The sequence below is a fragment of the Tessaracoccus coleopterorum genome, from assembly GCF_011174705.1.
Taxonomy (GTDB): Bacteria; Actinomycetota; Actinomycetes; order Propionibacteriales; family Propionibacteriaceae; genus Arachnia; species Arachnia coleopterorum.
In genome coordinates, this window is record NZ_JAANIJ010000001.1 from 387227 (window position 1) to 444897 (window position 57671).

The following is a 57671-nucleotide window of genomic DNA, read 5'->3' on the forward strand; positions in this document are numbered from 1 at the left end:
GAGCCCCGCGGCGAGGCACCCGGCCGGCGGTGCCGGGGGCGCTTCGCCGCGGGATCGGGCACGCGTCAGGCGGAGACGGCCTTGACGTACTCCTCGTAGCCGTTGGCCTCGAGCTTGTCCGCCAGCTCCCTGCCGCCCTCGTCGACGATCCTGCCGTCGACGAACACGTGCACGAAGTCGGGCTTGATGTGGCGCAGGATGCGGGTGTAGTGCGTGATCAGCAGCACGGCGCGCTCACCCTTGGCCGAGTAGCGGTTGACGCCCTCCGCGACGACCTTGAGGGCGTCGATGTCGAGGCCCGAGTCGGTCTCGTCGAGGATCGCGGCCTTGGGGTCGAGCAGCTCGAGCTGGGCGATCTCGTGGCGCTTCTTCTCGCCACCGGAGAAGCCCTCGTTGACGGAGCGGGCCGCGAACGACTTGTCGAGGTCCATGCCGCCGAGCACGCGCTCGACGTCCTTGACCCAGGTGCGGACCTTGGGGGCCTCGCCGTCCAGGGCGGTCTTCGCGGTGCGGAGGAAGTTGGCGACGGAGACGCCGGGCACCTCGACCGGGTACTGCATGGCGAGGAAGAGGCCGGCGCGGGCGCGCTCGTCCACCGTCATGTCGGTGAGCTCGACGCCGTCGAGGGTGACGGAGCCGGAGGTGATGACGTACTTCGGGTGGCCGGCGATGGCGTAGGCCATGGTCGACTTGCCGGAGCCGTTGGGGCCCATGATGGCGTGGATCTCGCCCGGGTTGATGGTCAGGTTGACGCCCTTGAGGATCTCCTTGTTGCCCTCTTCGGTGATGACGTCGGCGTGCAGGTCCTTGATGACGAGCGTGGACATGTCTTCTTGACTCCTAGTTGTTCTCAAAATTCAAGGGGTTGTCGGGATCGACGAGGATGTCGTCTCCCTCGATGCGGACCGGGAACACCCGGACCGGCTGGGTGGCGGGCAGGTTCAGGGCCTTGCCGGTGCGCAGGTCGAAGGTCGAGCCGTGGAGGTAGCACTCGATGGTGCAGTCGACCACGTCGCCCTCCGACAGCGGCACCTTCGCGTGGCTGCACTCGTTCTCGATCGCGTACAGCTCGCCCTTGTGTCGCACGAGCGCGACCTCGAGTTCGCCGTCGTCCTCCCGCCCGGATCCCGTCTCCGGGACCTCACAGGCGAGGGGGACGTCATCGACGAGTTCGTCGATGGTGGCGACGACGACGTAGGTCACGCGTCGACCGCGGTGCGGGTGGTGCCGTGGACCAGCGCCAGCTCGCGCTCGACCTGCTCCAACAGCTTGCGCTCGATGTGCTCGACGCCGACCCGACGGATGATGTCGTTGAAGAAGCCGTGCACGATGAGGCGACGCGACTCCTCCTCGGTGATGCCGCGGCTCATCAGGTAGAACAGCTGGTTGTCGTCGAAGCGGCCCGTGCTGGAGGCGTGGCCCGCGCCGAGGATCTCGCCGGTCTCGATCTCGAGGTTCGGCACGGAGTCGGCCTGGCAGCCCTCGGTGAGCACCAGGTTCTTGTTCGACTCGTAGGTCTCGATGCCGAGCGCCGCCTTGCGGATCAGCACGTCACCGATCCACACCGAGTGCGCGCCCTTGCCCTGCAGCGCGCCACGGTAGTCGACGTTGGACTTGGTGTTGGGCTCGTTGTGGTCGACGAACATGCGGTGCTCGACGTCCTGGCCCGCGTCGGCGAAGTAGAGTCCGAACTGTTCCAGCTGGCCGCCCGGGCCCTTGTAGCGGGCGCGCTCGGCGATGCGGATGGCGCGGCCGCCCATCGAGGCGTGCACGGTGCGGACGCGGGCGTCGCGGCCGACCTCGATGGAGATCTGGCCGCCGTGGATGGTGTCCTCAGCCCAGTCGTTGACGTAGACCAGGTTGACCTGGGCGCCGTCGGCGATGCGGAAGTCGTACTTGCAGGAGTACTGCGCGGTGCCCTCGAAGCGGAGCACGAGGGTGGCCTTGCTGTGCGTGCCGAACTCGGCGACGAACGTCTCGGCGGCCTGCTCACCCTTGCCGGTGGCGACGAACACGATCGGCTCGTCGATCTCGGTGTCGGCGGGAACGCGCAGCAGCGTGGCGCGGCCGGTGCGCTCGGCGGCCAGCGCCGAGATCCGGTCGACCGGCGGCTCGATCGCGAGGAGACGGGCCTCCTCGCGGCTGATGGTGGAGAACTGGACGCCCTCGGGCAGCTCGCCCTTCCAGTCGAGCTCGCCGAGGGTCCCACCCTCGACCAGCAGCGGCTTGAAGGTCCGGACGGGGTGAACCGCCAGATCTCCTCGCGGCCGGTGGGCATGGGGTGCTTCTCGACGTCGTAGCTGGGCTCCGGGTGGAGGTGCGACTCGATCGTCTCGATCGCCCCGGCGACGTTGGGCACGGTTGCGGTAGTCAACTCAACAATCTCTTTTCTGAGGAATATCTCTGGATGGACGGGGCCGGCGTCAGCCGACCGCGCCTTCCATCTGGAGCTCGATCAGGCGGTTCAGCTCGAGGGCGTACTCCATGGGCAGCTCGCGTGCGATCGGCTCGATGAAGCCGCGCACGATCATGGCCATGGCCTCGTCCTCGCCCATCCCACGCTGCATCAGGTAGAACAGCTGGTCCTCGGACACCTTGGACACGGTGGCCTCGTGGGCCATCGACACGTCCTCCTCGCGGACGTCGACGTAGGGGTACGTGTCGGAGCGCGACACGTTGTCGACGAGCAGCGCGTCACACTTCACCGACGAGGCGGAGTGGTTGGCTCCCGGATCGACCTGCACGAGGCCACGGTAGGAGGCGCGGCCGCCGGAGCGGGCCACGGACTTCGAGATGATGGAGCTCGACGTGTGCGGGGCGCAGTGCACCATCTTGGAGCCGGTGTCCTGGTGCTGGTTCTCACCGGCGAACGCGATGGAGAGGGTCTCGCCGCGGGCGTGCTCACCCATCAGGTAGACCGCCGGGTACTTCATGGTGACCTTGGAGCCGATGTTGCCGTCGACCCACTCCATGACGGCGCCCTCCTCGCAGGTGGCGCGCTTGGTGACCAGGTTGTAGACGTTCGTCGACCAGTTCTGGATGGTGGTGTACCGGACGCGGGCGTTCTTCTTGACGATGATCTCGACGACGGCGGAGTGCAGCGAATCCGACTTGTAGATCGGGGCGGTGCAGCCTTCGACGTAGTGCACGTAGGAGCCCTCGTCGGCGATGATCAGGGTGCGCTCGAACTGCCCCATGTTCTCGGTGTTGATCCGGAAGTAGGCCTGCAGCGGGATGGAGACGTGCACGCCCTTGGGGACGTAGATGAACGAGCCGCCCGACCACACGGCCGTGTTCAGCGAGGCGAACTTGTTGTCGCCGACGGGGATCACGGTGCCGAAGTGCTCCCGGAAGACCTCCGGGTGCTCCTTCAGCGCGGTGTCGGTGTCGAGGAAGATGACGCCCTGCCGCTCGAGCTCCTCGTTGATCTTGTGGTAGACCACCTCGGACTCGTACTGCGCGGCGACGCCGGCCACCAGGCGTGCCTTCTCGGCCTCCGGGATGCCGAGCCGGTCGTAGGTGTTCTTGATGTCCTCGGGCAGGTCCTCCCAGGTCTGGGCCTGCTTCTCGGTGGAGCGCACGAAGTACTTGATGTTGTCGAAGTCGATGTCCGAGAGGTCGGCACCCCACTTCGGCATGGGCTTCTTCCCGAAGAGGCGCAGCGCCTTCTGGCGGAGGTCGAGCATCCACTGGGGCTCGTCCTTCATGTGCGAGATGTTGGCCACCACGTCCTCGTTGAGGCCGCGGCGGGCGGTCTCGCCCGCGTGGTCGGCGTCGTGCCACCCCCACTTGTAGCTGGAGAGTGCCTCGATGTGTTCGTCCTGCGTGGCGCCCAGTCCGGGGCCTGCGGAGCGGTCTGAGTCATATCAGGTGCCGTCACTTTCTTTTCGGGATGTTGGGCGTGGGAAGCGGGGTGGGGACGTGTGTCGTGCACACCCCGTCGCCGTGGGCGATGGTCGCGAGCCGCTGCACGTGGCTGCCGAGCAGCCGGGAGAAGAGCTGGGTCTCCACCTCGCAGAGCACCGGGAACTCGGCGGCGACGTGCGCCACCGGGCAGTGGTGCTGCAGGAGTTGGTTACCGGAGGTGACGGGACGCACCGACGGGGCGTACCCGTCGACCTCGAGCGCCTCGACGAGGGCCTCGATGGCGGGCTGCTCCGGGTTGGCCTCGCGGGAGGCGACGAAGCGCTGCTCGATGCAGTCGAGCTGCTCGACCGAGAGCTCGCGCACCGCGTGCGGACCCACCTCGGAGGAGAGCCTGCGCAGCGCCGCGATCGCGAGCGTGTCGTAGGCCTGCCTGAACTCGGCGCGGCCCGCGTCGGTGAGGATGAAGACCTTCGAGGGACGACCGCGGCCGCGGGCGCCGTAGACGCGTTCCTCGCGGGAGGCGAGGACCCCGTCGTCGATCAGCCCCGTCAGGTGCCGCCGGATGGCCGCGGGCGTCAGATCGAGTCGCTCCGCGAGGCGACGGGCCGTCTGGGGCCGTCGTGCAGGATGAGGTCGACCACCCGCTGCCTGGTCGGGATCTCGGTGTCCACCGGAACGGTCACTGTTTCACCTCCCACACCTGGGCGCGGTCACCCGCACCATTTACGGGGCACAGGTCGACGCACCCCAATTAACATACGTCAGTCTTGCCAATTCTGGTTCAGACTTCAAGCAAGGGTCGCCTTACCCCTCCGACGTGGACACCCGTGGCGGACGCGCTCGGTTAGGCTGACCGGGTGCCTGCCCTGGAAGCGCGTGACATCACGCTCAGTTTCGGACCCGTCCACGCCCTGACGGGCCTCTCCCTGACGGCGGAGGCCGGTGAGGTGACGGCCCTGCTCGGGCCCAACGGCGCGGGCAAGACAACGTTCATCCGCTGCTGCACGGGCCTCGCGAGGCCCGACTCCGGCGCCCTCACCCTGTTTGACGCCGCGCCGGGCTCGCCCGAGGTGCTTGCCCGGATCGGCCTGATGCCGCAGGCGACCGGCGCGTGGTCGGGGTGCGGGCGGGCGAGCTGCTCCACTACCTGGCCGGCCTGTACGCCACCCGCAGCCGGTGGAGGATCTGATCGACCTGCTCGGCATCCGCGCGTTCGAGCGCACCCCGTACCGGCGCCTGTCCGGCGGGCAGCAGCAGGCGGTCAACCTGGCAGGGGCCATCGTCGGGCGGCCGTCGCTGGTCTTCCTCGACGAGCCGACCGCCGGCCTCGATCCGCGCGCCAGGAGGCTCACCTGGGACATCGTCCACGGCCTCCGCGACGCGGGCGTGGCGGTCCTGCTCACCACCCACGACATGACGGAGGCCGCCGAGCTGGCCGACGCGGTGCACATCGTCGACCGCGGCGCGGTGCGCGCAAGCGGCACCGCCGGGGAGCTCGCCGTCGACGGCTCGCTCGAGGACGCCTACCTGCGCTACACGACGGGAGACCAGCGATGAGCCTCGACTTCACCCCGCGGCCGGCCGCGGCCCGACCCGCGGCCCGCGTGTGGGCGCACGCCCGCATCGAGACCGCGATCATCCTGCGCAACGGGGAACAGGCGCTGCTCGCCGTCGTGATCCCGCTGGCCGTGCTGGTCGGCGCCCGCTTCTTCGGGAGGGGCTTGGCCTCGGGCTGCAGCAGAGCGCGCCGTCGGTCCTCGCGCTCGCGATGTGGAGCACCGGTCTCACCACGCTGGCCATCGCCACGGGCTTCGAGCGCAGGTACAACGTGCTCGAGCGGCTGGCGGCCACCCCGCTCGGCAGGCCGGGCATCCTGGCGGGCAAGGGGCTCGGGATCGCCATGATCGCCGCGGGCCAGGTCGCGGTGCTCGCGCTGGTCGCGCTGGCGCTCGGCTGGCGTCCCGTGTTCTCGGTGCCCGCCCTGCTCGTGGCGCTCGTCGTCGCCGTCCTGGCGATGGGCGCTTTCTGCGGGTTGGCGCTGGCGATCTCCGGGTCGCTCCGACCCGAGGCGACGCTCGCTGTCGCCAACCTCCTGTACCTCGTCGGCATGCCGCTGGGCGTGCTGCTGCCTGCCGACCGGTTCCCCGGGGCGCTCGCCCCGATCGTCCGGGGGCTGCCCACCGGGGCGTTGGGAGAGTCGTTCCGGGCGGCCTCCGAGGGACAGGCCTTAGGCTGGCCGGTAGCGGTGGCGGCGCTCTGGTGCGCCGGCTCGCTCGCACTCGCATGGAAGGTGTTCAGGTGGACGTCGTGAGGAAGCTGTTCGACGGCGGGAGGGCGCTGCGCGCCTGGCTCGTCGCCTCCCTGATCTGCAACATGGGCATCGTCGTCACCGGCGCCGTGGTGCGCCTGACCGCCTCCGGACTCGGCTGCCCCACCTGGCCGAAGTGCACGGATGCGAGCTACGTGCCCCACGAGGCACTCGGTCTCCACGGCGTGATCGAGTTCGGCAACCGCACCCTCACGTTCGTGCTCATCATCGCCGCGCTGGGCGCGTTCATCTCCGCGTGGCGCAACCGGGGCCGCGCTCGAAGCTGTGGTGGATCACGCTCGGCATCGGCATCGGGATCCCGTTCCAGGGTGTGATCGGCGGCTTCACCGTCCTCTCCGGCCTGAACCCGTACGTGGTCGCCCTCCACCTCCTGCTCTCGGTCGCTCTCATCGTGATCTGCGTCTGGTCGCTCCAGGTCGCCTCGCAGGCCCGAAGATCCCGGTCACCCCGGTGCAGCGCACCGCGCTGGTGGCCGTCTTCTCCGCGAGCATGCTCGCCACGTGGGTCGGCACCGTCGTCACCGGATCCGGCCCGCACGCCGGAGACGCCGACGCGGTGCGCACCGGCCTCAACATCGAGTCGATCGCGCGGCTGCACGGGCTGTCGGCCTGGCTGACGGTGGGCCTCACGCTCGTGTGCCTGTACCTGTTCCGCGCCCACCCGCGGCTGCGGCGCATGACGGCGCTGCTGCTGGCCGCCGTCCTCCTGCAGGGAGCCATCGGCTATCTGCAGTACTTCCTCGGCATCCCGGCGGGCATCGTCGCGCTGCATATGGTTGGGTTGACGCTGTTGACCGCGGCCGCCTCCTGGCCGCTGGTGACCACCTCGAGGAGTACCCATGTCGACCAACCCGGTGCTGACGCTTCGGCTGCCGTTCACACTTCCTGACTTCGCCTCGGCCTCGCCGGGAGACTTCCGGGCCGCGATCAGCGAGGCGATGGCCACGCAGTTGGCGGCGCTGGCAGCGCTCCGCGACGACGATTCCCCGCCACCGTCACCAACGTGCTGGGCGCCTGGGAGGACGCTGAGGCCGATCTCCGCCGCGCGCTGAACGCGTTCTTCGCGGTGCGCGCCTCAGACACCAACGACGAGTTGGACGCGATCGACGAGGAGTTCTCGCCCCTGCTCGCCGCGCATGAGGACGAGATCATGCTCGACCGCGCCCTCTACCGCCGCCTCGAGGCGCTGCAGGCCCGGATCGACTCGGGCGAGATCGACGCCGACGAGGAGGACCGCTACGCCCTCTCCGAGCTGCTGCGCGGGTTCCGTCGCGCCGGCGTCGAGCTGGGCGAGGCCCAGCAGACGCGCCTCCGCGAGCTGAACCGGGAGCTCGCCGAGCTGGGCAGCCGCTTCGAGACCCTCAACCGCTCGGCCCGCAACGCCGGGGGATCGACGTCACCGTCGACGAGCTCGACGGTCTCTCCGACGATGAGCGCGCCGCGCTGGCCGTCGAGGGCGGGTACCGCATCGAGCTGGTCAACACCACGCAGCAGCCGCTCGCGGCCAAGCTCACCGACGCGGGCGTCCGCCGTCGCCTGTTCGAGGCCTCGACCCGCCGCGCACTCGAGGGGGATTTCGACACCCGCGACGTCGTGGTGCGCACCGCCCGCGCCCGCGCCGAGCGCGCCACCCTGCTCGGCTACCCCAACCATGCGGCCATCGTCGCCGAGGCCGGCTGCGCGAAGACCACCGACGCCATCTTCGGGATGCTCGTGCCGCTCGCGCAGGCAGGCCTCGCGAAGGCGCGCGGCGAGGCGGCCGACCTCGCGGCCCGCTACGCCGAACTCAACCCCGGCGCGCAGTTCACCGCTGCGGACTGGCAGTTCGTCGAGGCGATCCTGCGCCGCGAGCGGTTCTCGTTCGACGAGGCGGAGCTCACCGACCATCTGCAGGTGGACAAGGTGCTCGCCGCCGTCTATGCGGCCGCCGAGGAGCTGTACGGCCTCACGTTCCACCCGCGCACCGACCTCGTCGGGCACGCCCCGAGACAGAGACCTACGAGGTCCACGACGCCGACGGCACCGTCATCGGCCTGTTCGTGATGGACTTCTGGGCGCGCCCCACCAAGAACGGCGGCGCCTGGATGAGCAACCTGGTCGACCAGTCGACGCGCGACGCCTCGCTTCCTGTGGTGACCAACAACTGCAACTACAAGCGCACCACCACCACGATCTCCTGGGACGGCGTCATCACGATGTTCCACGAGTTCGGCCACGCGCTGCACGGCCTGCTTGCAGACAGCCGCTACGCGTCGCGGTCGGGCACGAACACGCCGCGCGACTTCGTCGAGTTCCCGAGTCAGGTCAACGAGCACTGGGCCTGGACGCCGGGCCGGGTGCTGCCCGCCGAGTGGATCGAGCGGCTGACGCAGGCCGACCGGTTCGGCCAGGGCTACGCCACCGCCGAGACCGAGCTGTCGTCGCTGCTCGACCTGGTGTGGCACACCACACCGCTCGACGAGCTGCCCACCTCCGCCGACGGCGTCGAGGAGTTCGAGCGCGGGGCCCTCGAGCGGTTCGGGCTGGTCGAGCCCTCGTGCCGCCGCGCTACCGGTCGCAGTACTTCGCGCACATCTGGGGCGGCGGCTACGCGGCCAGCTACTACGGCTACGCGTGGGCCAAGGTGATGGACGCCGACGCCGTCGCGTGGTTCGAGGAGCAGGAGGGCCCCGTCGCGGAGGCGGGCGCCCACTTCCGCCGCACGCTGCTCGCCCCCGGCGGCTCCGTCGACCCGATGGAGACCTACCGCCGGTTCCGCGGCCGCGACCCGCAGCTGCAGCCGCTCCTCGACCGCCTCGGCCTGGAGCTCTGACCGGTGGACGGCCTCGGCAAGGACGTCCTGCTGCGTCACCTGCGGAGCCAGCGTGAGGCGCTGCTGTGGAAGGTGGAGGGGCTGGGCGAGCGCGACCTGCGGCTGCCCGCACCCCCACCGGGACGTCGCTGCTCGGGCTGATCAAGCACTGCGCGGGCGTCGAGCACGCCTACGTCGTCGAGTGCTTCGGGCGCACCTCGCCCGCGCAGCCGGTGTCGCCCGACTACGAAGCCGACCCGAACGCGGACCTCTACGCGACCGCCGACGAGTCGGCCGCGTTCCTCATCGCCCGGTACCGGGCGGTGGGCGGGGCCGTCGAGGCGGCGATCGCGGAGATGGACCTCGACTCGGTGGGCCGCGTGCCGTGGTGGGGCGACGCGGGGAGGTCACATTGGGGGTCATCCTGGTGCATCTGATCGCCGAGATCGCCCGGCACGCGGGCCAGGCCGACATCATGCGCGAGTCGATCGACGGCGTCGCCGGGCTGCGGACGGCGAACCCGAACCTGTTCGAGCCGGCCGACGGGTGGGCCGCCCACCACGCCCGGCTCACCGCGATCGCCGAGGGAGCGGAGCGACCCGGGGCCTGATCCGCCCGGGGTGGGCGGGACTCAGAGCAGCCCGCCTCCTTCGCCATCAGCGCGAGCTGGACGCGGTCGGCCGCGCCGACCTTCACCAGCACGGCGGAGAGCTGGTTGCGCACCGTCTTGTCGACCACCGACAGCTGCCGGGCGATCTGCGCATTGCCCGCCCCGAGGCCACCAGCCGCACCAGATGCAGCTCGCGGGGTGTCAACCGGGAGAAGGGCCCGCGATCCTCTGCGGAGGGCACGGCCGGTTCGGCCAGCACCCGGCGGGCGTCGGGCAGGTGCGGGCCGACCACCATTCCGCCGTCACGCACGGTGCGAAGCGCGGCCATCAGCACATCGGGATCGGTCTCCTTGACCAGGAAGCCCGAGCCGCCCGCGGCGAGGACGGCCCGCGCCAGGTCGGGTTCGGCGGTCATGGTCAGCACGAGCACGGTCATCCCGGGGTGCGCCGCCCGCAGCCGCGCCGTCAGTTCCACCCCGTCACCGTCGGGCAGGCCGACGTCGACCACGGCCAGGCGCACCTGGTGCAGGCCCGCCAGCTCCTCGGCGCGGGCGACGGTGTCGGCCTCCAGGACGGTGGCCACCCACGGTTCGGTTCCGAGCAGCGCGACGAGCCCGCGCCGCACCACGGGTGGTCGTCGACCACCAGCACGACGTCGCCGTCCCGCTCCTCCACGTCGTTCCTCCCCGTTCGGACCCATCGCCGGGTTGCGCCGCCCTGGCCCGAAACACTGCCATACTTCGGCGCATCCGCAGCCGGGATCCGCCGAACCCGGCAACCCCCAGGTAGGAGACCCCATGACGCACCGCCTCACCGATGAGGACATCGTGGTGGCCATCGCCACCACCGACGACTGGTTCCAGGCAGGCACCGTCGCCGAGCTGACGGCCCACGGACGCGCCCACCAGGCCGCCGGCCCCGACGCCCACAGCCGCAACCCCGAGCTCGACTTCCTCGATGCCGGGGGCACACCGCTGCGGCCGGTGCTGCTGCTCGACCACCGCGTGGCGGGCTTCGACCGCTCCGGCGACGCCGACCCGGGCGCGATGGAGGCGCGGCTGCGCGCCGTCCTCGAGCTGGGCCGCGCCCACGTCGCCGGAAACCCCGGTCGGTACCCGTCCAGGGCCTTCGACGCCGTCCCGCCGCCCGGCGACCTGGCTGCGCTCGTCACCTGGGTGCGGGCGGCGACCACCGACATCCCGAACGGGCACCAGGCGGGCTGGTTCCACAACGTCATGCACGCGCTACTGGGGTGATCACACCGACCCGGGCTGCGCGGGCCTGGCTGGCGCCCGCCGCGGCGGCCCTCCTTGCGCTGGTCGCGGGCGCCGCGATCGCGGTGCGGCCCGGCCTGCTCGACGGGCCCACCGGCGCCCCGTCGCTGGCCCTCGTCGCGGGCTGCCTGCCGGTGGGCGCCTTCCTCGTGGCGCAGCGACCGGCCAACCGGGTCGGCGCGCTCCTCACCCTCGTCGGCCTGACGGCGCTGCTCGCGCTGGGCACGGCCGCGGCCACCGTCGCGGGGCCGGGCGGTTGGCTCTCCGAGTGGGCGTGGTGGCTGCCGTGGCCGCCTCTGATGGCCGCGATCTGCCTGTACCCGGAGGGGCGTCGGGTGGGCCGGACCCGGCGTCGGCTCACCGCCGCCGTGCTGGTGTCCGGGGCGGTCGCAGCCGCCTGCCTCGCCGTCGCCGTCTTCCTCTCCCCGGGCTGCTGACCGACGCCGTCGCCGCGGTCGGCGCGGCCCGTCCCTGGCTGGTCGGTGGCGTCGCCGCGATGCTCGTCACCGTCGCGTCCGGCGTGTGGGTGGTGGTCGACCTCGTGCTGCGGGCGCGGCGCGCCCAGGGGGCGACCCGGAGTCAACTGGTCGCGCTGCTGCCCGCCGGGGTGCTGGTGCTGGCGGGCATCGTCGTCGAGGCGCTCGGGCCGTCCTACGCGACGGTTCCGGGGCTGGTGGCGGTGCCGGTCGGCATGGGCGTGGCCATCCTGGCGCACCGGCTCGACGACCTCGACCTCGCCGTCAACCGCACGCTCGTGTGGCTCGTCTCCACCCTGACGCTGTTCGCGGCGTTCGCCGTCGCCGTCTCCCTGCTGAGCGCCACCGCGCTCGCCGACCAACCGCTCGTCGTCACGGGGCTGGCGGCCGTCGCGGTGGCGCTCGGGTTCGACCCGCTGCGGCGACGGGTGCAGGCGGGCGTCGACCGGCTCCTGTTCGGCGACCGGAGCCGGCCCCACCAGGTGCTGCTGGACCTCGGCCGACGCATGCAGGGCTCCGCCGACCCAGGTGGCCTGCTCACCGATCTCGTGGGCGCCGTCGAGGCCTCGCTGCGGGTGCCGTACGTGCGGATGGAGGTGCACGACCCCGACGGGGAGGTGCTGACGGTGTTCGACTCGGGACGTCCGCAGGCCGACGCCGATGCCGTCGAGGCGCCGATGCTCGCGCACGGTGAGCGGGTCGGGTCGCTCCGGGTCGCCCCGCGTGGCCGGGGCGAGAGGTTCACCGCCGCCGAGACGCGGCTGCTGACCGACATCGCCGGGCAGGCGGCCATCGCCGCCCGGTCGTACCGGGTGACGCTCGACCTGTTGGAGGCCCGCAGCTTCCTGGTGCGCAGCCGGGAGGCCGAGCGGCTGCGCATCCGCCGCGACCTGCACGACGGGCTCGGGCCCGCGATCGCGGGGGCCCGCATGCAGGTGGCGGCCGCCCGGCAGCCGGGCGCGGCGGATGGGCTGCTCGGCTCGGTGCAGGAGACGCTGACCGAGTGCAGCCAGGAGGTGCGCCGCATCGTCGACGGGCTCCGGCCGGGCGCGCTGGACCGTGGACTGGTGCCCGCGCTGGAGCAGAGGGTGGCGGGCATGGGGCCTGAGCCCTCCGTCCGCGTCGACGCCTCCGGGACCTCACCGGGCTCGACGCGGCCGCGGAGGTGGCCGCCTACCGGATCGCCTGCGAGGCCCTGTCGAACGCGGTGCGCCACTCCGGCGCCCGGCACGTCCGGGTCGCACTGGAGGGGCGGCCGCGGAGCCTGCTGCTCGAGGTGGTCGACGACGGCCACGGCGGCGTCCGGGACAGGGACGGCGGCGTCGGCATGGAGTCGATGCGCCAGCGCGCCGTCGAGTTGGGCGGCCGGTTCGGGGTCGAGAGCGGGGCAGCGGGTACCCGGGTGGTCGTGTCGCTCCCGCTGGCGTGACGTTGTCCCTCCCGGGACGGGTCAATGTCCCTTCCGGGCGGGACGCCGTCGCGGCGAGGCTGAAGGCACCCGGACGGACCGGGCAGCAGCCAGAAGGAGCAATCCCATGCGACCGTTCACCACCTCACTCAAGCGCATCGCCATCGCCCTCGCGTTCGGCGCCGTGGCGGCCAGCCTCGCCGCCCCAGCGCCGGCGCCCTCCCAAGGAGCCTGCGTTCGACCCCGGGCCGCAGCTCGCCTCGGCCTCGACCTGTGCGACACCGGTCGGCACCCCTGGCAGCATCCAGGCCCTGCAGTTCACCAAGCGCAACTGGCCGTTGACCGGCGGCCTCCACATGAACACCAGCGGCCGGATCGACCGCAACAGCGGCATCGTCGACGCGACCGTCCACCTGTACAACAGCTACTGGGGCATGGGGTACACCGGCTCGGTGCTGATGGTGCTCAGGGACAAGTGCGGCGGCACCATCGGCGTCACGACACCGGGCAAGTGGGGCGTCGACGCGAAGAGCTGGTTCTGGAACACCAACGAGCGCCACGTCTACTACTCGGCGCAGGTCTCCCCTGTGATCGCGAACCGCGTCGCCTCCGTCGAGGTGATCCACAACCGGGACACCGGAAACGAGTCGATCAGCCTGTACCGCTCGCTTCGCGATGCGGCCTGCCGTTACCTCATGAAGGAGGTCCCGATCATCACGACGTGCCCCATCCCGAACCTCCGGTGACCACGGTCGGCGGGCGCTGACCCCCTCTCCAGCTAGGGTGGACGCGCCCGCGCACCGCCGGTGCGCCGACAGATCCGGAGAACCCGAGAAACATGATGTTCCACAAGACCGGCACCCTCGCCGTCGCCGCCCTCGCCGCCCTGAGCCTCTCGGCCTGCGGTGGAGAGCAGTCCGTCACCGAGGCGTGCACCATCGCCTCCACGACCGTCAAGGCCGCCGAGAGCGAGATCACCGAGGCGATGTCGGGTGCCACCACCGGCGAGTTCTCGAAGGTCGTGCAGGGCTTCGAGACCCTCGGCACCACGCTGAGCGAGGCCGAGGGCAAGATCACCAACGCCGAGGTCAAGGCCGCGCTGGGCGACTTCAGGACCAGCATCCAGGACTTCTCGAAGCTGTTCGAGGGCGCGACCGACGGCGACCTGACGGCCCTGGCCGACAAGACCGAAGAGCTCCAGACGATCAGCACCAAGATGGGCGATTCGGCCACCAAGCTCGGCGAGCTCTGCCCCGCCGGCTGATCCAGCCGATCCGACGCAGACGGCCCGGCCCCGCACCCGGGGCCGGGCCGAGCTGGTCGGGTCCATGCGGTCGGCGTAGCTGCCCAGGCGCCGTTTGCCCGCTGCTGGAACAGGCCGCGGGAATCAGGGCCGGCGGCGTCGCCGTAGTCGATCACGTTGAGTGAGGATTCACCCATCGCGGTCATGACTCCGATCGTCTGGTCCCGCACTGACAGGGCGAGCGCCTGGCCGGCCTTCATGATGTAGGCGGCGTTGACCAACTGCTCGCGTCGCGCCGCGCTAGAGCAACAGATCAGCGAAGCGATCGGGGTCGCCGAGGTCGACGGCACCCGCGCCTTTGTAGCCGCCACAACGGCGGGCTGGTCCGCCACCGAACTGCGCAAGCTTGGGTTCCCAGAACCTGCCAAGTTGAGCGCTCGCACTCGTCGACGCAAGGCGCCGGCCAAGCCTGCCGGCATGCCGGAAACGACGGCGACCCCTGCCCCCGGTCAGTGAGCTTGGACGTGTGGTCCCCTTCCTCCGGGTAATTGCCCGTGAGACGGTCGACTTTCCCACTCCGAGCACGTGCTCTGTCTGGGCGATGGTGGCACCCTCCTGGCGCATCCTGTGGGCCTGCGCGGTCCGCGTCTGCGTGCGCGTCGCCGTCAGTGCGTGAGGGCCTCGGAGGGCTCGGCCTCGGGCCGCCGCAGGAAGAAGCCGCAGATCAGCGCGGCCGTCCACACCGCCCCGGCCCCCAGGAACGACCAGTGTGACCCGGCGAGCATCGCCTCGGCGTGGCTCCCGTGGTCGACCCGGCGGCCGCGGTCTGCATCGCGAACACCGTCACGAACAGGGCCGTCCCCGCCGCTCCCGCGACCTGCTGGATCGCGCCGATGACGGCGGATCCGTGGGAGTACAGGTCGTTGGGGAGCGACCCCATCGCCACCGTGAACAGCGGCGTGAAGATCGACGCGAAGCTGATGCTCATCACGATGTGGGCCACCATCACGGCCCACCACGGCGTCACGAGGCTGAGCGTCGAGAAGAACGCGAACACCCGAGGACGACGAAGCTGGCCGGGATCACGAGCACCCGCGGACCGAACCGGTCGAACACCCGGCCGACCACCGGCGACAGCAGGCCCATCGCGACGCCACCCGGCAGCAGCATGAGGCCGATCTGCAGCTCCTCGATCCCGTAGGCCCGCTTCAGCAGCAGCGGAAGCATGATGATGGAGCCGAACAGCGCCATCATCGCGATGGCGAGCATCACGAGGGCGACCGTGAAGGACGGGTGGGTGAAGGTCCTCAGATCGAGGAACGCCCTGCCCCTGCCCTGCAGCACCAGTTGGCGGGCCGTGAACGCGACCAGGGCACCCAGCCCGACCCCGATGCTCAGCATCGGCACCCAGAACGCGACGTCGGCGGCCCGATGAGGCTGAGTCCGTAGATCAGCGGGCCGAAGCCGAGGGCCGTCAGGGCGACCGAGATCAGGTCGAGCGGGGTGCGCAGCGGCTCGTTGACCGAGGCGAGGTACCGGGCGCCGAGCACGAGCATCGCGAGCGCGATCGGCAGCACGGTGAGGAAGATGGCCCGCCAGGAGCCGACCGAGAGGATGGCACCCGACAGCGTCGGCCCGATGGCAGGGGCGACGGCGATCACCATGGAGATGTTGCCCATCATGGCGCCCCGCTCGGAGGGCCCGACGAGCTGCATCACGGTGGTCATCAGCAGCGGCATCATGATGGCGGTGCCGGAGGCCTGCACCACGCGGCCGGACAGCAGCAGCGCGAAGGTGGGCGCGATCGCGCACAGGAGGGTCCCGACGCTGAACGTCGCCATCGCGATGACGAAAACGCTCCTGGTGGGCAGGCGGTCGAGCAGCCATCCGGTGATCGGGATGACCACGGCCATCGTCAGCATGAACGCCGTCGTGAGCCACTGGGCGGTGCGTTCGGTGACGGAGAAGTCCTCCATGATGGCGCTGAGCGCGACATTCATGGTGGTCTCGTTGAGGATGACGACGAAGGCCGCCACGATGAGGATCGGGATCACTCCACGGGGACGGGTGGTCTCCATCGGGGTTCCTCTCGGGTGGGTTTCCCCGCTACCCCTGATAGCGCAACGGGTCGGGGCGCAGCCGCGCCTCCTCGGCGATCGCCAGGTCGCCGGGGATCAGCCCGGCCTCACGCAGTTGGAACAGCCGCGGGACGATGCGCCCATGAAGCGTAGCCGGTGCGATCGTATTCAAGTAAATCTTGGTGGCGCCCTCGAAGCCCGCGAGCGTCGAGACCCTCAGTTTCACCATGATGCGCCACGGCATGGCCGTGTCCACACCCACCGGACGGTAGTGCCACTCCTCATTGCACGGCACGTCGGGCCCGATCGCGGCGTGCACGGCATGCAGCACGTCGGAGACGCCGCGCAGTTCCTCGGAGGTGTGGTTCCAGGGCTCGCAGGTGGGCGAGGTGGAGTAGACCTCGACGGTGGATAGCGGTGGCCGAAGCCGGCGAACGCGATGCAGTGCCCGTTGGCGGCGAGGATCAGGCCGTTGGCGATGGCGACGTTGAGCGCGTCGTCGTTGAAGGCGTTCGGGTGCTGCCGCACGCGTCGCAGGGAGGCGTCCTGCTGGGCGCCGAACTCGTCGATGGCGACGACCTGCTTGTGCAGGTGGTCGAACGAGGCGCCCGCCGCCTTGAGCCAGTTCTGCAACACGACCACGTACCTCGCGTGCGGGTTGAGGTCGTGCCCGCTCCGCGCGGCCTCCGCCGTGTAGGCGATGAAGCGGGCGTGCTCGTCCGGCGTCAGGGTGCCGGAGGAGGCCAGCTCGGCGTCGGTGGTGGCGCCGTCGACGAAGTGCCGCCGGGCGATGATCACGTCGTGACCGCCGCCGAAGAAGCCGGAGGCCTGCTCCAGCAGCTCGTCCGGGGTCAGTGTCGCCGGGTCGAGGCCCGCCGCCCGCGCCTTCGCCGCGGCGACCGCCTCGACGTGGGCGCGCCCTTCGGCCGAGGCGAGGTAGACGTCGCGCCTGCGCCGCACCTCCGGCGGGATCAGGTAGCCGTGGTTGAGGTGCCAGTAGTCGTAACCGAGGATTTCGAAGAGGTTGGGGACGCGCCGGAACTCGGCGACGGTGTCGAAGACGGCGTGGGCCTGGGTGGCCTCCAGGAGCCTCCACTCCCCGCCCCACGCACGAGGCGCGACTTCTCCGGCGGCGTCTCGAGGTAGCGCGCGGAGCAGAAGGCGCAGCTGTGGGTGGGGTCGTCGGGCGAAAGCGGGCGCGGGTCGGACCGCTGCTGAGCGAAGGGTCGGTTGCCGCGGCCGGGGACGGTCCAGACCTCGGTGCCGGTGAACGGGTTGCGCTGCTTGACGGTGCCGTCGGGCAGTTCCACGAGGTGTTCGGGCGTCATGGAGCGACCCTATCCGGGCGGGTCGCTCACCCGTCCTCAGTCCCCACCGTCTCCCGACCCGCAGGACCCGGAAAAAATCGGCCAGTAGCCCATTCTGGTCGGTCCCACTGAAAATACCGCCCACTCCCCGACCGGACCCCACGACAGGACCCGGAAAAATCGGCCAGTAGCCCATTCTGGTCGGTCCCACTGAAAAAACCGCCCACTCCCCGACCGGACCCCACGACAGGACCCGCAAGAATCGGCCGGTAGCCCATTCCGGCAGCGCGGGTCCGACGGCGTCAGCCCCGTCCGCGCCATGCCGGGAACCCGGCCGACACCGATACCGCGACTCGAACGCCCGGCACCTGCGCTGGACGGCAGGTGCCGGGCGACCGCGTCGGTATCAGCGGTGGTCGGGTCTGTTCAGGAGAAGCGCACCATGTTGTTGAGGCGCCAGGCGAACTCCCAGCGGTAGGCCCTGTTTCCGCTGGGCGTCAGGTAGCTGGTGACCGCCTCCGACCAGATGTAGCTCCGGCAACCGTTGCGCCCGGTGACGGCGGTGTCGCAGTCCGTCTTCCAGCGGCGTCCCTCGGCGGAGGTCCACTGACCCGTATTGCCAAGCGGGTTGCCGCTCCACTTCGTGGGCGGCATCGCCTTGTACGTCAGGTTGTTTAACACCCACTCGTTGCTGGCGACGAACCGCGAGCCCTGCTGCTTGACCGTCGTGGCGAAGATGTCCGTGCGGCACCGCTCCGTCGCCGAGTACTTCTCGCACGTGGTCTGCCAACGGCGACCGTTGACGTCGTGGTAGCCGGGCGTGATGTAGATGTCGACGGGTGCCGGGCTGACCGGCTTGTCCGACGGGTAGACGGCCTCATAGTTGGCCGGGCCGTGTGCCGCGGCCCGAGTGGCCCGGCCGCCGCGGCGGTGATGATGTTGGAGATCACCTTCTTCGCAAATGCCACCGAACCCGCGGGATAGGTGATGCCGGGGCTGAGGGCGTAGGCGAAGCCCATCGTGCCGAGGTTGAGGACGCCAGCCCGGAGGGGCCACGTAGTAGGTGATGTCGCTGGTGCCCATGCGGGTGGTGCACTGGAACGAGCTGTGCGCCGCGATGTGCACCGACTTCGGCGAGTCGGGTCCAGCCTTGTCGACCTCGTGGCCGACCAGCTTCGGGTAGCGGCTGCCCACCTTGGCTCCGGTGCCCGCGAAGGCCCAGAAGTCGGGGTTGACGATCACGAGATCGGTCTGCGGGTTCGCCCCGTCGCAGTCGTACTGGGAGCCGAGGATCCGGGCCTCCGGGTTCGGGAACGGCTCGGAGCGGAACGTACCGGTCGACTCCTTCGTCTGCACCGGGTCGAGCTTGCTCAACTTGTACGAGGTCACCAGCGAGGTACCGTCCCAGCGCGTCCGGTAGAACATCGTGTTCGAGCCGAGGAAGATCAGGTTCGTGCCCCGGTCGCGCAGCTTCTCCAGGTTGGCGCGCATCGGCACGGTCCAGTACTCGTCGTGGCCCAGCGTCACCATCGCGGGAGACCCGGCGAACCGGTCGGCGCCCGCGTGAAGGTCGGCGTTCGTCGTGTAGGCCAGCGGCACACCGAGCGACTCCAGGTACTGGATGAGCCCGAGTTCATAGCGGAAGATCTTGTCGGCGCCGTTGTTGTGTTCGGGTCGCTCGAGGCTGACGGTGTAGGCGCGCTCGCCGACGTGCATGGGGTTACCGCCGAGGTAGAGCGAGTAGCCGCCGGTGGTGTTGTAGGCCGCGTGCGTGAAGGTGGCCGACATGACGGTGACCTTCCCCGCGAAGCTCGTCGACCGCAGCACGGTCGCGATGTAGCGCTCACGTCCCTTCCCGTCCGTGAGCTTGGAGAAGTACATTCCAGGCTCCCAGCCCCGGTGTCGACGGTGTGCGTCACGGCCCAGTGTGAGCAGTCGACAGTGCGGTCGTCGAGCCGGCAGGCAGGTTGGCGCTTGAGGGGCTGCGACGGCAGTTGTGCGACGAGCCGAGCGCCCGCGCCGTCGTAGTGCCCCATCCGGTAGATGTCGACCTTCACGCTACCGCCGGTGCCGTCTACCTTGAGTTGCAGCTTCTGGCCCGGGTGATCGACTCCCCACGGAGAAACCGGCCAGCTCCTGTGGCGTCGCAGGTTTGCTGATCCTCCAGTCAGGTTCCGACGCCGCGGCCGGGCCCACCGCACCCAGGGTGGCGACCAGGACCGCTGCGAGTATGGATGCGAAGAAACGCATGCTGTAAATCCCCTGTGAAATCAACATTGATGACGGGGACAGGCTATCGGTGGGGCATCGGGGACGACGAGGGGGTGCCCTTACCTCTGGCCAGACCTGAGGCGTGGACAAGGGAACACCCGACCCGACCCCGGGCGGAGACTCGCCACTCTCTTCAGCGTGACCGGCCGGACGCGGCTACTGCCACCGACCCAGCTCGAAGCACCCGGTCAGGGCCTCCCGTGAGGCGGGGAACACCCGCGTCGAAGCAGACCGCGCCCGTTGTCGACCCGCACACAACGGGGTCGACGTGACCCGAGACCCTCTGGTCCGGGACACGATCAAAGGCGGCCGTGGGTATTGCCGCCAGGGCCCGGATCTCAGCGCGTCGGGCAGTGGCCACTATTTCCAGGCAGACCGACCAGAATCGGCTACTGGCCGATTTCCCAGGAGACCCGGCAGGGGACGGACGGGTCAGCGGCCACTATTTCCAGGCAGACCGACCAGAATCGGCTACTGGCCGATTTTCCCAGGAGACCCGGCAGGGGACGGACGGGTCAGCGGCCACTTTTCCCAGGCAGACCGACCAGAATCGGCTACTGGCCGATTCTCCCAGGAGACCCGGCAGGAGGACGGACGGGTCAGTGGCCACTATTTCCAGGCAGACCGACCAGAATCGGCTACTGGCCGATTTTTCCAGGTCGTCCCCACCACCCCAGGGGCGACGTGGGTGCCGGTCAGAAGAACAGCGGGTCGAGCGCGACCGCGAGGAACAGCACCGCCAGGTAGCTGTTCGACCAGTGGAACAGGCGCATGGCCTTCAACTGCGCGCCCTCAAGCCCCTGATGGGCGCGGCGCCACAGCTGGATCGCCTCCCAGATGAACACCCCGCCCAGCACCGCGGCGGCGATCGGGTACAGCGGCCCGGTCGGGCCGAGAGGCCACAGCGTCAGCGACATGAGCACCGTCGCGACGGAGTAGACGAGGATCTGGTTGGCCACCTTCGGGGCCGGCCTCACCACGGGAAGCATCGGCACCCTGGCGGCCGCGTAGTCCTCCTTGTAGCGGAACGCGAGCGCCCACGTGTGCGGCGGCGTCCACAGGAAGACGACCGCGAAGAGGATGAACGGCGCCAGCGCGACGCTCCCGGTGACGGCGGTCCAGCCGATGAGCGGGGGAAGCAGCCCGCGATGCCGCCCCAGATCGTGTTCTGCCACGTGCGGCGCTTCAACCACATCGTGTAGATGAACACGTAGAACGCGTTGGCCGCAAGCGCGAGCCACGCCGAGAGCCAGTTGGCGCCGAACCCGAGGATCAGGGTGGCCGCGACGCCCAGCGCGATGCCGAAGATCAGCGCGGCCCTGGTGCTCACCTGGTGGCGCGGCACGGGGCGGCGACGGGTGCGGCGCATGATCTCGTCGATGTCGGCGTCCCACACGCAGTTGAACGTGTTGGCCGACCCGGCGGCGAGGAACCCGCCGACGAGGGTGACGAGGATCAGCTGCCACGGCGGCAGCCCACCCGCCGCGAGGAACATGGCAGGGATCGTGGTGATCAGCAGCAACTCGATCACCCGCGGCTTGGTCAGGGCCACATAGGCCTTCACCACATCGCCCACGTTCGCCTTTGACGGCGCTGCGACACTCGCGACAGCCACACAAACCCCGATTCCGAGAAAACTCTGAGCAGTCTACCCCGCCCCACCGGGAAGTGCTCAAAACCGATGTGGTATGCCATCCCACCGCCCTTCAGCCACGGCTAGGGTGGTCCGTGATGAACAGCTACGTGAACCCGCTGCGCGATCCCCAGGACCGCAGGCTGCCCAACATTGCGGGCCCGTGTGTCCTCGTGATCTTCGGCGTGACAGGCGACCTCTCCCGCAAGAAGCTCATGCCTGCCGTCTACGATCTGGCCAACCGCGGCCTCCTGCCTCCAGGCTTCGCGCTGGTGGGCTTCGCCCGCCGCGACTGGGCCGACCAGGACTTCGCCCAGGTCGTCCACGACGCGGTGAAGGAGCATTCCCGCACTCCGTTCCGCGAGGAGGTCTGGGAGCAGCTGCTGGAGGGCATCCGGTTCGTGAGCGGAACGTTCGACGACGACGAGTCGTTCCTGCGCCTCAAGTCCACGATCGACGAGCTCGACACCACGCGCGGCACAGGCGGCAACCACGCGTTCTACCTGTCGATCCCGCCGTCGAGCTTCGAGCCCGTCATGTCTCAGCTGGCCCACCACGGCCTGGCCGAGCGCAGCGAGGGCAAGTGGAACCGCGTCGTCATCGAGAAGCCGTTCGGCCACGACCTCGAGTCGGCCCGCGAGTTGAACTCCGTCGTGGAGCGGCTGTTCGAGCCCCACGAGGTGTTCCGGATCGACCACTATCTCGGCAAGGAGACCGTGCAGAACCTTCTGGCGCTGCGCTTCGCCAACCAGATGTTCGAGCCCATCTGGAACAACCACTACGTCAGCCACGTCGAGATCACCATGGCTGAGGACATCGGCATCGGAGGTCGCGCGGGCTACTTCGACGGCATCGGCTCGGCCCGCGACGTGATGCAGAACCACCTCCTGCAGCTCCTGGCCCTCACCGCGATGGAGGAGCCCACCTCGTTCGAGGCATCGCAGCTGCGCGCCGAGAAGACGAAGGTGCTGGACGCGGCGCGCGTCCCGAACCCTTCAACCTGCACACCGCCCGCGGGCAGTACGCAGCCGGCTGGCAGGGCGGTGAGCCCGTGATCGGCTACCTGGAGGAGGACGGCGTCGCCCCGACTCGGGCACCGAGACCTACGCGGCGATCCGCGTCGACATCGACAACCGTCGCTGGGCGGGCGTCCCGTTCTACCTGCGCACCGCGAAGCGGATGCCCCGCCGGGTCACCGAGGTGGCCCTCAGCTTCAAGCGCGCTCCGCATCTGCCCTTCACCGTCACCGACACCGAGGAGCTGGGCACCAACGCCCTCGTGATGCGCATCCAGCCCGACGAGGGTGTCACGCTGCGCTTCGGCGCGAAGGTCCCCGGCACCCAGATGGAGATCCGTGAGGTCTCGATGGACTTCGCCTACGGCGGTTCGTTCACCGAGTCCTCCCCTGAGGCCTACGAGCGACTCATCCTCGACGTGCTGCTCGGCGATCCCCCCTGTTCCCGCGGCAGGAGGAGGTCGAGCTCAGTTGGAAGATCCTCGACCCGGTCCTTGAGCATTGGGCGGCGCAGACCGACCGGCCTGAGCAGTACCCGGCGGGCACCTGGGGCCGGAGTCCGCATTCGAGATGGTTGCCCGCGACGGCAACACGTGGCGTAGGCCCTGAGGAGCAAGTCATGATCGTGGACCTGAAGAACACAACCGCCCGCGCCATCTCCGCCGCGCTGATCGACGCCCACCGGGGCGTCGGCAACGCGACCGGCCTGGTGCTCACCCTCGTGATCGTCACGAGCGAGTCACGCTTCGAGGAGGTGTTGGAGGCCGCGAAGGCGTCGGCCACCGCGCACCCGTCGCGCGTCATCGTCGCGACCTACGCCGCCGGTGACGAGCCGCGCCTCGACGCGACCGTGGAGGTCGGCGAGGGCCTCCCGGCGACCTGATCGTGCTGCGGATGCAGGGCGAGCTGCGCGACCACGGCGACTCCGTGTGCCTGCCCTCCTGCTGCCCGACTCCCCACCATCGTGTGGTGGCCCACGAGGCGCCCGACAACCTCGCCACCGACCCCATCGGGTCGCTGGCCGACCGCCGCATCACCGATGCCGCCGGTTGCGGCGATCCCGTCGCGGCACTCGTGCGCCGCGCCCGGAACCACGCCCCGGTGACACCGACCTCACCTGGACGCGGCTGACGAGGTGGCGGGCACTGCTCGCCGCGGCCCTCGACCAGTCGCAGCAGAGCGTCACCGGGCCGTCGTCTCGGCCGCGCCGGACAACGCCCCGCCATCCTGCTCGCCGCATGGCTCAAGTCCAGGCTCCAGGTGCCGGTCAGCTACGTGAAGGGCGACTACGCGGGCGTCAACGGTGTCGCGCTGAACACCGCGAAGGGCGACATCACAGTGCGCCGCATCGCCGAGGGAGCGCCGTCTACCAGGTGCCGGGCCAGCCGGAACGCACGGTCGCGCTGCGCCGGCGCCCGCTGACCGACCTGCTCACAGAGGAGCTGCGCCGGATGGACGCCGACGACATCTTCGAGCTCGCTGCATCCCAGATCGTCTCCGACGCAGAGGGCAGGTGACGGTTCGTGTACACGCGGATCGTGCGGCTGGAGGACGCCGACGACGTATCGACCGTCGTCGCCTCCCGGCTGCTGGAGCGACTCGTCCTGCTGCAGGAGACCCAGCCGATCGTGCATCTGTGCCTCACGGGCGGCGACACGGCCAACGCGATGTACGAGAAGTTCGCCGACCTCGCCGAAGGCTCCGAGCTCGACGCGTCCAAGCTGCAGCTGTGGTGGGGGACGAGCGGTTCGTGCCAGCCACCGACCCTGCCCGCAACTCTCTCCAGGCCATCAGCCGCTTGGCGCGCACCGTGTCGATCAAGTCTGCGGACACGCACATGATGGCCGCCGCCGATGGCAGGAAGGACCCGCATGAGTCGGCCGACGAGTATGAGGCCGAGCTCGGTTCGACCGTGTTCGACATCACGCTGCTCGGCATCGGCCAGGACGGGCACGTCGCGTCCCTGTTCCCGGCCACCCTCGTCCGAGCCGACGACGCGCGCGGTGATCGGCGTGACCGGGAGCCCGAAGGAACCGGCAGAGCGCATCAGCCTCACCGCCGGCTCGCTCAACCGGTCGCACGAGGTCTGGTACCTCGCCACCGGCGACAGCAAGTCGGCCGCCGTCGCCGCCTCCCTGGACGGCGACCCGCGATGCCCGCCAGCCAGATCAAGGGCGACACGGCCACCATCTGGTTCCTCGACCGGGAGTCGGCGGCCGACCTGCCGCCGCAGTACAGCTGCCCCTTCTGAGAACCTGTGGAAACGTCGATGGACCCCGGCGGAATGCCGGGGTCCATCGATGTCTGTCAGCCGATCAGTAGATGATCTCGCCGCTCGCCCGACGGGCACGGAGCGCGGTGACCGCCTCCTCGAGGATCTGCTGGGCCTCCTCCTCCGTGCGACGCTCCTTCACGTAGGCGAGGTGCGTCTTGTACGGCGTGATCTTCGGAGGGGCGGCGGGTTGTTCTCGTCCATGTTCGCCGGAAGCCCGCAACGCGGGCAGTCCCACGTCTCCGGCGGCTGCGCGTCGGCCGCGAAGGCCGGGCGCGTCACATGCCCGCTCGAGCAGAAGTAGGAAACGTGCAGACGCGGCGCGGTATCCCGCGCTCCGCCTCACCCATTGGTCCTGCGCCGACGCGGGACCCACGAATGGCATTGCCACCAGCCACTTTGATGTGCTCCTAGGAAGAAGGAAAAGGTTTGTGATTGTCGCCGATCGGGGCGATCAGACCTCGAGCCGGTACAGGACCAGCAACCCGATGATGGTCAGCAGCCACAGCAGGCCCAGGACAACCGTGATGCGGTCGAGCCGACGCTCTGCGGTGGACGCGCCGCCATCGAGGTGGACATGCCACCGCCGAACAGATCGGACATGCCGCCACCACGACCCTTGTGGAGGAGCACTGTGGCCGCGAGAAGGACACTGAGGATCGAAACGATGATCGACAGGGTCATGGTCGGCCAGGACATCAGGGGGACAATCACGGGGTACATGTTATCGGACGCCTGCCGTTATTCCACATCCGACGCCCGCGGACAAGCCATCCTCACAAGGCGGACGCCCCACGGCCCTCCGGACCGTGGGGCGTCGCGGTGCGACCCGGAAATCAGGCGGGCAGCTGGTAGAAGCGCACGATGGCCGCGAACTCCTCCGGCTGGAGGCTGGCGCCGCCGACGAGGGCTCCGTCGACGTCGGGCTGGTCCATGATCTGGACGACGTTGCCGGACTTCACGGAACCGCCGTACTGGATGCGCACGGCCTCAGCGGTGGGCTCGTCGTACAGCGAGGCGATCTCCTTGCGGATGGCCCGCAGACCTCCTGCGCGTCGGCCGGGGTGGCGACCTCGCCGGTGCCGATGGCCCAGACGGGCTCGTAGGCGATGACGATGCCTGCGACCTCCTCCGCGGTGACGCCCGCGAGGGCTCCACGGACCTGGGCGAGCGTGTAGTCGACGTGCTCGCCGGCCTTGCGGATCTCGAGGCCCTCACCGACGCAGACGATCGGGGTCATGCCGGCGGCGATCACCTTGGTCGTCTTCGCGTTGACGAGCTCGTCGGTCTCACCGAAGAACTGGCGGCGCTCCGAGTGGCCGATGACGACGTAGCCGACGTTGAGCTTCGACAGCATGGCCGTCGAGATCTCACCGGTGAAGGCGCCGTTGTCGTGCTCCGAGACGTTCTGCGCGCCGAGCCCGAAGGGGATGCGGTCCCGTCGAGGAGGGTGCGGACGGTGCGGATGTCGGTGAAGGGCACGCAGAGCACGCACTCCGAGAGCTTCGGGTCCCAGCCCTTGTCGACGAGGGTGTAGTGGATCTTCTCCACGAGGCCGGTGGCCTCGACGTGGTCGACGTTCATCTTCCAGTTGCCGGCCATGATGGGTGTGCGGGACATCAGTTGTTCTCCTCCAGAATCGAAATGCCGGGCAGTTCCTTGCCCTCAAGGAATTCCAGCGACGCACCGCCGCCGGTCGAGATGTGGCCGAACTCGTCGTCGGCGAAGCCGAGCACGCGGACGGCCGCGGCGGAATCGCCGCCACCGACGACGGACAGGCCGTCGACCTCGGTGAGTGCCTTCGCGACGGCCCTGGTTCCCTCAGCGAACTCCGTGATCTCGAACACGCCCATGGGCCGTTCCAGAACACGGTCTTCGCGCCGCGGATGGCGTCGGCGAACAGCTTCTCCGACTCGGGGCCGATGTCGAGGCCCATCTTGTCGGCGGGTATCGCGTCGGCGGGGACGACCTCGACGGCACCGATCGGGGTGCGACCCTCGAAGTCGGCTCCGTCGGCGACGCGCACGTCGACGGGCAGCAGGATCTGCTTGCCTGCGGCCGCGGCCTCTTCGAGGTAGGTGCGGCAGGTCTCGATGTTGGCCTCGTCGACGAGCGACCTGCCGATGTCCATGCCCTGCGCCTTCAGGAAGGTGAACAGCATGCCACCACCGATGACGAGGGTGTCTGCGACCTTGAGCAGGTTGTCGATCACGGACAACTTGTCCGCGACCTTCGCGCCACCGAGGACGACGGCGTAGGGACGCTCGGGGCTCTCGGTCAGCTGCTTCAGGACGCCGACCTCCTTCGCGACGAGCAGACCGGCGGCGTTCGGCAGCAGCTTGGCCACGTCGTAGACGGAGGCCTGCTTGCGGTGGACGACGCCGAAGCCGTCGGACACGAAGATGTCGCCGAACGCGGCGTACTTCGCGGCGAGCTCTGCGCGGGCGGCCTCGTCCTTGGACTCCTCGCCCGGCTCGTAGCGCACGTTCTCCAGCAGGGCGACCTCGCCGTCCTGCAGGGAGGCGACGGTGGCCCGGGCCGAGGCGCCGACCACGTCGGAGGCGAACTTCACGTCGACGCCGAGCAGCTCACCGAGCCGCGTGGCGACCGGCGCGAGCGAGTATTTGGGGTTGGCCTCGCCCTTCGGGCGTCCCAGGTGGGCCATGATGACGATGCGGGCGCCGGCCTCACGCAGCTGCGTGAGCGTGGGCAGCGCGGCACGGATGCGGCCGTCGTCGGTGATGTTCTTGTCGGCATCCAGCGGGACGTTGAAGTCGTTGCGGATGAGAACGCGCTTACCGGAGAGATCCCCAGGTCTGCGACGGACTTCATAGGTGGGCCTTTCTGTTGCCAGGTGTTGGGATGACGACGGCCCGCAACCCAGAGGGGTCGCGGGGCCGTCGACTGGAGCACAGAGTGTGCGGTCAGATCAGAGCTTCGAGGCGACGAGCTCGGTCAGGTTGACGAGACGGTTGGAGTAGCCCCACTCGTTGTCGTACCAGCCGAGGACCTTGACGGTCGAGCCGATGACCTTGGTCAGCTTGGCGTCGAAGATGCAGGAGGCGGATCGGTCTCGATGTCCTTGGACACGATCTCGTCCTCGGTGTAGACGAGCACCTTGCCGTCGGCCGCGGCCTTGACGATCGCGTTGACCTCTTCGATGGTGGTCTCACGGGAGCCTCGAAGGTCAGGTCGGTGGCGGAGCCGGTCGGGGTGGGAACGCGCATGGCGTAGCCGTCCAGCTTGCCCTTCAGCTCGGGCAGCACCAGGGAGACGGCCTTGGCCGCGCCGGTGGTGGTGGGCACCATGTTGAGAGCGGCGGCGCGGGCGCGACGCAGGTCCTTGTGGGGCGCGTCCTGCAGGTTCTGGTCCTGCGTGTAGGCGTGGATCGTGGTCATGAGGCCACGCTCGATGCCGAGACCATCGTTCAGCGCCTTGGCCATGGGGGCCAGGCAGTTGGTGGTGCAGGAGGCGTTCGAGATGATGTTGTGGATCGCCGAGTCGTACTTGTCGTCGTTGACGCCCATCACGATGGTGATGTCCTCGTTCTTGGCCGGGCCGAGATGAGCACCTTCTTGGCGCCGGCGGCGATGTGCGCCTGCGCCTTGGTGGCGTCGGTGAAGAAGCCGGTCGACTCGATGACGATGTCGACTCCGAGCTCGGCCCAGGGGAGCTGAGCGGGATCCTTCTCAGCGAAGGCCTTGATCTCCTTGCCGTCGACGGTGATCGCGTCGTCGTCGTAGCCGATCTCACCGGGGAAGCGGCCCAGGATCGAGTCGTACTTCAGGAGGTGGGCGAGGGTCTTGTTGTCGGTGAGGTCGTTGACAGCGACGACATCAAGATCGGCCCCGCGGCGATGAGCGCGCGGAAGTAGTTGCGGCCGATGCGGCCAAACCCGTTGATTGCAACCTTAACGGTCATGTGGAATTCGATCCCTTTCGAGCTACCTAGCGCCTTGCGACGCATCCGGACGAGTCCAATCCTAACCGTCCGGGCGCCACTGGCAACCAGGGACCCCGGTAAACCGGAGAACTAGTCCTCGTCGCGCAGTTCCGCGGGCAGTGACGCCTCCGTGTTCGGGATGCCCGCCTCGTCCGCCGCCTTGTCCGCCGTGGCCAGCAGCCGCCGGATCCGACCGGCCACCGCGTCCTTCGTCAGGGCGGCTCGTGCAGCTTGCCCAACTCCTCCAGGCTCGCCTGCCGGTGCGCTAGCCGGAGCTCCCGGCTGCGCGCAGATGCTCGGGCACGTCGTCGCCGAGGATCTCCATCGCGCGCTCGACCCGGGCGCTGGCCGTGACGGCGGCGCGGGCCGAGCGACGCAGGTTGGCATCGTCGAAGTTGGCGAGCCTGTTGACGGAGGCGCGCACCTCGCGGCGGTGCCTGCGCTCCTCCCAGATGAGCCGGGTCTCCCCGCGCCCATCTTCGTGAGCAGGTCGGCGATCGCGTCGCCGTCGCGGATCACGACGCGGTCGACCCCGCGCACCTCGCGCGACTTCACACCGATCCCGAGCCTGCGGGCGGTGCCGACCAGCGCCAGGGCCGCCTCGGAGCCCGGGCAGGTCACCTCGAGCGACATGGAGCGACCCGGTTCGGTGAGCGACCCGCGCGCCAGGAACGCGCCGCGCCACACGGCTATCGCGTCGGCGACCGAGCCTCCGACGACGACGGGGGCAGCCCCGGACCGGACGCCTGTGCTGATCGACCAGACCCGTCATCCGGGCGAGATGCTCGCCCTCCCGCACGACCCGCACCGTGTAGCGCGGGCCTCGGCGCACGCCGGAGCCGTTGATCACGAGCAGCTCGGAGTCGATCGAGTAGAGGTCGGCGATGAACGTGCGCAGCCTGCGGGCCGCGGCGCCGGTGTCGAACTCGGCCTCGATGACGATCCGGCCGCCGACGAGATGCAGTCCCCTGCGAAGCGCAACAATGCCGCCACCTCGGCGCGCCGCACCGTCGGGTGCGGCGCGACAACGGTGGCAAGCTCAGCCTTCACCTTCTGCGTCAGAGCCATGGCGGAAGTCTGCCACACCGGCGCGTCTCCGATCAGGCGTTGACAACCTCGCTGAACACCGCGGCCAACCGGTTGGTGTCATGCAGTGCCGCTCCACCGCGCACCGCGAGGTCTGCGCGCACGAGTCGCCCACCCAGCGAGGCGACGAATCCCTCGAGGTGCCGGTCGGTCTCGGCGAACCGCTGATCGGCGATGACGACGTCGAGCCGCAGAGTCGGGGCGTGCTCGGCGAGCAGTTCGATGTGCCGCGACGCGGTGAACCCGTCGGTCTCGTCGGCCGGCGCGATGTTGAGCACGAGGATGCGGCGCGCCTGCGTGGTGAGGATCGCCTCGGCCAGGTCGGGCACCAGCAGGTGCGGGATCACGCTCGTGAACCAGGAACCGGGCCCGAGCACGACGTTGTCGGCCTCCATGATCGCCGTGACGGCCTCGGGCCGGCGGGGGAGCCTCGGGATGAGGCGGATGCTCTGCACCGTGGCCCGCGACTTGGCGACGGTGGCCTGCCCGCTCAACGTGCACAGCTCATCGGGGGCGAGCGGGTCGAGCCCGAGGACGTCGGCCTCGATCTCGAGCGGCACCGAGCTCATGGGCAGCACCCGGCCGCGGGTCCGCAGGAGGTCGCCGACCATGTCGAGGCCCTCGACGGGGTCGTCGAACTCCTGCCAGAGCCCGCGATGAGCAGGTTGCCGACGGCGTGCCCCGCCAGGGGCCCTCGCCCTTGAACCGCGACTGCAGCACGCTCGCCCAGGTGCGGCCGACGTGGTCGTCGGAGCAGAGCGCGGCCAGCGCCATCCGCAGGTCGCCGGGCGGGAGGATGTGGAACTCGTCACGGAGCCGACCCGACGAGCCGCCGTCGTCGGCGACCGTCACGACGGCGGTGAGCTGGTCGGTCACCCGGCGCAGGGCGCTGAGCGAGGCGGAGAGGCCGTGACCGCCGCCGAGCGCGACGATCTTCGGGAGGCGGTGGAGGGTCATTCCTTCCCCAGATCCCGGTGCAGCACCGTGGTGGGGAACCCCTGTCCCGCAGCCGCGTCGACAACTCCTCACTCATCGAGGTTGAACGGTGCTTCCCGCCGGTGCAGCCGATGGCGACGGTCACCTGCCTCTTGCCCTCGGCGAGGTACCCGGGGGTCACCGTCTCGAGCAGTTCGATCATGTGTTCCTGGAACTTCTGCGCGGCCTCGTGCTTGAGCACATACTGGGCGACGTCACGGCTGAGGCCGGACTTGGGGCGCAGCTCCGGAATCCAGAACGGGTTGGGCAGGAACCGGACGTCGAAGACCATGTCGGCGTCGATCGGCACCCCGTTCTTGAACCCGAACGAGATGATCGAGATCTTCAGCTTGTCCGCCGCCTCGTCACCGAAGTGGTTCGCGATCCGCTGGACGAGTTGACGGGCGGACAGCCGGGTGGTGTCCACGACGATGTCCGCCCCGGCGCGCAGATCGGCCAGCAGCCTCCGCTCACGCTCGATGCCCTCGATCAGCCGATCGCCGCCCTGCAGCGGAAGGGGACGCCGGTTCGACTCCTGGCGCTGGACGATGACGTCGTCGGACGCCTCGAGGAAGACGCTGGTCACCTGGTCGCCCTGCGCCTTCACTGCGGCGAGGGCCTGCGGCAACTGCTCGAACTGCTCGCGGGAGCGCACGTCGACGACGATGGCCAGCCGGTCCACCTGATCCTGTCGCATCGTGGCGGCGAGCGTGGCGATGAGCACGGGGGCAGGTTGTCGACGACGTACCAGCCGAGATCCTCCATCGCGTGCGCGGCGGTGCGACGCCCGGCACCGGAGAGGCCGGTGATCAGTGCGATCTCGAGGGGGCGTCGGTCATGGGGCAACCCTATAGCCTCGCCGGCGACGACCCCCGCGGCACGTGCGCGATTACCACACCCCGTCCGCTCAGCGAACCTGGGGAAGTATAGGGGTTTTGCGCCGGGAAGTGGCAGGATTCAGGCATGAATTCCGACCAGATAACCGTCGAGGCCCGAAAGGGACACCCATCAGGCCTCTGGAACCTGGCAGGCGTGGAGATGTGGGAGCGATTCAGCTTCTACGGCATGCAGGCAATCCTCGCGTTCTACCTCTACTACTCCGTCACCGACGGCGGCCTCGGGCTCACCGAGGCCGCGGCCGTCTCGATCGTCGGCGCCTACGGCGGCCTCGTGTACCTGTCGGCCGTGCTCGGCGCCTGGATCGCCGACCGCCTGCTCGGCTCGGAGCGCACGCTGTTCTACGGCGCCATCCTCATCATGTGCGGCCACATCGCACTCGCCGCCGTGCCGGGCCTCATCGGCGTCGGCATCGGCCTGATCTGCGTGGCCGTCGGCGCGGGCACCCTGAAGGCGACCACGTCCTCGGTGCTCGGCGAGATGTACACCGGCGACGACAACCGCCGCGACGCCGGCTTCTCGATCTACTACATGGGCGTCAACCTCGGCGCCCTGATCGGCCCGCTGCTGACAGGCTGGCTGTGGGGCATGAAGGGCTTCCACTGGGGCTTCGCCGCCGCGGCCGTCGGCATGGGGCTCGGCCTCATCCAGTACGTGCTGCTGCGTCGCCGCACCATCGGTGACATCGGCAAGGAGCCGACGAACCCGCTTCCCGCCGAGAAGCGGATGCTCTACATCGTCGGCGCGATCGTCGCCGTGGCCCTCATCGCGCTGCTCGCCGCGTTCGGTCTGCTCCCTGTGGAGCACCTGGCCAACATCGTCACCGTCGTGACGGCGGTCACCGCTGTCGTGCTGTTCGCCGTCATCCTGACGTCGAAGAAGATCACCTCCGACGAGCGCTCCCGGGTGATCTCGTTCATCCCGATGTTCCTGGCGAGCGCCACCTTCTGGAGCCTCTTCCAGCAGCAGTTCACCGTGCTCGCCGTCTACTCCGACAAGCGCCTCGACCGCAACCTGTTCGGCTTCGAGATGAGCCCCGCGTGGGTCAACTCGATCAACCCGGTGTTCATCATCATCTTCGCCGGCGTGTTCGCCGCGATGTGGACGAAGCTGGGCGACCGTCAGCCGAGCACCCCGCTGAAGTTCGCGGCCGGCACGTTCCTGATGGGCGCCGCGTTCCTGCTGTTCATCCCGTTCGCCAACGGGGAGGCCAACTCGACGCCGCTGCTGTGGATCGTGCTCATCCTGTTCTTCTTCACGATGGCCGAGCTGTTCCTGAGCCCGGTGGGCCAGTCCCTTTCGACCAAACTGGCGCCGAAGGCGTTCCACACACAGATGATCGCGCTGTTCTTCCTGTCGGTGGCGCTCGGCTCCTCGATGGCCGGCACCATGGCCGGGTTCTACGACGAGACGAATGAGGTGCCGTACTTCCTGATCATCGGCGGCGCCTCCATCGTCGTCGCGCTGATCATGGTCGTGCTGAACCGCTGGATCCTGAAGATGATGCGCGGCGTACGGTAGGACCATGCAGTCCTGGTTCACCCGCCTGGTCGGATTCGACGAGTCGGTCGGCCCGACCGAGGTGCGCCGGAGGGTGCGCGTCGTGGACGGGGCCCTCGTCTCGGACCATTCCCCGCACCGACCCCGGGTGGGCCGCACGGAACTGGTGAGCCTGGGCGAGTTGCGCTCACGACAACCACATCCGGACGAGGCGTCGTCGACGATGCGCACCACCGTCGGCGACGTCGCCGCTCTCCACCGGGACCCCGCCAACGCGGGCGCGCTGTTCCAGGCCGCGTCGCAGTTCAACCTGCTCGAGATGATCTCCCCGACGTCACACCCGATGACGGCGTCGCCCGCTACGAGGCCGACCACACGCAGGGGCCCGCCTGCGCCGTCGCGGTCGGGCCGCCACCATCTGGCGCAACTATCTGATGCCCGTCGACGGCGGCACCGGCCAGACCCGCGACCGGCAGGTCGACGCGTTGGCCGACCTCGGAGCCGCCCTCTCGGAGGCGACCGGGCTCCCCGTGCCCCGACTGTGGGAGATGCGCAACGGCTACGCCCTCTGCCACCCGGAGGGCCTGTCGGCGATCGCCACCCGGCTGGGCGACCTGGACGACGAGGGCCGCGACGACCTCAGGTCACACCTGCGGATCGGGCTCGTCTCTGACGCGGAGGTGACCGACGCCGGGCACCTCGTCTCGCAGGCCTACTGCTCCGCGCTCCCCGTAGCCTACGGTTCCGACCCCCACCATCCCGGCTGGGAGCCGTTCGCGCGGCTGGTGCTCGAGGCCACCTACGAGGCCACCCTGCTTGCCGCCCGCCTCAACCCCGCCTCCCGCACGGTGTTCCTGACCAGCGTCGGCGGGGCGTGTTCGGGAACGACCGGCGGTGGATCGGCGACGCCGTCAGCCGCACGCTTGCGCTGGTGCCGGGGTTGGACGTGGTGGTCGTGGGGCACGCGTCGGCGCCCGACTGGGCCCGGCCGCTGGAGTCCCGGCCCGCCTGACGGCGCCTCAGTCGTCGGCGGTGACGTCCAGTTCCTCGGGCAGCCCGCGGGCGTGCAGCGCCTCACCGGTGCGCTGCGCGTAGGCGACCGAGCCGACGACGGCGGGGGTGAGCAGGAAGACGGGGTTGCGCTCGGAGCAGCGGGCGCGGGCCGCGTCGCGGGCGTCCTGCAGCGACCCGGCAAGGTACGGGATCGACCGCACCATCAGGGCCACCATCAGCGTCACCGCGTCGGGGTTGACGCGCACGAGCCGCAGGGGCCGCAGCGCCGTCGACAGGGCGTCCATCAGGTCCGGGGTCGACGACGTCAGCGTCAGGATGCGCGCCCCGAGCACCGCGGCCAACACGTTGCCCGGCGAGATGAACGCATCCTCGAACAGTGTCGCGGTGAGCTGGTAGACCGCCATCACGGCGAGCAGGGCCCACAGGTACCAGCCGAGCGAGAAGATGCGCCTCAGCCCGATGCCCGAGGTCGCGAGGCAGCCGACGGCCAGGCTGAGGGCCGCCAGCGTCGCCCACCATTGCCAGATGAACAGCGGCGGCAGCGCGACGGCGAGCATCAGCGCGTACTTCCAGCCGACAGGCACGCGGAACAGCCAGCCGGGCCCCGGCTCGAACGTGCCGAACAGGCTGGTGTGCGCGTTCACCGCGCCATCGCCCCTCGTAGACGGCGATCGCCTCGTCCGGGGTTCCGTCCGCGAGCACGCGGCCGCCGTCGATGACGACGGCCCGGTCGGCGCCGCGGGCGAAGTCGAGGTCGTGGGTGGAGAAGATCACCTGCTGCGGCAGGGCGTCGAACACCTCGCGCAGCATCGTCTTGTTGCGCAGGTCGAGCAGCGTGGTGGGTTCGTCCGCCACGATCACCTCGGGCTGGACGGCGAGGACGCTGGTGAGGGCCACCAGTTGCCGCTCACCGCCGCTGAGGTCGTAGATGCTCTGGTGCGCCACCTTGCCGATGCCGCGCTCGTCGAGCAGCCGCCGGGCGGCGGCCGAGCGCTCCGCCCGGTCGCGGATGCGGGAGCGGAGGCTGAGTTCCACGTCCTCGATGGGGTCGGCATCAGAAGCTGGGCGAGCGGATCGGTGAACACGAAGCCGACCGCGCGCCGGACGGCCTTCGCCTCCCTGACCGTGTCGCGGCCGCCCACCTCGACCCGGCCGGACGTCGGCTCGCGGAGCCCGTTGAACAGCCGCAGCAGGGTCGACTTGCCGGAGCCGTTGGCGCCGATCACCGCGATCCGCCGCTCGGTGAGGTCGAGCGAGACGGAGTCGAGCAGCACGCGGTCGGGGCCGACCCCGCCGATGGCGGGACGCTCACCGAGACGTCGTGCAGCCTGATCATCGTCCGAGCAGCCTCGGGAACGCCTTGTGCACCGCGACGGCGATCAGGCAGGCGATGACGGCCTTGATCACATCTCCGGGCCAGAACACGAGGTCGGCGGCCCACAGCGCTGAGGCGGGCTTGCCGAGGGCGCGGGCCATGCCGAGGACGCCGAGCGGCCAGATCACGACGACGCGCGTCACGAGGCACGCCACCAGCAGCCACACGAAGCGGAGCCTGGAGGTGCTGCGCACGATGCGCTGCGCGGCAAGCCCGATGAGGAACGCGGAGACGATGAAGGCGACGAGGTACCCACCGGTGGGGCCGACGAATGCCGCGATGCCCGCCTTGCCACCCGCGAACACTGGCAGGCCTGCCAGCCCGACGAGCAGGTACAGGGCGACGGCCGCCGCGCCACGCCAGGCGCCGAGGCAGAGGCCTGCGAGCATGACGGCGAGCGTCTGCAGGGTGATCGGGGCCGCGAGCCCGGCCACCGGGATGGCGGGCGTGAGCGACATGGCCGCGATGAGGGCGGCGAAGACGGCGACATATGCCAGGTCCATGGGCGCGACGGCCTGGCCTCGGGTGGCGCTCTGCGTGGTCATGGGTTCTCCTCGGGTCGGACCCGTTCATCTAAGCATCCCGTTTGAACACTGTTCAAATCGGGTGTGTTCAGAGCTCGGTCACCTCGCCGGTGGTGAGGTTGATGGCCTCGCCCCGGTGTCGGCGACCGCGGCCTTCACCGCTGCCGCCAGCGTCGGGCCGAAGCCCGGCACCTCCGCGATCTCCTCCTCGGTGGCGCTGCGGAGCTTGCGCATGGAACCGAAGTACTTCAGAAGCGCCTTCCTGCGCAGCTCCCCCAGGCCGGGCACCCCATCGAGCACCGACTCCACGACGGTCCTGGCCCGCCGCGACCGGTGGTGGGTGATGGCGAACCGGTGGGCCTCGTCACGGAGCCGCTGCAGCAGGTAGAGACCCTCGGAGGCGCGCGGCAGGATCACCGGGTAGTCCTCCCCCGCCAGCCACACCTCCTCGAGCCGCTTCGCGAGCCCGCAGAGAGCGATCTCGGTCTCGAGGCCGAACTCGCGCAGCACCTCGGCCGCGGCGTTGACCTGCGGCTGGCCGCCGTCGACCACGATCAGCGCCGGCGCGTAGGCGAACTTCGCGGCCTCGCCGGTGGTGGCGTCGACCAGCACGTCGGAGGTCCGTTCGTCGACCAGCCTGCGGAGCCGTCGCGTCAGCACCTCCTTGATAGCCGCCACGTCGTTGCTGCCCTCGAAGCCCTTGATGATGAAGCGGCGGTACTCGCTCTTGCGGGGCAGCCCGTCCTCGAACACCACCATGGAGCCCACCACCTCGGTGCCCATGGTGTGCGAGATGTCGTAGCACTCGATCCGCAGCGGCGGCTCGGTCAGGTCGAGGGCGCCGGCCACCTCCTCGAGGGCGGCGTTGCGGGTGGTGAGGTCCGTGGAGCGCTTCAGCTTCGCCTGGCTGAGCGCCAGCTCCGCGTTCCGCACCACGGTGTCGAGCAGCGCCCGCTTCTCGCCGCGCAGCGGTACCTTGATGGTCACGTTGCTGCCGCGTCGCGCCGTCAGGTCGGCCGCGACGGTGTCCTCCGCCTCGACGGAGGCGAAGATGTGCGGGGGATCTCGAGGTCGTCGGTGTAGAGCTGCTCGAGGAACGCCTCCAGGAGCTCGGTGAGGGGCCGGTCGTCGGAACGGTCGGCGATCCAGCCGCGCTCGCCGAGGATGCGGCCGTCGACGACGTGGAAGGCCTGGACGGCGACCTGCTGGCCGTCGTCGGCGAGCCCCACGACGTCGGCGCGGAGCCCGTCGCTCAGCACGACCGAGTTCTTCTCCTGCACGCGCCTGAGCGCGACCAGCGAGTCGCGCAACACGGCGGCCCGCTCGAAGTTCATCTCGGCGGAGGCCTCGTACATGGCCCGCTCGATGCGCCCGATGATGCCGCCGGTGTTGCCCGCCATGAACGAGCAGAAGTCCTCCGCGATGTCGCGGTGCTCCTCTGCGCTCACCCGTCCGACGCAGGGTGCCGAGCACTTGCCGATGTCACCCAGCAGGCAGGCGCGCCCCGACGACCTGGCCCGGTTGAACACGCCCTGCGAGCACGACCGCATCGGGAACACGCGCAGCAGCAGGTCGACCGTCTCGCGGATCGCCCACGCCTGTCCGAACGGGCCGAAGTACCGGGTGCCGCGCTTCTTGGCGCCCCGCCCGACGAAGACGCGGGGTATTCCTCGGCCATCGTGACGGCCAGCCACGGGTACGACTTGTCGTCGCGGTACTTCACGTTGAAGCGCGGGTCGAACTGCTGGATCCAGGTGTACTCCAACTGGAGCGCCTCGAGCTCGGTGGCCACCACCGTCCACTCGACCTTCGCCGCCGTGCGCACCATCGTCTGGGTGCGGAAGTGGAGGCCGGCCGGGTCGGCGAAGTAGGAGTTGAGGCGCTGGCGCAGGCTCTTGGCCTTGCCGACGTAGATCACGTTGCCGAACGCGTCGAAGAACCGGTACACCCCGGGATCGGTGGGGATGCTTCCGGGGCTCGGGCGGTACGTCGCGGGTCGGCCATGTCTCCCGATCATAGGCGGCGGGTGCGACGGGGAAAGCCCTCGCCGCAGGTGCGTGCGGGGCCCGCCACGGTAGCGTTGTCCCATGAACGAGCACGGGATCCTGCACCAGACGGTTCCTGGCGAGCCGCACCCGTCCGAGGGCTACGTCCGGCGTTACCGCGAGGAACTCGCCGTCTTCCGCAGGAGGAAGAGGTGGGCGCTGATGGTGGCCATCGCCTGCCATGTCGTGGCCGTGGGGCTCATCGCGCTGGGTGCGGCACTTGTTCTCGGGTCGCAGAACACGATCGCGGGACACTGGCTCGCGCAGCGGCACCCGCCGGGCGCGTCCGGGTCGATCTCGCTCTCCGCCGACGGCCGCTACGCCATCACACGGACCAACGCCCCCGCCCCGTCTGCACGGTGACGACGTTGGACGGCGTCCAACTGGATCTCGTCCAGGAGACGGTGCCGCGCAGCAACCTGCAGGTGCCCGCCTTCGACGCCGTCAAGGGCAGGTACACCGTGCAGTGTGAGGGCGGCAACGACGGTGTCGTGGTGTTCGCGATGGCCGACATGGATGTCGTGGCCAACGGCTGGTTCTCGATGTTCCTGCGGGCGCTGCCGTTCATCGCCCTCGGGCTGCTCGCCTACCTCGCCGGCCGGTCGCTGCCGAAGCGGATCGCCCCGGAGTCGCTGCGCCCCATGATCCCCAGCTGACGCGTCACGCCTCCCGCGACTGCAGGAGGTCCAGGCCGAGGCTGCGGGCCAGGTGCCGGGCGACCAGTTGGCCGCGCACGCTGTTGCCCGCCGCGTCCAGGGCGGGGCGAACGTCGCGAGGCCTCCCTTTCCCGGGGAGATCGTGACGATGCCGCCGCCGATGCCGCTCTTGCCGGGCAACCCCACCTCGTAGAGCCAGTCGCCGGACGTCTCGTACAGGCCGGCGGTCAGCATCACGGCCAGCACGGGGTGGCACAGGTCCCGATCGATGACCCGCTCCCCGGTGACGGGGTTGACACCGCCGTCGGCCAACGTCGCACCCATGGTCGCCAGGTCGACCGCGGTCACCTGGAGGCAGCTCTGCCGGGTGTAGAGGTCGAGCGCGAGGTCGGGGTCGCAGCCGAGCGCGCCCCTGCTGTGCAGCAGGTTCACGGCGGCCCGGTTGACGTGGTTGGTCGCGCTGGCCGACGCGTAGACCTCCTCGTCGATCGCGAGTTGCCGCCCGGCAAAGGCGGAGAGGGTGGCGCGGATGGCCTCCCATTTCTCCCTACCATCGCCCGGCGCGAGGCTGCTGGTGGCGATGGCCCCGGGGTTGACCATCGGGTTGGTTCGGCCGTCCGCGGCGCGCTCCACCGCGGAGACGGAGTTGAAGGGCAGGCCGGTCGCGTTGACGCCGAGCAGCCGGCGGGCGGTGTCGGCGCCCACCGTTGCGCAGGCGAGCGCGAACACGAACGGCTTGGCGACGCTCATCAGGGTGAACCTGTGGTCGGTGTCGCCGACGCCGAACACCCGGCCGCCGACCGAGACCACACAGATGCCGAACAGATCGGGAGCGACCCGTTCCAGGGCCGGGTAGACCCGCGACGGCTCACCGTCGGCGACCCCGCGGTAGAGCCCGTGGACCTCCGCGAGGATCCGCTCGACCTCGGCCGCCGCAGGGAGCGATCCGGTCGAGACGAAGGCCTCGACGGGTTCGGGGAGAGACGTCATGGCACGCTCGGCGGGTAGCCGGGCCGAGCGGGATGCCGAGCGCGAACCAGGCGATGAACAGCACGACCCAGACCACGAGGATGGCCCCGAGTACGGAAGCATCAGCGCGACGATGGTGCCGATGCCGGCCTTCTTCACGTAGCGCTGGGCGACGGTGACGATGAACGGCAGGTAGACCATCAGCGGCGTCAGCGCGTTGACGGGCGAGTCGGCCACCCGGTAGGCGGCGAGCAGCGTCTGCGGGGCGACCCCGAGGCGCATGAACAGCGGCACGAAGATGGGCGCGAAGATGGCCCACTTCGGGAGCGAGCCCGGCATGATGAAGTCCAGCACGACGATCACGAGGATGAACCCGATGAGCAGCGGGATGGCACCGATGTCGGCCTGCTCGAGCAGCTCCGCGAGCGATCCGGCGATGACGCGGGGCAGGTTGGTCCAGTTGAAGTAGGCGATGAACTGGGCGATCATCAGCAGCATCAGCACCATGCCGCCGAGACCGGCGAAGGTCTTCGTGATGGCCGCGATGACGTCGCCGCTGCCCTTCATCGTCCCCGCACCGATGCCGTAGCAGACGCCGGAGACGAGGAACGCGAGCATGATGATGAACAGCAGCGAGTCCATGAACGGTGTGTTGCCGATGATGTCACCGGTCTCCGGGTCGCGCAGCGGCGCGCCCGGCAGGAAGGTGGCGAGCGCGACGATGGCGAGGATGATCAGGAACCCGATCAGCGCGAACCGGCTGCCGCGCCGGTCGGCGACCTTGTCGATGTCGCCCTCCTCGGCGTGCGCCACGGCGCCCTCGGGCACCCACGGGCCGAGCCGCGGCTCGACGATCTTCTCCGTCACCACTGCCGCCACGAGCGCCATGATGATCGACGAGGCGACCATGAAGAAGTAGTTCGCCACGATCGAGATCGGTTCCCCGCCGGCCAGGGCGAGCGACTCGTTGGCGATCTCGGTGATCATGGCGTCGGTCGGCGTCAGGGAGATGTTGACCATGAAGATGGCCGCGACGCCCGCGAAACCGGACGCGAGGCCCGCGAGCGGATGCCTGCCGACGCTCGCGAACGCGGCCGCCGCGAGCGGGATGAGGATCAGGTAGCCGGCGTCTGACGCCACCGACGAGATCACGCCCACCAGGATCAGGATGAAGGTCAGCGCCCACTTCGGGCGGAGCCGACGAGCTTACGGATCAGGGAGCCGAGCAGCCCCGACTCCTCGGCGACGCCCGCGCCCATCATCGCGACGAACGTGACGGCGACGACCCCGAACCCGGCGAAGTTGCTGACGAACGACGAGAAGATGAACCGGATGCCGTCCGCCGAGAGCAGGCTGTTGATCGCGACCGTCTCCTCCACGATCTCCCAGTCCTCCTCGTAGGGCGGCGTCGCGTTCGGATAGCCCGGCTGCGTGGTGTCCTCGTAGTAGTCGTAGTCGCCCGCCGGAGTCTCGACGGGGACGGCCACCTGCTCGGTGATGCTGACCCCGGCGAGGCTGAGCGCCCACGACAGGACGATGACGAACACGATGAGGTAGCCGAACATCAGGACGGGGTGGGGCACCTTGTTGCCGATCCGTTCCACGGCGCCCAGGAGTCCCTTCGGTTGCTCCGAGACCGCTGCCGCGGAGTCTGCGGATTCTGCGGATTCTGCGCTCACGGTGGCCTCCGGAAGGTCAGGCGCTGAAGTTCAGCGCGAGGTCGATGAGCAGGCGGGCACCGAACCCGGTGGTGCCGTGGTTGCGCCAACCGGCCGCGCTCCACGACTGGGCGGTGCCGGCGATGTCGATGTGGGCCCACGGCCTGCCGTCCACGAACTCCTCGAGGAAGAGGGCCGCGGTGATGGAGCCCGCGTTGGCGCCGCCCATGTTGCGCAGGTCCGCGATCGGCGAGTCGAGCTCACGGCGGTAGCGGTGCGCGAGCGGCAACTCCCAGACCGGCTCGTCGACCCGCTCGGCCGATGCCTTCACCCGGTCGATCAGGGCCGCGTCGTTGCCGAGCACCGCGGCGATCTCGGTGCCAAGGGTGCGCATCGCAGCGCCGGTGAGGGTGGCGACGTCCACGATGGCATCGACGGGCTCCTCCGTCGCCAGCACCAGGGCGTCGCCCATCACCATCCGGCCCTCGGCATCGGTGTTGATGACCTCGACGGTCTTCCCTCCCCGCATCACGACGATGTCGCCGAGCCGCAGCGCCGAACCCGAGGGCATGTTGTCGGTGCACATCAGGAAACCGGTCACCTGGGCGCGGCAACCGAGCTCCCTCAGCACCGTCATGGCGGCGAAGATCGCCCCCGCCCGGACATGTCGTTCTTCATCACGGCGTGCACCTCGTCGCCGGGCTTCAGCGCGAGGCCGCCGGCGTCGTACATGATGCCCTTGCCGACGAGCGCCAGCTTCCCGGTGGGCTCCCCTCGGGTCGGTAGACCAGCTTGATCATCGCCGGGGCTCCACGCTTCCCAGGTTGATGCCGAGCAGCCCACCGCAGCCCAGCTCGACCAGCTCGGCCTCCCCGACCACGGTGACCTCGAGGCCCGCCTTTACGCCCAGGTCGAGGGCGACCTCGCCGAAGCGGGTGGCCGTCAGCATGCCGCCGGGGTGCCGCCGAGGTCGCGGGCCAGCTTGGCGGCCCGGACGGTGGCGAGCCCACGCGGGATCGCGGCGGTGGCGGCTTCGTCGTCGTCGGCGTCGCAGAGCACCTCGAGGGCCGTCAGCCGGGCGTCCAACCCGTCCTCGCCGATGCGGTAGACGTAGCGGGCGAGGGCCGCGCCCTCGATGACGGCGGCGACGGCGTCGGCGACGGGCACGTCCGTGGCGGGCAGCCGCAGGGCGAGTCGCTCCTGCTTCGGGACGGCGCGGGCGAGGTGCGCCGCGATGTCGCGCAGCGCGGTCGTGTCGAGGGCGGCCCGGTCCCCGCCGCCGAGGAGCACCGTGACGGGCCGTCGCCGGCCACCAGCGTCAGGGTCGATCCCACGGTGGTGGCGAAGCCGAGGGCCGCGGCCCGGTCGGCGCCGATCCCCGTCGCATCCGGCGGGGCATCCCCGGCGAAGACGATCAGGCCGACCGCGCCCACGTCGGCGGGTTCCCGGCCCACCGTGACGGCGAGGTCCCTGACGGGGAGCGAGAAGGCGGGATACGGGGCTGCGTGCGACATGGGTTCTCCCCCTTGAACGGCGTGATCCGCTTGTGGGGGCGACGCTACGGCATCGCCGCCCCGCACGGGAGGATTCCGGCGCAGGCGGTTCGGGGTTTGGCGGGTTCCCGGGAAGGGTCGCCCCCGACGTCACAGGAGGTGGCGCAGGAACCGTCCGGTCGCCGACCCCGCGTTGGCGGCGATGTCCTCCGGGGTGCCGGTGGCCACCACGGTGCCGCCGCGGGATCCGCCGTCGGGGCCCATGTCGATCACCCAGTCGGCCGACTTGATCACGTCGAGGTTGTGCTCGATGGTCACGACGGTGTTGCCCGCGTCGACCAGACGCTGCAGCACGGCGAGCAGCCTGCGGATGTCCTCGAAGTGCAGGCCCGTGGTGGGCTCGTCGAGCACGTAGAGGGTGCGGCCGGTGGAACGCTTCTGGAGCTCCGCCGACAGCTTCACCCGCTGCGCCTCACCCCGGAGAGGGTGGTGGCCGGCTGCCCGAGGCGCACGTAGCCGAGGCCGACCTCCGTCAACGTCCGCAGGTAGCGGGCGATCGAAGAGATCGGCGCGAAGAACTCGACGGCCTCCGAGATGGGCATGTCGAGCACCTCGGCGATCGTCTTCCCCTTGTAGTGCACCTCGAGCGTCTCGCGGTTGTAGCGGGCGCCGTGACACACCTCGCAGGGCACGTACACGTCGGGCAGGAAGTTCATCTCGATCTTGATGGTGCCGTCGCCCATGCAGTTCTCGCAGCGGCCGCCCTTGACGTTGAAGGAGAACCGGCCCGGCTGGTAGCCGCGCACCTTCGCCTCCGGCGTCTGCGCGAACAGGTTGCGGATCTTGTCGAAGACGCCTGTGTAGGTGGCCGGGTTGGAGCGTGGGGTGCGGCCGATCGGCGACTGGTCGACCTGGATCACCTTGTCGATGTGCTCGAGGCCCTCCAGCTTCCGGTGCCTGCCCGGCACGGCCTTGGAGTTGTAGATGGCCTTGGCCGCGGCGGTGTACAGGATGGAGTTGACCAGCGACGACTTGCCGGATCCGGAGACGCCGGACACGGCGATGAACTGGCCGAGGTTGAACGTCACGTCGATGCCGCGCAGGTTGTGCTCACGGGCGCCGCGAACCACGATCCTGTTGCCGTTTCCGGGGCGGCGGACCTCCGGCACAGGGATGCTCAGCCGGCCCGACAGGTAGGCGCCGGTCAGGGACTCCTCATGTGCGAGCAACTCCTCGACGGGGCCGGAGACGACCACCTCGCCGCCGCCCTCGCCCGCGCCCGGGCCGATGTCGACGGCCCAGTCGGAGGCGCGGATGGTGTCCTCATCGTGCTCCACGACGATGAGCGTGTTGCCGAGGTCCCGCAGGTGGTGCAGCGTCTCGATGAGGCGCAGGTTGTCGCGCTGGTGCAGGCCGATGCTGGGCTCGTCGAGCACGTAGAGGACGCCGACGAGGCCGGATCCGATCTGGGTGGCGAGACGGATGCGCTGGGCCTCGCCGCCGGAGAGGGTCCCGGCGCCCCGGGAGAGGGTCAGGTAGTCGAGGCCGACGTCGAGCAGGAACTTCAGCCGGGCGTTGATCTCCTTGACCAGCCTCGCCGCGATCGCGGCCTCGCGTTCGGTGAGCTGAAGGGTGTGCAGGAACTCGGCAGCCTCACCGATCGACAGGTCTGAGATCTGCGCGATGTTGCGGCCCGCCACCGTCACGCCGAGCGAGGCCGGCTTGAGGCGCGCTCCCCGCAGGCTGCGCAGTTGATCTCGCGCATGTAGCCGCCCCACCGGTCGCGGGCGGAGTCGGTCTCGGCCTCGTCGTGACGGCGCCGGATGAACGGGATGACGCCCTCGTAGCGCTGTGAGAAGGAGCGGACGCGACCGAAGCGGTTGCGGTAGCTCACCACGACGTTGCCCTTTGCGCCCATCAGCAGCAGCTTGCGCACCGACGCGCTGAGCTCGCGCCAGGGTGTGTAGAGGTCGAACCCGTGCTCCTCGCCGAGCGAGGTGAGGACGTGCTCGTAGTGCGACTTGATCGTGGGCGTGGTCCACGGGGCGATGGCGCCCTCGTCGAGGGTCAGGTCGTCGTCGGGGATGATGAGCTCGGGGTCGGGATCGAGCAGCGTTCCGAGGCCGGAGCACTCGGGGCAGGCGCCCCAGGGGCCGTTGAACGAGAACTGGCGGGGCTCGAGCTCGTCGATGTTGACGTCGTGGTCGTTGGGGCAGCCCATCTTCTCGGAGAAGCGGCGCTCGCGCTCCGGGTCACCGGGCTCGAGGTCGACGAAGTCGGCGATCACCACGCCGCCCGCAAGGTTGAGGGCGGTCTCGATGGACTCGGTGATCCGCTGCTTCGCCGAGGCGCGCACGACGGCGCGGTCGACGACCACCTCGATGTTGTGCTTGCGGTTCTTGTCGAGCGTCGGAAGTTCGGTGAGCGGATGGGTGTCGCCGTCGATGCGGACGCGGCTGTAGCCGTCGCCGAGCAGTTGCCGGAACACCTCGGCGTGCTCGCCCTTGCGGCCGCGGACGAGCGGGGCGAGGATCTGGAAGCGGGTGCCCTCCTCCATGCCCAGCAGTCGGTCGACGATCTGCTGCGGCGTCTGGCGGCCGATGACGGCACCGCACTGCTCGCAGTGGGGCACGCCGATGCGGGCGAAGAGGAGGCGCAGGTAGTCGAAGACCTCGGTGATGGTGCCCACCGTCGAGCGCGGGTTCCGGCTGGTCGACTTCTGGTCGATGCTGACCGCGGGCGAGAGGCCCTCGATGAAGTCGACGTCGGGCTTGTCCATCTGCCCGAGGAACATGCGGGCGTAGGCCGAGAGCGACTCGACGTAGCGCCGCTGCCCTCGGCGAAGATGGTGTCGAACGCAAGCGACGACTTGCCCGATCCACTCAGCCCGGTGAATACGATGAGCGCGTCACGGGGCAGGTCGAGGGAGACGTTCTTGAGGTTGTGCACCCGGGCGCCACGTACTACGAGCCGATCATTCACGAGCGCCATCGTACGTGCGCGGACCGACGGTTCGAAATCCGGCGTTTGTCCGATTGTTCCGGTGGGGTCCCGCCGCGCGGATCCGTCAGGGGCGCCGACCCGGGACTTTCGGACACCGGACACCCTCGCGGGCCGACGCTGCGGCTTCGGATGCCGCCTGACCTGCGCCCCGGACGGCCGTCCACAGGCGCGACCCGCGGCAGGACTTTCGGACACCCCGATAGCATTTCGGACCTGCCGAGCCGGCTACCGGGGCGGTCTTTGGTAGCTTTGAGCCCATGTCGACCAACCGCGCCGAGTTCGCCGAGGTGGTGAACGCGGTACGCGATCACACGTCCCTGCTCCTGGGGACCACCATCGGCTACTCCGACGACGACTGGGCCGAGCCCACCAGCCTCGCGGGGTGGACGCGCAGCCACGTTGCCGCGCACCTCGCCGAGGGGCCCACGGCATGCTGCGGCTGGTGCGGGGCTCGGGGCCGAGGTGCCCACCCGGATGTACGAGTCGGCAGCAGCCAAGCAGAGGGCGATCGAGATCGGCGCCCTGACGAGCGGGCTCGACCTCCAGATCCGCCTCGACACGAGCGCGAGCGAACTGCAGAACGAGTTCGCGGCCCTGGAGGACGACATGCGTCCCGTTACCCTGCGGCTCGGGTATCGCATCCCCGCCTGTCAGATCCCGCTGGCAAGGCTCGGCGAGGTGGTGTTGCACCACATGGATCTCGGAAGCCAGTTCTCGACCGCCGACCTGGCCCCCGACCTCGCCGTCGCGCTCCTCGCCTTCCATGTCGACCGCGTCGGTCGTCGCGACGACTTCCCCCGCTGCGGCTGGTCGCCGACGAGGGCTACGAGGGCAGCGTCGGCCGCTCCGGCGTGCCCACCCAGCTCAACGGCCCGGCAGGCGACCTCGTCGCCTGGCTCGCGCGGGGCACCGAATCGTCGCGGATCTTCCGTTCCACAAAGTCGGAAACCTGAGGCCAGTGAACCAACCGACACCGGCTCCTCACCACCCCGGGCCCGGTTCGGGTGCCGCACCGCAGTTCGTTCCGGGGCCGCAGCGGCCAGGGCCCACCGGCCCACCCGGTCAGCAGCCACCCCCGGGTGGCGCCCCGGCCCGCCGGAGCAGGGACCGTCCCGGCCGTGGACGGCACCGCGTCCGGCGCCTTCGACCCGGAAGTGGATCATCGTCGGGGCGTCGATCTGGCTTGCGGCGACCCTGGTCACCGTGTTGATCCTCGTGGCGACGCTGCGTCCCCTGCTGCACGACCCCTTCGCGACGGCCGCGGTCGGCGACTGCATCACCCTGTACACGTCGGAGGACGCGCCCGGCGAGACCATCGCCTGCGACGACACCGTCAACTACTCCGTGCTGGTCACCGGAATCGAGGCCCCGCAGGGCTGCGGGTACGAGGAGGTCTATTACGAGGTCCGCGACTGGCTCGGCTTCGGGACGACGTGGAACGCGTCACCTGCCTGATCCCCAACTTCATCGAGGACCGGTGCTACGACGTCTACGACGAGGACCTCTTCGACTTCGAGCTCGTCGACTGCACCGGCGCAGACCTGCGGGTCACGACCGCAGCGGTGGCCACCTGGATCGACTGCGCAGGCGACGAGGAACTCTGGGCATTCGCCCGCGCGGAACGCTCCTACTGCCTGGACTGGAGCTGACGCTGCCTCTGGGCGAACGACGGCGGTTTCGTCGGGGCCGCGACTAGGCTGGCATCCATGCGTCCAGTGGAAGAGTTGCAGCGCCAGGTGGCGCCGCTCGAGGTGATCTCCGAGTTCAAGCCCTCCGGCGACCAGCCGCGCGCCATCGAGGAGCTCGAGAAGCGGATCAACGCCGGCGAGAAGGATGTCGTCCTGCTCGGCGCCACCGGAACGGGCAAGACCGCCACCGTCGCCTGGCTCGCCGAGCGCCTGCAGCGTCCCATGCTCGTGATGCAGCCCAACAAGACGCTCGCGGCCCAGTTCGCCAACGAGTTGCGCGACCTGCTGCCCAACAACGCCATCGAGTACTTCGTCTCGTACTACGACTACTACCAGCCCGAGGCATACCTCCCCAGACCGACACCTACATCGAGAAGGACTCCTCGTTGAACGAGGAGGTCGAGCGGATGCGGCACGCGGCCACCAGCTCCCTGCTCACCCGCCGCGACGTCATCGTCGTGGCCACCGTCTCCGCGATCTACGGCCTCGGCACCCCGAGGAGTACCTGCAGCAGCGCGTCACGCTGCGGGTCGGCGATGAGTTCGACCGCGACCAGTTGCTCCGCCACCTCGTCGACATCCAGTACGCCCGCAACGACATCGGCGCGGGCCGCGGCACCTTCCGGGTGAAGGGCGACACCATCGAGATCTACCCGATGTACGAGGAGAACGCGCTGCGCGTCGAGTTCTTCGGCGATGAGATCGAGCGCATCGCCACCATGCACCCCTGACGGGCAATGTCATCCACGAGGAGGACGAGGCCTACGTGTTCCCCGCCACGCACTACTCGGCCGGCTCCGAGCGGATGGACCGGGCCATCGGGGCATCGAGATCGAGCTCGCGGAGCGGCTCGCCCAGTTCGAGGCCGAGGGCAAGCTCCTCGAGGCGCAGCGGCTGCGGATGCGCACGAGCTACGACATCGAGATGATGCGCCAGATCGGCACCTGCTCCGGCATCGAGAACTACTCGCGCCACATCGACGGGCGCACCGCCGGGTCGGCGCCCAGCTGCCTCATCGACTACTTCCCGGAGGACTTCGTCCTGATCGTCGACGAGTCGCACGTCACCATCCCGCAGATCGGCGGCATGTACGAGGGCGACGCCTCCCGCAAGCGGACGCTCGTCGACCACGGCTTCCGGCTGCCGAGCGCCATCGACAACCGGCCCCTGAAGTTCGACGAGTTCGTCCAGCGGATCGGGCAGACGGTATATCTGTCGGCAACCCCGGCCCCTACGAGATGGAACGCAGCGACGGGTTCGTCGAGCAGATCATCCGCCCCACCGGGCTGGTCGACCCCGAGGTGGTCCTCAAGCCCACCAAGGGACAGATCGACGACCTGATGGCCGAGGTGAAGCTCCGGGTCGAGCGGAACGAACGCGTGCTGGTGACGACGCTCACCAAGAAGATGGCCGAGGACCTGACCGATTACCTGATGGACCACGGCATCCGGACGCGGTACCTGCACTCCGACATCGACACGATCCGGCGGATCGAGCTGCTGCGGGAGTTGCGGCTCGGCGAGTACGACGTGCTGGTGGGCATCAACCTGCTGCGTGAGGGCTCGACCTGCCCGAGGTGTCGTTGGTGGCGATCCTCGACGCCGACAAGGAGGGTTTCCTGCGCTCCGAGAGGTCGCTGATCCAGACGATCGGCCGGGCCGCGCGAAACGTCGCCGGCCAGGTGCACATGTACGCGGACAAGATCACCGACTCGATGGCCGCCGCGATCGACGAGACGAACCGTCGGCGTGCGATCCAGGTGGCGTACAACACGGAACGCGGGATCGACCCGCAGCCGTTGCGGAAGCGGATCGCGGACGTGTCGGACATGTTGGCTCGTGAGGACGCCGACACGGATGCGCTGCTGGACTCGGCGAAGCAGACCGGTGGGAAGAGGGGCTGGACACCTCCACCATGGCCACGGAGGACCTCACCCGGCTCATCGCCGACCTCACCGATCAGATGCACCAGGCCGCCGCGGAGTTGCAGTTCGAGGTCGCGGCCAGGCATCGCGATGAGATCTCCGACCTCAAGAAGGAGCTGCGCGGCATGATCGAGGCCAACAAATAGCCCGCGTCGCCCTCTCCCGGGTCCCCTCCGGTGGCCCCGACTGGAAAAATCGGCCAGTAGCCGATTCTGATCGGTCCGGCTGAAACTAACGGCCACTGACCCGCCCGCACCCATGTCCCCTTGCCTCTCCTTCCGTGCCGGGTTGCTCGAGCCGACGGTGACGGGAGGCGGCCTCCGGTGCGTGACGCCGCCTCCCCATTTCCGACCACCAAGGCTGTGCCGACCGGTGACGTCGGAGCGACCCGCATCCGCTAGGCTGTGCGCGTCGACGCGGGAGAACCGACCCCGTGCCGGTGCCGAAGGAGCAACCGCCCGGAAACTCTCAGGCCCCAGGACCGCGCCGACATGGGAACTCTGGAAAGAGGCCTCCGGGCCCGCCGAAGGATACGAAGATCTCAGGCAACCGCGACAGAGGGGCTTAGGGTGTGAACCACACCCGACGGCGCCGCTCGCGGCAGAAGGGGTTCTCCTGTGTCACTGAAGACCACCGCGCTCCACGCGCTCCACACCGAACTCGGCGGCCGTCTCGTCGACTTCGCCGGCTGGGAGCTACCGGTGCAGTACACCGGCGGCATCGCCGAGCATCAGCACACCCGCGCCTCCGCATCCCTGTTCGACGTCTCACACATGGGCCAGGTGGTCGTCCGCGCCCACACCGGCGAACTCGCCGACGCGGCGCGGGCCCTCGAAACCCTCATCCCGGCCAGCGTCGCCGGGCTCGCCGAGGGCAGGCAGCGCTACGGCCTCCTCACCACCCCGGACGGCGGCGTCGTCGACGACCTGATGTTCGCCAACCGGGGCGACCACCTCCTCGTCGTCCTCAACGCGGCCCGCACCGACGTCGACATGGCGCTGCTCACCACCCTCGACGGCGTCACCGTCGAACTGCTCGACGACCGGGCCCTCCTCGCCCTGCAGGGCCCCTCGCCGCGACGGCGCTCGAGCGACTCGTTCCCGGCGCGGCCGCCCTCACCTTCATGGACTCGGTGACGCTCAGCTGGGACGGCGTGCCCGTCTGGGTATCGCGCTCGGGTTACACCGGCGAGGACGGCTTCGAGATCTCGGTGCCGAACGACTCGGCCGACGCCTTCGCCCGCGCGCTCCTCGCGATGGACGAGGTCGCCCCGCCGGGCTCGGCGCCCGCGACTCCCTGCGCCTCGAGGCGGGCATGCCCTCTACGGCCACGAGCTCTCCGAGTCCATCTCGCCCGTCGAGGCCGGCCTCGGCTGGGCGATCCCGAAAGTCCGCCGCCCCGGCGGCTCCCGTGAAGGCGGCTACCCGGGAGCCGACGTCATCGCGGCCCAGCTCGCCGACGGCGCTCCCCGCGAACGGATCGGTCTCAGGATCGAGGGCCGCGCGCCTGTCCGCGAGGGTGCCCCGTGTTCGCCGACGCCGACGCCACCGAGCCGATCGGCGTCGTCACCTCGGGCGGCTTCTCCCCGTCCTCGGCGCCCCCGTCGCCATGGCGCTCGTCGAGGCCGGCTCCGCGGGAGCGACCGTCCACCCGGAGGGGCGCGGCAGGCGCGTCACCGCCACCGTCGTCCCCATGCCCTTCGTCCCCCACAACTACCACCGGTAAAGGAAGCCCCATGCTGAAGTTCACCCCGACCACGAATGGCTCGACGCGTCCGGTGAGGACGTCGCCGTCGGCATCACCGACCACGCCGCGAGCGAACTCGGCGACATCGTCTTCGTCGAGCTGCCCGCCGTCGGCGACTCGGTCAGCAAGGGCGACGAGGTCGTCGCGATCGACTCCACCAAGGCCGCCTCGGGCATCAGCGCCCCCATCGACGGCGTCATCACCGCCATCAACGAGGAACTCGTCGACGCCCCCGAGACGGTCAACACCGACCCGATGGGCACCTGGTTCTTCCGGATCGACCCGACCGACCCGGCTCAGCTCGACGACCTCCTCGACGAGGCCGCCTACCGCGCCCTGATCGGCTGACACCTGTGCCGACCTGGGAGCCCACCGCCTACGACCCCGACGACTTCGCCAACCGGCGCCACATCGGCCCGAGCCCGGCCGAGATCGACCGCATGCTCGACGCACTCGGCGTCGCCTCCGTCGACGAGCTGATCGACCAGGCCGTGCCGACCGGCCTGCGCCAGTCCGAGCCGCTGGGTTGGGCCCCATGACGGAGGGCGCCGTCCTCGGTGAGCTGCGCCGACTCGGCTCGCACAACGCCGTCCTCACCTCGATGATCGGGCAGGGCTACCACCAGACGGTGACCCCGCCTGCGATCCAGCGCAACATCCTCGAGAACCCCGCCTGGTACACGGCCTACACGCCGTACCAGCCGGAGATCGCTCAGGGCCGCCTCGAGGCGCTGCTCAACTTCCAGACGATGGTGATCGACCTCACCGGCCTCGAGGTGGCGGGCGCGTCGCTGCTCGACGAGGCCACCGCCGCCGCCGAGGCGATGGTGATGGCGTTCAACCACGCCAAGGGGAAGCGGTCGCGGTTCTTCGTGGCCGACGATCTCCACCCGCAGGTCCGCGCCGTGCTCGCCACCCGCGCCGTCCCGTACGGCATCGAGATCGTCAGCGGCCCGGCCGACGGCGCCGCCCCGACGCGTCGTGGTTCGGCGCCATCGTCGCCTATCCAGGCACGTTCGGGCACCTGCGCGACCACACCGCCCTCTTCGCGGCCCTGCACGAGGTGGGCGCTCTGGCGATCGCCGACGCCGACCTGCTGTCGCTGTGCCTGGTGCGGGAGCCGGGCGCGATGGGCGCCGACATCGCGGTGGGTTCGGCCCAGCGGTTCGGTGTGCAGCCCGGTTACGGGGCCCGCACGCCGCGTTCCTGGCGTGCCGCGACCAGCTGAAGCGCATCATGCCCGGCCGCCTGGTCGGCGTCTCGAGGGACGCCAACGGCAACCGCGCCTACCGCCTGGCGCTGCAGGCGCGTGAGCAGCACATCCGCCGCGAGAAGGCCACGTCCAACGTCTGCACCGCGCAGGCGCTGCTGGCCGTGATGGCCTCCTTCTACGCTGTCTTCCACGGGCCGGCCGGCCTGCGGGCGATCGCGCAGCGGGTGCACCTGATGGCCGTGACGCTGGCCGACGCGCTGCGCGCCGGTGGCGCCGACGTCGAGACGGAGCACTTCTTCGACACCATCACCGTGAAGGTGGGGGTGGGGCAGGCGGGCATCCTGGCCGCGGCCGAGCAGCGCGGGATCAACCTGCGCAAGGTCGGGCGCGACCGCGTCGGCATCGCATGCGACGAGACCACCACCTTCAAGGTGCTGAGCCGGGTGCTCGACGCGTTCGGCATCGGCCCCGTCACGGAGTTGGCGACGTCGCCGTCGATCCCCGACGACCTGCTGCGCGGCAGTGACTACCTGACGCATCCGGTGTTCCACATGAACCGGGCCGAGTCGGAGATGATGCGCTACATGCGTCGCCTGAGCGACCGCGATCTGGCGCTCGACCGGGCCATGATCCCGCTGGGTTCCTGCACCATGAAGCTGAACGCGGCGGCCGAGATGGCGGCGATCACGTGGCCCGAGTTCGCCTCGCTCCACCCGTACGCCCCGCGCCGTCAGGCGTCGGGCTACCTGCAGATGATCGAGGACCTCTCCGACAAGCTGTGCGAGATCACCGGCTACGACGCGTTCTCGATGCAGCCGAACTCGGGCGCGCAGGGCGAGTATGCGGGCCTCATGACGATCCGCGGCTACCACGCCTCGCGGGCGAGGAGCGCGACGTCTGCCTGATCCCGACGTCGGCGCACGGCACCAACCCGGCGTCCGCGTCGATGGCCGGGCTGAAGGTCGTTCCGGTGCGGTCGGCCGACAACGGCGACATCGACGTGGCCGACTTCGAGGCGAAGGCCGCCGAGGCGGGTTCCCGGCTGGCGGCGGTGATGATCACGTACCCGTCGACGCATGGCGTGTTCGAGGACACGGTGCGGCGCGTGTGCGAGATCACGCACGGGCACGGCGGTCAGGTCTACATCGACGGCGCCAACATGAACGCCATGGTCGGGCTCGTCAGGCCCGGTGACATCGGCGGCGACGTCAGCCACCTGAACCTGCACAAGACGTTCGCGATCCCCACGGCGGCGGTGGCCCCGGCATGGGCCCGATCGGTGTGAAGGAGCACCTGGCGGCGCACCTGCCGTCGGATCCGGGCACCGGCGAGGAGGGTGCCGTGTCTGCGGCGCCGTTCGGCTCGGCGTCGATCCTGCTGATCTCGTGGGCGTACCTCGCGCTGATGGGCGGCTCGGGCGTCACGCAGGCGACGCGCGCGGCGATCCTGAACGCGAACTACCTCGCCACCAGGCTCTCGGAGGCGTACCCGATCCTGTACCGGGGTGAGACGGGACGGGTCGCTCACGAGTGCATCGTCGACCCGCGTGGGTTCGCCGACCACGGCGTCACCGTCGATGACATCGCCAAGCGCCTGGTGGACCACGGGTTCCACGCGCCGACGATGTCGTTCCCGGTGCCGGGCACGCTGATGATCGAGCCGACGGAGTCGGAGCCGCTGGCCGAGCTCGACCGGTTCGTGACGGCGATGCTGGACATCGCGCGGGAGGCCGACGACGTCGTGCAGGGCAGGATCGCGGCGGAGGAGTCGCCGCTGCGCCGCGCCCCGCACACGACGGAGGATCTGGTGGCCGAGTGGGACCGCCCGTACTCGCGGGAGGTGGGCTGCTTCCCGCCCGGGTCGTTCCGGGTGGATAAGTACTGGCCGCCGGTCGGCCGGGTCGACAACGCGTTCGGCGACCGCAACCTGGTGTGCGCCTGCCCGCCGTGGGAGGGCTCGCCGGAGGCATAGGAGTAAGACCTACGCACAAGGGGTCCGGAGGCGGTGGCAGCAGCCACCGCCTCCGACCTGTCTGGGAGACGGGCAGCCCGACCCGGCGCAGGAACCCGAGCCGAGTTGAGCCCACCTGCGTGTGGTTGAGTGCCTGCCCATCGTCGGGAGTGGTTTCGACACGGGCGACGTCTCGTACCTCGCCGCCGGCCCGGCTCAACCGACTGCCACTGGCCGACCCCGACGAATAGCCCGCCCCGGCGCGGAAACCCGACCACAGCAGGGAAGCCGGCCCCAGCAGTCGGTTGAGCCTGCCCCGCGCGAAGCGCCGGCCGTGCGACTCGGGTTGAGCCGGCCCCAGCGCGAAGCGCCGGGCCGTGCCGAAACCAACCACCCCGACACGGTGCAGAGACCCCGACCACAGCCAGAAGCCCGACCACAGAAGTCGGCGCCCCTACGAGCACACCCGGTTCGACCGACAGCCCAGGGACCCTGACGCCCTAATCTCCCCAACGGAGCGTCCTCGAGAGGCGCAGCCGTGACTCTTCACTCAGGACCTTCGGCATGGTTCTTCGTCCCCTCTTCGCCAACTCGTGCAGGTCGTCCCACCGGCCCTCGATCAGCGCGATCCGTTTCTCTCGCGACCACCCCTGGGCCTGCTTCTCGAGCTCGAACGCCTCATCGATCCGCTCAAACTCCCCGCCCACACCAGGATCAGCGGTCGCCTCCTCTTGGTGTACTCGGCGCCCCTCCCGGCACGGTGCTGCGCCAGCCTGCCTGCCAGGCTGCGGGTCGAGCCGATGTAGAAGGAACCATCGGCACACTCGAGAATGTAGGTGAATGCCATGCAGACACAGTCCGGCAGAAGCGTCGGAACGCAACATTGTGCCCATGTCCTGTGGATTGTGCGCGGCCCGAACCGACACCGACGACCCGCCTCGGCGGAACCACCTCAAGCGACATGAGCCCGTGTGATCCGTCAGCCGATCCTTCTGACCCGTTCCCACACGTCCAGCACCCCGTCGCGCGCCGCGTCGGACGCGGCCGCGACGGCGCCCGTGACCACCACATCCGCCCGAGTTCGGAGAGCACCAGTTCAGGCGCCGGCAGGTCCAGGTCGGTCGGAAGCGCGTCGCGGGCCGCGGCCACGACCTCGGCAGCCCCGCCGAGATCGCACCGGAAATCACCACCTGACCCGGGTCGAACATGCTTCCCAGCACGCTCACCACCCTCGCGAGCACGTGGCCGACCCCTCGGCGATCCGCATCGCATCCGGGTCTCCCCCATGCGCCAACTCCAGCACCACCCTGGCGTCGATGGCCTCCGCGGGCAGCGCGGCGAGCGGCCCCGCCGGGTCGAGCTCGCCCCGCTGAAGGGCCTCGACGGCGCGGGTCGCGGCGAGCACGCCGAGCCCGTCGGCCGAGCCGACCCCGACGACGTGGTCGAAGGCCACCATCTCCCCCACCCCGCCGTGCGCGCCGCGCAGCAGGTGGCCGTCCACGACGACCCCGGCGCCGAACCGGCTGCCCGCGAGCAGCGAGATGTAGTCGCGACAGCCGACGGCGGCGCCCACCGCACCCTCGGCGACGGCCGCGAGCGAGGCGTCGTTCTCGACCCGCAGGATCGGGCCCATCCGAACGCGTCGACAAGGCCCGGATTGGTCCGTTCCCAGAAGCCCGAGCGGTGCCGGGGCGACCGCCCCGCAGAGTTCACCGGGCGGGCACCCCGGCACAGAGCGACACGACGTCGGAGCGTGCCCGGCCGGCCACCCCAGCGCCTCGTCGACGACGGCAACGATGCGCCCGGCGCGTTCCACCGCATCGAGCGCCTCGGGCACCAACTCCACCCGGACGGTGGCAAGCGGCCTCGACCGCAGGTCGGTCACGACGACCACCAGATGCGACTCGCCGGCATCGATGCCGACGAGCACGGCGGCCGACGCGTCCAGCACGAACCTCCGCGCCGGCCTGCCCTTCCGGTAGTCGCCGACGGCGCGGGCGTTGGGCAGCTCACTGAGCAGGCCGAGCCCGGTCAGCGTGTCGAGGGCGTCGATGGCGGTGGACCGCGTGAGGCCGGTGGCCGCCATCGCGTCGCTCGCCGTGAACTCGCCGACGTCCCAGGCGTGGGCGAGCAGCGCGTCGAGGCTGGCGGGGCGCTGGGCGCGCTGGGCGATGTTGTCACTGGGTGTTGACCTTTCCTGTCACGCCATGCATACTCTCACACAGACATTGATTTGGTAAGTAAATCTAATGCTCAGCGTATCCCGTGTCGGACAGAGAGAATGGGACGTGACAATGGAGTCAAGCAGCACCAGACGCAGGGTGGTTGCGGCCGCCCTTGCCCTCACCCTCCTGGGTGGCCCCTCGCGGGCTGCTCGCCGGACGGCCGCGAGTCGATCCGGTTCACCTTCAGCAAGCGCGAGGCGATCGGGTTCATGACCGACCTCGTGGCGAAGTACAACGCCTCGCAGGACGACGTTGAGGTGGTGATCGACACCTCGGGCGTCGACGTCGTCTCCGCCAGCTTCGTGCGCGGCAACCCGCCCGACATCATGCTCGGCAACTACAACATGGAGGTGGCCCGCTTCGTGCAGCGCTGCGCCTTGAGCGACCTGGGCGACACCGACGCCGCCGGCCAGATCGAGGACACCTACCAGCCGCTGCTCGACCAGTACGGCAGGTGCGAGGGCCGCACCAGCGCGCTGCCCTACTCGGTGATGGCCGCCTCGGTGATCTACAACAAGGCGATCTTCGCCGAGCACGGCGTCCAGGTGCCCACCACGTGGGCCGAGCTCATCGCCGCCTGCGACAAGCTGTTGGCCGCGGGCGTCACCCCCTTCTACGCGACACTCAAGGATGACTGGACGGTCGGCCAGGGATGGTTCGACTACACCGCGGGCGGCTCCGTCGACGTCATCGACTTCTTCGAGAGGCTCACCGAGGAGGGAACAGACGTCGGCCCCGACTCGGCGACGTCGTTCCAGAAGGACTTCGACGTGCCCATGGAGCGCATGCAGCTCCTTCTCGACAACTACATCAACGACAACGCTGCCAGCCGCGGCTACGGCGACGGCAACCTCGCATTCGCCAACGGCGAGGCCGCCATGTACCTGCAGGGGCCGTGGGCGTTCAGCGAGATCGAGAAGACGGCGCCCGACCTCGAGCTCGGCACGTTCCCGCTGCCCATGACCGACGACCCGGCCGACCTCGGGGTGCGGGTCAACCTCGACCTCGCCGCGATGATCCCCGAGCGCTCCGGCAACCCGGAGGCGGCGCGCGACTTCCTCGAGTACCTGTTCCTCCCGAGAACATCGAGGCCTACAACGCCTCCCAGCTCGGCTTCACGCCCACACAGACCGCGCCCGCCCCGACGACCCCGCATCGCGGGCATGGTCGAGTACGTGGACGCGGGCAGCTTCTACCAGGGGCCGTCGGTGCTGGTG

At 69.8% G+C, this 57671-nt stretch carries 41 protein-coding genes, 28 pseudogenes and 2 riboswitches (1 of these 71 cut by a window edge); of the genes and pseudogenes, 35 read left to right on the plus strand and 34 right to left on the minus strand.

Going from position 1 to position 57671, the window contains the following annotated elements; genetic code table 11:
* Nucleotides 1-65 precede the first annotated feature (65 nt).
* The 5 genes and pseudogenes from sufC to G7085_RS23515 all read right to left on the minus strand — a co-directional run bounded on the left by sufC (nucleotide 66) and on the right by G7085_RS23515 (nucleotide 4230).
* Nucleotides 66-827 carry a Fe-S cluster assembly ATPase SufC gene (gene sufC / locus G7085_RS02475; protein ID WP_197509858.1) on the minus strand — a complete coding sequence of 254 codons (762 nt, stop codon included), beginning with the start codon at nucleotides 825-827 and terminating at the stop codon, nucleotides 66-68.
* 13 nt (nucleotides 828-840) lie between these two features.
* A complete protein-coding gene (locus G7085_RS02480) occupies nucleotides 841-1203 on the minus strand; it encodes a non-heme iron oxygenase ferredoxin subunit (protein WP_197509859.1) in 363 nt (120 codons plus the stop codon).
* Nucleotides 1200-2278, minus strand: a pseudogene (locus G7085_RS02485) (SufB/SufD family protein). The gene G7085_RS02480 and the pseudogene G7085_RS02485 overlap by 4 nt, the downstream one beginning before the upstream one ends.
* Nucleotides 2279-2423: 145 nt before the next feature.
* A complete protein-coding gene (gene sufB, locus G7085_RS02490; protein WP_197512707.1) occupies nucleotides 2424-3836 on the minus strand; it encodes a Fe-S cluster assembly protein SufB in 1413 nt (470 codons plus the stop codon).
* Nucleotides 3837-3876: 40 nt separating this feature from the next.
* Nucleotides 3877-4230, minus strand: coding sequence for a helix-turn-helix transcriptional regulator (locus G7085_RS23515; protein WP_231979156.1), 354 nt, complete (start codon nucleotides 4228-4230; stop codon nucleotides 3877-3879).
* 503 nt (nucleotides 4231-4733) lie between these two features.
* Here G7085_RS23515 and G7085_RS29150 point away from each other — a divergent pair.
* From G7085_RS29150 to G7085_RS02525, 6 genes and pseudogenes are all read left to right on the plus strand, one after another.
* A pseudogene (locus tag G7085_RS29150) lies at nucleotides 4734-5424 on the plus strand (ABC transporter ATP-binding protein).
* A pseudogene (locus tag G7085_RS02510) lies at nucleotides 5421-6178 on the plus strand (ABC transporter permease). The pseudogenes G7085_RS29150 and G7085_RS02510 overlap by 4 nt, the downstream one beginning before the upstream one ends.
* Nucleotides 6175-6510, plus strand: a complete 336-nt coding sequence (locus G7085_RS02515) for a COX15/CtaA family protein (protein WP_197509860.1) — start codon at nucleotides 6175-6177, stop codon at nucleotides 6508-6510. The pseudogene G7085_RS02510 and the gene G7085_RS02515 overlap by 4 nt, the downstream one beginning before the upstream one ends.
* Nucleotides 6507-6581: pseudogene (locus G7085_RS33895) on the plus strand (COX15/CtaA family protein); the annotation flags it as partial. The gene G7085_RS02515 and the pseudogene G7085_RS33895, both read left to right, overlap by 4 nt.
* A gap of 65 nt (nucleotides 6582-6646) precedes the next feature.
* Entirely contained in the window at nucleotides 6647-7084 is a 438-nt protein-coding gene (locus G7085_RS23530; RefSeq protein WP_231979157.1) for a COX15/CtaA family protein, read from the plus strand.
* The gene (locus G7085_RS02525) at nucleotides 7050-7247 is read left to right on the plus strand and encodes a hypothetical protein (RefSeq protein ID WP_197509862.1); all 198 of its coding nucleotides are present in this window, start codon (nucleotides 7050-7052) and stop codon (nucleotides 7245-7247) included. Before G7085_RS23530 ends, G7085_RS02525 begins: the two co-directional genes overlap by 35 nt.
* 184 nt (nucleotides 7248-7431) lie before the next feature.
* Here the strand turns inward: G7085_RS02525 and G7085_RS23535 are convergent, their stop codons facing one another.
* Entirely contained in the window at nucleotides 7432-7848 is a 417-nt protein-coding gene (locus G7085_RS23535; RefSeq protein WP_231980811.1) for a hypothetical protein, read from the minus strand.
* On the opposite strand from G7085_RS23535, the gene G7085_RS29155 reads away from it, so the two are divergent.
* From G7085_RS29155 to G7085_RS02545, 4 genes and pseudogenes are all read left to right on the plus strand, one after another.
* Nucleotides 7732-8238 (plus strand): M3 family metallopeptidase, encoded by a 507-nt coding sequence (locus tag G7085_RS29155; protein WP_269451998.1) that lies wholly within the window; start codon nucleotides 7732-7734, stop codon nucleotides 8236-8238. The two genes, G7085_RS23535 and G7085_RS29155, sit on opposite strands and share 117 nt — an antisense overlap.
* Entirely contained in the window at nucleotides 8238-8822 is a 585-nt protein-coding gene (locus G7085_RS31865) for a M3 family metallopeptidase (RefSeq protein ID WP_331715428.1), read from the plus strand. The genes G7085_RS29155 and G7085_RS31865 overlap by 1 nt, the downstream gene beginning before the upstream one ends.
* Entirely contained in the window at nucleotides 8732-9007 is a 276-nt protein-coding gene (locus G7085_RS31870; protein WP_197509863.1) for a M3 family metallopeptidase, read from the plus strand. Before G7085_RS31865 ends, G7085_RS31870 begins: the two co-directional genes overlap by 91 nt.
* Before the next feature lie 65 nt (nucleotides 9008-9072).
* Nucleotides 9073-9596 (plus strand): annotated as a pseudogene (locus G7085_RS02545) (DinB family protein).
* Between the two features lie 328 nt (nucleotides 9597-9924).
* Here the strand turns inward: G7085_RS02545 and G7085_RS33900 are convergent.
* Nucleotides 9925-10434, minus strand: a pseudogene (locus tag G7085_RS33900) (response regulator); the annotation flags it as partial.
* Between G7085_RS33900 and G7085_RS02555 the strand changes: the two are divergent.
* The 4 genes from G7085_RS02555 to G7085_RS02570 all read left to right on the plus strand — a co-directional run bounded on the left by G7085_RS02555 (nucleotide 10394) and on the right by G7085_RS02570 (nucleotide 14018).
* On the plus strand, nucleotides 10394-10852 hold the full coding sequence (locus G7085_RS02555; protein ID WP_197509865.1) for a hypothetical protein: 459 nt from the start codon (nucleotides 10394-10396) through the stop codon (nucleotides 10850-10852). The pseudogene G7085_RS33900 and the gene G7085_RS02555 sit on opposite strands and share 41 nt — an antisense overlap.
* Nucleotides 10849-11307 (plus strand): hypothetical protein, encoded by a 459-nt coding sequence (locus G7085_RS02560; protein ID WP_197509866.1) that lies wholly within the window; start codon nucleotides 10849-10851, stop codon nucleotides 11305-11307. The genes G7085_RS02555 and G7085_RS02560 overlap by 4 nt, the downstream gene beginning before the upstream one ends.
* 59 nt (nucleotides 11308-11366) lie before the next feature.
* Complete coding sequence (locus G7085_RS36165; RefSeq protein WP_197509867.1) at nucleotides 11367-13520, plus strand: sensor histidine kinase; 2154 nt, start codon at nucleotides 11367-11369, stop codon at nucleotides 13518-13520.
* A 72-nt stretch (nucleotides 13521-13592) separates the two neighbouring features.
* Complete coding sequence (locus tag G7085_RS02570) at nucleotides 13593-14018, plus strand: hypothetical protein (protein ID WP_197509868.1); 426 nt, start codon at nucleotides 13593-13595, stop codon at nucleotides 14016-14018.
* Nucleotides 14019-14721: 703 nt separating this feature from the next.
* Here G7085_RS02570 and G7085_RS02575 read toward each other — a convergent pair.
* From G7085_RS02575 to G7085_RS02605, 6 genes and pseudogenes are all read right to left on the minus strand, one after another.
* Entirely contained in the window at nucleotides 14722-15054 is a 333-nt protein-coding gene (locus G7085_RS02575; RefSeq protein WP_197509869.1) for an MFS transporter, read from the minus strand.
* The gene (locus G7085_RS02580) at nucleotides 15021-15398 is read right to left on the minus strand and encodes an efflux MFS transporter permease (protein ID WP_197509870.1); all 378 of its coding nucleotides are present in this window, start codon (nucleotides 15396-15398) and stop codon (nucleotides 15021-15023) included. Before G7085_RS02580 ends, G7085_RS02575 begins: the two co-directional genes overlap by 34 nt.
* Nucleotides 15392-16075, minus strand: coding sequence for an MFS transporter (locus G7085_RS02585; RefSeq protein WP_197509871.1), 684 nt, complete (start codon nucleotides 16073-16075; stop codon nucleotides 15392-15394). The genes G7085_RS02580 and G7085_RS02585 overlap by 7 nt, the downstream gene beginning before the upstream one ends.
* Nucleotides 16076-16103: 28 nt before the next feature.
* Nucleotides 16104-17403: pseudogene (locus tag G7085_RS02595) on the minus strand (DUF4921 family protein).
* 405 nt (nucleotides 17404-17808) lie between these two features.
* Nucleotides 17809-19418: pseudogene (locus G7085_RS02600) on the minus strand (N,N-dimethylformamidase beta subunit family domain-containing protein).
* 930 nt (nucleotides 19419-20348) lie between these two features.
* Nucleotides 20349-21280: pseudogene (locus G7085_RS02605) on the minus strand (heme o synthase).
* A gap of 182 nt (nucleotides 21281-21462) precedes the next feature.
* Here G7085_RS02605 and zwf point away from each other — a divergent pair.
* The 6 genes and pseudogenes from zwf to G7085_RS33920 all read left to right on the plus strand — a co-directional run.
* A pseudogene (gene zwf, locus G7085_RS02610) lies at nucleotides 21463-22910 on the plus strand (glucose-6-phosphate dehydrogenase).
* A 16-nt stretch (nucleotides 22911-22926) separates the two neighbouring features.
* Entirely contained in the window at nucleotides 22927-23184 is a 258-nt protein-coding gene (locus tag G7085_RS02615; RefSeq protein ID WP_197509874.1) for a hypothetical protein, read from the plus strand.
* 11 nt (nucleotides 23185-23195) lie between these two features.
* Nucleotides 23196-23432 carry a glucose-6-phosphate dehydrogenase assembly protein OpcA gene (locus G7085_RS02620; protein ID WP_331715911.1) on the plus strand — a complete coding sequence of 79 codons (237 nt, stop codon included), beginning with the start codon at nucleotides 23196-23198 and terminating at the stop codon, nucleotides 23430-23432.
* Nucleotides 23433-23561: 129 nt separating this feature from the next.
* On the plus strand, nucleotides 23562-23723 hold the full coding sequence (locus G7085_RS23550) for a hypothetical protein (RefSeq protein ID WP_331715429.1): 162 nt from the start codon (nucleotides 23562-23564) through the stop codon (nucleotides 23721-23723).
* Nucleotides 23724-23839: 116 nt separating this feature from the next.
* Nucleotides 23840-24219 (plus strand): annotated as a pseudogene (locus tag G7085_RS33915) (6-phosphogluconolactonase); the annotation flags it as partial.
* A pseudogene (locus G7085_RS33920) lies at nucleotides 24191-24409 on the plus strand (6-phosphogluconolactonase); the annotation flags it as partial. The pseudogenes G7085_RS33915 and G7085_RS33920, both read left to right, overlap by 29 nt.
* Before the next feature lie 207 nt (nucleotides 24410-24616).
* Here G7085_RS33920 and G7085_RS02640 read toward each other — a convergent pair.
* The 8 genes and pseudogenes from G7085_RS02640 to rapZ form a co-directional block, all read right to left on the minus strand.
* A pseudogene (locus G7085_RS02640) lies at nucleotides 24617-24855 on the minus strand (RNA polymerase-binding protein RbpA).
* 213 nt (nucleotides 24856-25068) lie between these two features.
* Entirely contained in the window at nucleotides 25069-25296 is a 228-nt protein-coding gene (gene secG, locus G7085_RS02645; protein ID WP_456300386.1) for a preprotein translocase subunit SecG, read from the minus strand.
* A 113-nt stretch (nucleotides 25297-25409) separates the two neighbouring features.
* Nucleotides 25410-26193 (minus strand): annotated as a pseudogene (gene tpiA, locus G7085_RS02650) (triose-phosphate isomerase).
* Nucleotides 26193-27405 (minus strand): annotated as a pseudogene (locus G7085_RS02655) (phosphoglycerate kinase). Before G7085_RS02655 ends, tpiA begins: the two co-directional pseudogenes overlap by 1 nt.
* Before the next feature lie 97 nt (nucleotides 27406-27502).
* A pseudogene (gap, locus tag G7085_RS02660) lies at nucleotides 27503-28494 on the minus strand (type I glyceraldehyde-3-phosphate dehydrogenase).
* A 111-nt stretch (nucleotides 28495-28605) separates the two neighbouring features.
* Nucleotides 28606-29583: pseudogene (gene whiA / locus G7085_RS33925) on the minus strand (DNA-binding protein WhiA).
* Nucleotides 29584-29615: 32 nt separating this feature from the next.
* Nucleotides 29616-30558 (minus strand): annotated as a pseudogene (locus G7085_RS02670) (gluconeogenesis factor YvcK family protein).
* Nucleotides 30555-31428 (minus strand): annotated as a pseudogene (gene rapZ / locus G7085_RS02675) (RNase adapter RapZ). The pseudogenes G7085_RS02670 and rapZ overlap by 4 nt, the downstream one beginning before the upstream one ends.
* 111 nt (nucleotides 31429-31539) lie before the next feature.
* On the opposite strand from rapZ, the gene G7085_RS02685 reads away from it, so the two are divergent.
* Nucleotides 31540-32994: a peptide MFS transporter gene (locus tag G7085_RS02685; protein ID WP_197509879.1), complete on the plus strand. Its 1455-nt coding sequence runs from the start codon at nucleotides 31540-31542 to the stop codon at nucleotides 32992-32994.
* 853 nt (nucleotides 32995-33847) lie between these two features.
* Nucleotides 33848-33985, plus strand: a complete 138-nt coding sequence (locus G7085_RS02690) for a hypothetical protein (protein WP_197509880.1) — start codon at nucleotides 33848-33850, stop codon at nucleotides 33983-33985.
* Nucleotides 33986-33992: 7 nt separating this feature from the next.
* On the opposite strand, the gene G7085_RS02695 is transcribed toward G7085_RS02690, so the two are convergent.
* From G7085_RS02695 to uvrC, 5 genes and pseudogenes are all read right to left on the minus strand, one after another.
* Nucleotides 33993-34631: an energy-coupling factor transporter transmembrane component T family protein gene (locus G7085_RS02695; RefSeq protein ID WP_197509881.1), complete on the minus strand. Its 639-nt coding sequence runs from the start codon at nucleotides 34629-34631 to the stop codon at nucleotides 33993-33995.
* Nucleotides 34632-34881: 250 nt separating this feature from the next.
* Nucleotides 34882-35022: pseudogene (locus tag G7085_RS31875) on the minus strand (energy-coupling factor ABC transporter ATP-binding protein); the annotation flags it as partial.
* 95 nt (nucleotides 35023-35117) lie between these two features.
* Nucleotides 35118-35261 (minus strand): annotated as a pseudogene (locus G7085_RS29190) (ATP-binding cassette domain-containing protein); the annotation flags it as partial.
* A gap of 58 nt (nucleotides 35262-35319) precedes the next feature.
* On the minus strand, nucleotides 35320-35907 hold the full coding sequence (locus tag G7085_RS02705) for a biotin transporter BioY (protein WP_231979161.1): 588 nt from the start codon (nucleotides 35905-35907) through the stop codon (nucleotides 35320-35322).
* Between the two features lie 67 nt (nucleotides 35908-35974).
* Nucleotides 35975-37903: pseudogene (uvrC, locus tag G7085_RS02710) on the minus strand (excinuclease ABC subunit UvrC).
* Nucleotides 37904-37973: 70 nt separating this feature from the next.
* Here uvrC and G7085_RS02715 point away from each other — a divergent pair.
* On the plus strand, nucleotides 37974-38294 hold the full coding sequence (locus G7085_RS02715; RefSeq protein WP_197509882.1) for a hypothetical protein: 321 nt from the start codon (nucleotides 37974-37976) through the stop codon (nucleotides 38292-38294).
* Here the strand turns inward: G7085_RS02715 and glsA are convergent.
* The 6 genes and pseudogenes from glsA to uvrA all read right to left on the minus strand — a co-directional run bounded on the left by glsA (nucleotide 38249) and on the right by uvrA (nucleotide 45698).
* On the minus strand, nucleotides 38249-40696 hold the full coding sequence (gene glsA / locus G7085_RS29195) for a glutaminase A (RefSeq protein WP_331715431.1): 2448 nt from the start codon (nucleotides 40694-40696) through the stop codon (nucleotides 38249-38251). The genes G7085_RS02715 and glsA overlap by 46 nt on opposite strands.
* 35 nt (nucleotides 40697-40731) lie before the next feature.
* Nucleotides 40732-41160 (minus strand): AbgT family transporter, encoded by a 429-nt coding sequence (locus G7085_RS29200; RefSeq protein ID WP_197509884.1) that lies wholly within the window; start codon nucleotides 41158-41160, stop codon nucleotides 40732-40734.
* 91 nt (nucleotides 41161-41251) lie between these two features.
* Nucleotides 41252-41946, minus strand: a pseudogene (locus G7085_RS02730) (leucyl aminopeptidase family protein).
* A 64-nt stretch (nucleotides 41947-42010) separates the two neighbouring features.
* Nucleotides 42011-42163: a hypothetical protein gene (locus tag G7085_RS02740; RefSeq protein ID WP_197509887.1), complete on the minus strand. Its 153-nt coding sequence runs from the start codon at nucleotides 42161-42163 to the stop codon at nucleotides 42011-42013.
* Nucleotides 42157-42504: a M17 family peptidase N-terminal domain-containing protein gene (locus tag G7085_RS02745; RefSeq protein WP_197509888.1), complete on the minus strand. Its 348-nt coding sequence runs from the start codon at nucleotides 42502-42504 to the stop codon at nucleotides 42157-42159. Before G7085_RS02745 ends, G7085_RS02740 begins: the two co-directional genes overlap by 7 nt.
* Before the next feature lie 353 nt (nucleotides 42505-42857).
* Nucleotides 42858-45698 (minus strand): annotated as a pseudogene (gene uvrA / locus G7085_RS02750) (excinuclease ABC subunit UvrA).
* A 269-nt stretch (nucleotides 45699-45967) separates the two neighbouring features.
* Here uvrA and G7085_RS33930 point away from each other — a divergent pair.
* The 11 genes and pseudogenes from G7085_RS33930 (at nucleotide 45968) to G7085_RS29225 (ending at nucleotide 54250) form a co-directional block, all read left to right on the plus strand.
* Nucleotides 45968-46663, plus strand: a complete 696-nt coding sequence (locus G7085_RS33930; protein ID WP_197509889.1) for a maleylpyruvate isomerase N-terminal domain-containing protein — start codon at nucleotides 45968-45970, stop codon at nucleotides 46661-46663.
* Nucleotides 46664-46913: 250 nt separating this feature from the next.
* Nucleotides 46914-47165, plus strand: coding sequence for a hypothetical protein (locus tag G7085_RS33935; RefSeq protein ID WP_197509890.1), 252 nt, complete (start codon nucleotides 46914-46916; stop codon nucleotides 47163-47165).
* Nucleotides 47144-47359 (plus strand): hypothetical protein, encoded by a 216-nt coding sequence (locus tag G7085_RS02765; protein WP_197509891.1) that lies wholly within the window; start codon nucleotides 47144-47146, stop codon nucleotides 47357-47359. Before G7085_RS33935 ends, G7085_RS02765 begins: the two co-directional genes overlap by 22 nt.
* A 57-nt stretch (nucleotides 47360-47416) precedes the next feature.
* Nucleotides 47417-49467 (plus strand): annotated as a pseudogene (gene uvrB, locus G7085_RS02770) (excinuclease ABC subunit UvrB).
* Nucleotides 49468-49728: 261 nt separating this feature from the next.
* A riboswitch (glycine riboswitch) is annotated at nucleotides 49729-49815 on the plus strand.
* Nucleotides 49816-49819: 4 nt separating this feature from the next.
* A riboswitch (glycine riboswitch) is annotated at nucleotides 49820-49881 on the plus strand.
* A gap of 57 nt (nucleotides 49882-49938) precedes the next feature.
* Nucleotides 49939-50735, plus strand: a pseudogene (locus tag G7085_RS23580) (hypothetical protein).
* Between the two features lie 383 nt (nucleotides 50736-51118).
* Entirely contained in the window at nucleotides 51119-51415 is a 297-nt protein-coding gene (locus G7085_RS02785) for a glycine cleavage system protein H (RefSeq protein WP_331715912.1), read from the plus strand.
* A 5-nt stretch (nucleotides 51416-51420) separates the two neighbouring features.
* Nucleotides 51421-51606, plus strand: a complete 186-nt coding sequence (locus G7085_RS31880; RefSeq protein WP_331715432.1) for a hypothetical protein — start codon at nucleotides 51421-51423, stop codon at nucleotides 51604-51606.
* Nucleotides 51603-51962: pseudogene (locus G7085_RS29210) on the plus strand (glycine dehydrogenase (aminomethyl-transferring)); the annotation flags it as partial. The gene G7085_RS31880 and the pseudogene G7085_RS29210, both read left to right, overlap by 4 nt.
* Nucleotides 51963-52090: 128 nt before the next feature.
* Nucleotides 52091-53184 (plus strand): annotated as a pseudogene (locus G7085_RS29215) (hypothetical protein).
* Between the two features lie 41 nt (nucleotides 53185-53225).
* A complete protein-coding gene (locus tag G7085_RS29220) occupies nucleotides 53226-53564 on the plus strand; it encodes a hypothetical protein (protein WP_269451751.1) in 339 nt (112 codons plus the stop codon).
* The gene (locus tag G7085_RS29225; protein ID WP_269451752.1) at nucleotides 53546-54250 is read left to right on the plus strand and encodes an aminomethyl-transferring glycine dehydrogenase; all 705 of its coding nucleotides are present in this window, start codon (nucleotides 53546-53548) and stop codon (nucleotides 54248-54250) included. The genes G7085_RS29220 and G7085_RS29225 overlap by 19 nt, the downstream gene beginning before the upstream one ends.
* A 598-nt stretch (nucleotides 54251-54848) precedes the next feature.
* On the opposite strand, the gene G7085_RS02795 is transcribed toward G7085_RS29225, so the two are convergent.
* Nucleotides 54849-55076, minus strand: coding sequence for a GIY-YIG nuclease family protein (locus tag G7085_RS02795; protein ID WP_231979163.1), 228 nt, complete (start codon nucleotides 55074-55076; stop codon nucleotides 54849-54851).
* A 375-nt stretch (nucleotides 55077-55451) separates the two neighbouring features.
* The gene (locus G7085_RS02800) at nucleotides 55452-56315 is read right to left on the minus strand and encodes an ROK family protein (protein WP_197509893.1); all 864 of its coding nucleotides are present in this window, start codon (nucleotides 56313-56315) and stop codon (nucleotides 55452-55454) included.
* A gap of 195 nt (nucleotides 56316-56510) precedes the next feature.
* Here G7085_RS02800 and G7085_RS02805 point away from each other — a divergent pair, with 195 nt between their 5' ends.
* Nucleotides 56511-57671, plus strand: the 5' portion of a protein-coding gene (locus tag G7085_RS02805; protein WP_197509894.1) for an ABC transporter substrate-binding protein. It continues 138 nt past the right edge of the window; 1161 of the gene's 1299 nt are visible here — the first part of the coding sequence; the start codon lies at nucleotides 56511-56513; its stop codon lies off the right edge, out of view.

Excerpts from the sequence above, each read along its gene's own strand:
- sufC (WP_197509858.1), bottom strand. The coding sequence starts at position 827 with ATGTCCACGCTCGTCATCAAGGACCTGCACGCCGACGTCATCACCGAA.
- G7085_RS23535 (WP_231980811.1), bottom strand. The coding sequence starts at position 7,848 with ATGGTTGGGGTAGCCGAGCAGGGTGGCGCGCTCGGCGCGGGCGCGGGC.
- G7085_RS31865 (WP_331715428.1), top strand. The coding sequence starts at position 8,238 with ATGGACTTCTGGGCGCGCCCCACCAAGAACGGCGGCGCCTGGATGAGC.
- G7085_RS02555 (WP_197509865.1), top strand. The coding sequence starts at position 10,394 with ATGACGCACCGCCTCACCGATGAGGACATCGTGGTGGCCATCGCCACC.
- G7085_RS36165 (WP_197509867.1), top strand. The coding sequence starts at position 11,367 with ATGCTCGTCACCGTCGCGTCCGGCGTGTGGGTGGTGGTCGACCTCGTG.
- G7085_RS02570 (WP_197509868.1), top strand. The coding sequence starts at position 13,593 with ATGATGTTCCACAAGACCGGCACCCTCGCCGTCGCCGCCCTCGCCGCC.
- G7085_RS02580 (WP_197509870.1), bottom strand. The coding sequence starts at position 15,398 with ATGCTGAGCATCGGGGTCGGGCTGGGTGCCCTGGTCGCGTTCACGGCC.
- G7085_RS02585 (WP_197509871.1), bottom strand. The coding sequence starts at position 16,075 with ATGGAGACCACCCGTCCCCGTGGAGTGATCCCGATCCTCATCGTGGCG.
- G7085_RS02620 (WP_331715911.1), top strand. The coding sequence starts at position 23,196 with ATGCAGGGCGAGCTGCGCGACCACGGCGACTCCGTGTGCCTGCCCTCC.
- secG (WP_456300386.1), bottom strand. The coding sequence starts at position 25,296 with ATGTACCCCGTGATTGTCCCCCTGATGTCCTGGCCGACCATGACCCTG.
- G7085_RS02685 (WP_197509879.1), top strand. The coding sequence starts at position 31,540 with ATGAATTCCGACCAGATAACCGTCGAGGCCCGAAAGGGACACCCATCA.
- G7085_RS02705 (WP_231979161.1), bottom strand. The coding sequence starts at position 35,907 with ATGACCACGCAGAGCGCCACCCGAGGCCAGGCCGTCGCGCCCATGGAC.
- G7085_RS02715 (WP_197509882.1), top strand. The coding sequence starts at position 37,974 with ATGAACGAGCACGGGATCCTGCACCAGACGGTTCCTGGCGAGCCGCAC.
- G7085_RS02740 (WP_197509887.1), bottom strand. The coding sequence starts at position 42,163 with ATGCTGACGGCCACCCGCTTCGGCGAGGTCGCCCTCGACCTGGGCGTA.
- G7085_RS33930 (WP_197509889.1), top strand. The coding sequence starts at position 45,968 with ATGTCGACCAACCGCGCCGAGTTCGCCGAGGTGGTGAACGCGGTACGC.
- G7085_RS29220 (WP_269451751.1), top strand. The coding sequence starts at position 53,226 with ATGGCCGGGCTGAAGGTCGTTCCGGTGCGGTCGGCCGACAACGGCGAC.
- G7085_RS29225 (WP_269451752.1), top strand. The coding sequence starts at position 53,546 with ATGGGCCCGATCGGTGTGAAGGAGCACCTGGCGGCGCACCTGCCGTCG.
- G7085_RS02795 (WP_231979163.1), bottom strand. The coding sequence starts at position 55,076 with ATGGCATTCACCTACATTCTCGAGTGTGCCGATGGTTCCTTCTACATC.
- G7085_RS02800 (WP_197509893.1), bottom strand. The coding sequence starts at position 56,315 with ATGGCGGCCACCGGCCTCACGCGGTCCACCGCCATCGACGCCCTCGAC.